Source organism: Siculibacillus lacustris (assembly GCF_004328075.1).
GTDB classification, from domain to species: Bacteria; Pseudomonadota; Alphaproteobacteria; order Rhizobiales; family Ancalomicrobiaceae; genus Siculibacillus; species Siculibacillus lacustris.
In genome coordinates, this window is sequence record NZ_SJFN01000003.1 from 1 (window position 1) to 56547 (window position 56547).

A 56547-nucleotide genomic window follows, 5' to 3' on the forward strand; every position below is an offset into this window, starting at 1 on the left:
CCCTCGTCGACGAGACGAAAAGCCCGAGTTCACCGGAACCTCGGGCTTTCATCGCATCTGGACCCTCTCGCGGAAGCCTCCGGCCGAAGCGGGACCGTCCGACACCCTTCCGCGGGGTGGAGCAGCCCGGTAGCTCGTCAGGCTCATAACCTGAAGGTCGTCAGTTCAAATCTGGCCCCCGCAACCACAGACCAAAAACCCTCCGCCCAACAAGCGGAGGGTTTGTCGTATCTGGACCGTCGCTCGGGACCGCGCCCGGGATGACCTTGCTCCCGGTTTGTCCCCATTCGTAACCAGGCGCGTTCGGGTTGACCCGCTCCCCGCCTCTGGGCCGTCCGGCCGGGAGATCTCCGGGGGTATCCGCTCCGGGCGGATGAGGCTCGTCGGATGACCGAAACACGTTGCGGTCAACGCTCGCGGCGATCGATCGCATATCCCCTCAGGAACAGGGCGATGGCCGCCTCGACCTGACGCTCGGTTTCACTCTGCGGCGCCCCGGGAAGCCCGAGCGCGCGATTGAGCAGCATGCGCCCCGTCAGCAGAGCCATGAACTGCTCGGCGGCGAGATCGAAATCGTCAATCTTCAATTCACCTCGTTCGACGATTTGGCGCAACAGGTGCACCAATCGGCCGTTCATCTCCGATGGCCCCGCAGCTTCGAACGCGCGTGCGATCTGCGGGAACCGATGGATCTCGCCGACGATCAGCCGATACAACGCCATTCCGTGCTCTTCTTCGAACACGGAAATGAAATCGAGGGCGAAACCGCGGAGCGTACCGGTCAGATCCCCCGTATATTCGTCTGGAATATGGACCCGCGCGGAAAATTCGCCGCACTGGTTGATGAGGAGCTTTGAGAACAACGCCTCTTTACTGGTGAAGTGAGCGTAGAGCGTCGTCTTCGATACGCCGGCGGTCTTGGCGATCAGATCCATCGAGACTGAGTCGAAGCCGCGTGCGAGAAACAACTCGAAGGCTGCGTCGAGAATGAGAGCCACCTTGGGGCTCCGCTCATCTGGTTGTTGTTCCGCAAGGGCAATCGCCATTTGTTCGCCTCCCGATCTCGACCGGACCGCCGACGTGATCGAACCGATCGGTTCGATCCGGTCTTGACGGCCCCTGCTTCGAAGAGCATGTTGGTCGGACAGTGAACTGGACGGTACAGTTCTGTCAATTCATTCCCCTCCGCCCCAGCCTTCGGTGATCTATGCGCCTCATCTCCCATCGCCGTTCTCGCCGCATTCGCCCCCGGGCGACGTCCGGCATCGCGGTCGGTCTCGCCGCATTCCTCGGCGCCTGCACCGTCGGTCCGGACTTCTCGCCCCCGGCGGCGCCCGATGTCGCAGGCTATACCCGCGAAGGCGGCGCGTCTGCCGCCGTCGGCTCCGAGGTCGCCGGGGCGATCGGGCAGCGATTCGTTTCCGGCCGCGACATTCCGGGTGAATGGTGGCGGTTGTTCCGGTCCAAGACCATCAACGCGCTGGTCGCGGAAGCCGTGCACAACCATCCGGACCTCGCCGCGGCGGAAGCGGCGCTGCGCGCCGCCCGCGAGACCGCCATCGCCGAGGGTGGATCGCTGTTGCCCCAGGCCGGATTCTCCGGGTCGCAGACCCGCGAAGGCGTCTCTCAGGCCCAGAGCGGTCGACGCGGGACCGGCAGCGTCTTCGATCTCTCCGGCGCTTCGGTCTCGGTCTCCTACGACCTCGACGTGTTCGGCGGCGAACGGCGCAAGATCGAGGGTCTCGAGGCGACCGCGGAAAACCAGCGCTACCAGCTCGAGGCCACGCAACTGGCGCTCAGCGCCAACGTCGTCACCACGCTGATCACCGACGCCTCGCTGCGCGCCCAGATCGCCGCGACCAAGGACATCATCCGCGCCGAGAGCGAACAGCTCGACCTCCTGCGCAAACAGTTCGATCTCGGCGCCATTGCCCAGACCGACGTGCTCCTGCAGGAATCCAACGTGGCCCAGTCCCGGGCCGGCCTGCCGGCGCTGGAAAAGGCATTGGCGCAGAACCGCAATCAGTTGATGGCCTATCTCGGGCGCCTGCCTTCGCAGGATCGCGGCGAACAGGTCCCCCTGGCCGAACTGCGGCTCCCCGGCGAACTGCCGCTGAGCCTGCCCTCGGCGCTGGTCCGCCAGCGGCCGGACGTGCTGGCGGCCGAAGAAACGCTGCGGCGCGCCAATGCCCAGATCGGGGTCGCCACCGCCAACATGCTGCCGAAACTGTCGCTGTCGGCGGCCTTCGGGTCGCAGGCGCTGTCGCCGGGCGAGCTGTTCGGCGCCCAGACCGCGGCCTGGAGCCTCGCCTCCAGTGTCAGCCAACCGCTGTTCCAGGGCGGCGCTCTGATCCACGCCCGCGAATCCGCCATCGCCTCGCGCGATCAGGCGGCGGCGCAATATCGGTCGACCGTGATCAAGGCGTTCCAGAACGTCGCCGACTCCCTGCGGGCGATCCAGACCGATGCCAAGGCCCTGGCGGCCCAGGTCGACGCCGAGCGCGCGGCCACCCGCAGTCTGGAGATCTCGCGGAGTCAGTTCAAGACCGGCGGCACCACCTGGACGACGGTGTTGACCGCCGATCAGGCCTATCAGAACGCCCGCATCGCCCGCGTCAAGGCGCAGGCGCAGCGACATGCCGATACCGCCGCGCTGTTCCAGGCGCTCGGCGGGGGCTGGTGGAACCGGGTCGACGAAACGCCGGCGGCCGAACCGCGGCCGCTCGCGGAAATCCTGACCGCTCGATGAGATCGAGGCGGCGCCGGGTCCGCGCAGGAGATGCGCGCCCGGCGGCGACCTTCCTGAAGAACGTTGAAATCGCGGAGATGTCGTGATGTGGAAGCGCATGTTCCTCATGCTGCTGGCGGTCGGCCTGGTGTTCGGAGGTCTCTACGGCTTCCAGGTGTTCAAGACGGGGATCATCGCCAAGGTGATGGCGGCGATGTCCAACCCGGCCCAGACGGTGTCGACGGCAAAGGTCGAGATCCGACCTTGGACCGATCGCTTCATCGCGGTCGGCTCGCTGAAGGCCAAGGACGGCTCGGACCTCGCCCTCGAATCGTCGGGCATCGTCGATGCGATTGCCTTCGATTCGGGGGAGCGGGTCGCCACCGGCAAGCTGCTGTTGAAGCTCAAGTCGGACGACGACGCCGCCAAGCTCGATGCGCTGGAGGCGACGCTGAAGCTCGCCCAGATCAACTACGATCGCGATGTGGAGCAGTTCAAGATCAAGGCGGTGTCCCAGGCGGCGATCGATTCCGACGCGGCCAATGTCAAGAACGCCAAGGCGCAGGCCGATGCCCAGCGCGCCACCATCGCCAAGAAGACGCTGACGGCGCCGTTCTCCGGCCGCCTCGGCATCCGTACCGTCGACCAGGGTCAGTTCCTGCCGGCCGGCACAGCGATCGTGACGCTGCAGGCGCTCGACCCGATCCACGTCGATTTCTTCCTGCCGCAGCAGGCGCTGGCGCAGTTGAAGGTCGGCCAGAAGATCGCCGCGGTGGTCGACACTTGGCCGAAGGAGACCTTTGCCGGTGAGATCACCGCGATCAACCCGAAGGTCGACACCGCGACCCGCAACGTGCAGGTCCGCGCCACCTTGCCCAATACCGACGAACGGCTGCTGCCGGGCATGTTCGCCCGCGTCGAAATCGTCGTCGGCGAACCGAAGGATCTGGTGACCGTGCCGGTGACGGCGATCACCTCGAACCCCTACGGCGACACGGTCTATGTGGTCGAGGGCAAGGCGCCGGACCTCACGGTCCGCCAAGTGTTCGTCAAGACCGGTGAGACCCGCGGCGACATCGTCGCGATCCTCGACGGCCTCGCCGCCGGTCAGACGGTGGTCACCGCCGGTCAGTTGAAGCTGCACAAGGGCTCGCCCGTCAAGGTCGACAATTCGATCCTGCCGACCACCGATCCTGCGCCCAAGCCGGTCGAAAAGTGAGGACGGGGATCATCCGATGACATTCACCGACATCTTCATCCGCCGACCGGTTCTGGCGATGGTGATCAGCATGCTGATCCTGGTGGTCGGCCTGCGCGCCGTGTTCTCCTTGCCGGTGCTGCAGTATCCGCGCACCCAGAACGCCGTGGTGACGGTCTCCACCACCTATCCCGGCGCCGATCCGGATGTGGTCGCCGGCTTCATCACCACGCCGCTCGAGGGCGCCATCGCCCAGGCCAACGGCATCGACTACATGAGCTCGACCTCGGCCTCGAGTTCGTCGACCATCACCGTCAACCTGCGGCTCAACTGGGACAGCGGCAAGGCCCTGACCGAGATCAACGCCAAGGTCAATTCGGTGTTGAACCAGCTGCCGTCGGGCGCCGAACAACCGATCCTGACCTTGAAGGTCGGTCAGACCGTCGATGCGATGTACATCGGTTTCCGGTCCGATGCGCTCGAGCCCAATCAGATCACCGATTATCTGGTGCGCGTCGTCCAGCCGAAGCTCCAATCGCTGGAAGGGGTTCAGACCGCAGAAATCCTCGGCGCCAAGAAATTCGCGCTGCGCGCCTGGCTCGATCCGCAGAAGCTCGCCGCCTATCAGCTCACCGCCACCGACATCTCCACCGCGCTGGCCAACAACGACTATATCGCCGGTGTCGGGGCGACCAAGGGTCAGATGATCCAGGTCAACCTCACCGCGTCGACGGCGCTCCATTCGGTCGCCGAATTCCGCGACCTGGTGGTCAAGCAGGCCGGCGGCGCCGTCGTGCGCCTGTCGGACGTGGCGGAGGTGTCGCTCGGCGCCGACGACTACGACACGTCGATGGTGTTCGGCGGCAAGCGGTCGATCGCCATCGGCATTCAGGTGGCACCGACCGCCAATCTGCTCGATGTGATCGGCCGGGTCCGCACCGCCTTCCCGGCGATCCACGACCAACTGCCCGAGGGGCTCGAAGGACTCATCCTCTACGACTCCACCGAATTCGTGAATTCCTCGATCGATGAGGTGATCCATACCCTGGTCGAAGCACTGGCCATCGTCACGGTGGTGGTGTTCTTGTTCCTCGGCTCGTGGCGTTCGGTGCTGATCCCGGTCATCGCCATCCCGCTGTCGCTGGTCGGCACCTTCACGATGATGCTGATCTTCGGCTTCTCGATCAATCTGCTGACGCTGCTGGCCCTGGTGCTGGCGATCGGCCTCGTCGTCGACGACGCGATCATCGTGGTCGAGAACGTCGAGCGCCATCTGGCCGAGGGCCTGCGTCCCTTCGATGCGGCGATTCGAGCCGCGCGCGAACTCGCCGGACCGATCATCGTCATGACCGTCGTGCTGGTGGCGGTCTATGTGCCGCTCGGTTTCCAGGGCGGGCTGACCGGTGCGCTGTTCATCGAATTCGCCTTCACCCTGGTCGGTGCGGTGACGGTCTCGGCGATCGTGGCGCTGACCCTGACACCGATGATGGCGGCCCATTTTCTGGTGCCGCATGCTCGGCTCGGCCGTTTCGATCGGCGGGTGGTCGACGCCATCGATGTGGTGATGAGTGCCGTCACCGGTCGCTACAAGCGGTTGCTCACCGGTGGCCTGAACTATCTGCCGGTGACGGCGGTGTTCGCGGCGCTGGTCCTGACCTCGATCGGGTTCCTCTATGTCGGCTCCAAGAGCGAACTGGCGCCGGACGAGGATCAGGGCTTCATCCTCGGCATCGGGACGCCGTCGGCCAATGCCACGCTGCAGCAGCGCCAGCTCTACAACAAGGGCATCTCCGACAAGCTCCTCGCCATGCCCGAAACCGAGACGGTGTTCGAGATCAATCTGCCGACCCAGACCATCTTCGGCCATGTGTTGAAGCCGTGGAACCAACGCGCCGCCACGGTGGCGACGATTCAGCCGCGCGATCAGGCGGTGTTCGACGGCAGCGCCGGTCTCAAGGTGGTCGGCTTCAGCCCGCCGCCGCTGCCCGGCTCCACCGGTCTGCCGCTGCAATTGGTCATCGGTACCACCAACGACTTCGAACAGCTCGGCGAGGTCTCGGACCTGTTCCAGAGACGAGCGCTCGAAACCGGCCGCTTCATCTTCCTCGACAATGATCTGAAGCTCGACAAGAAGCAGTCGACGGTAGTGATCGACCGCGACAAGACGGCCCAGTTGGGGTTGAAGCTCTCCGACGTCGGCGGGGCGCTCGGGGCCCTGGTCGGCGGCGGCCACGTCAACTGGTTCTCGCTCGCCGGACGGTCCTACAAGGTGATCCCGCAGATCATGCAGCAGTTCCGGCTGACCGCGGATCAGATCCTCGACACCTATGTGCGCGCCGCCGACGGCTCGATGGTGCCGCTCCGGACGGTGGCGACCATCGTCGACAAGACCGTGCCGGAATCGCTCAACCACTTCCAGCAGATCAACAGCGCCACCATCGGCGGCGTCGCCTTCCCCGGCGTGACCACCGGCGAGGCTCTGGCGACCTTGCAGGAGATCGCCAAGGAGGTGCTGCCGCAGGGCTACACCATCGACTACGGCGGGGCGTCGCGGCAGTTCGTCCAGGAATCGAGCGGGATGGTCACCACCTTCCTGTTCGCCATCCTGATCATCTTCCTGACGCTGGCCGCCCAGTTCGAGAGCTTCCGCGATCCGATCGTCATCCTGGTCTCGGTGCCGATGTCGATCGCCGGTGCCCTGATCTTCATCTTCATCGGGATCGGTGGGGCGAGCCTCAACATCTACACCCAGGTCGGTCTGATCACCCTGATCGGCCTCGTCTCCAAGCACGGCATCCTGATGGTCGAATTCGCCAACGAAGCACAGGAAAAGGGACTGTCGAAGCACGACGCGATCATCGAGGCGGCGACCGTCCGCTTCCGGCCGATCCTGATGACCACGGCGGCGATGGTGCTCGGCGTGGTGCCGCTGATCCTGGCCTCCGGTGCGGGTGCGATGTCGCGCTTCGCCATGGGTCTGGTCATTGCCACCGGCATGTCGATCGGCACCTTGTTCACCTTGTTGGTGGTGCCGGGCTTCTACATGATGATCGCCGTCGATCGCTCCAAGGTGCGGCCCGCCGCGCTCGAGGCGAATGCAGAGCCGGCCCACTGATCGTAGCGGTCTTCTCTCCGGACACGATGTGCGCTCCGGCCTCGGGCCGGGGCGTCGTCGTTTCGGCGACGGATGCGATCCTGCGGCGGCCGCAAAGGCCGGTCGGGAGGCGGCCGGGCAGCCGAAGGTGGTCGAGGAGGCCGGACGTCAATGACCCTGGCGATCCAGGTTCGCCGGGGCCACGCGGCCATCCGTCAACAGCAGGGCGCGGGTCGCCAGCGCTTCGAGAAACGGCCGGTCGTGGGAGGCGATCACCATCGCCAGATCGAGGCCGGCCAGGATCTCGATCAGGCGGGCGCGATGGCGCTCGTCGAGGGCGTTGGTCGGCTCGTCGAGGAGCAGCACCTGCGGCGCCATGGCCAGCACCGTGGCGAGACCGACGAGGCGTTTCTCGCCGCCCGACAGGCGATGGGTGATGCGCGGGGCGAGGGCCGCGAGGCCGAGGCTGTCGAGCGTGGCTTCGGCGCGGGCGACCGCGGCAGCCGGCGACAGGCCGAGATTCAGCGGCCCGAAGGCGACGTCCTCGATCACCGTCGGCGAGAACAACTGATCGTCGGGATCCTGGAACAGGAAGCCGGCGCGGATGCGGACCTCGCGGAAATCCGCCTCGCTGCGACGGACGGCGCCGAAGGCGGTGATCTGCCCGGTCGCGGCGGTCTCCAGGCCGACCAGAGTGCGCAGCAGGGTGGTCTTGCCGGCGCCGTTGGCCCCGACCAGCGCCAGACGCTCGCCGGGCGCGAGGGTCAGCGAGATGCGGTCGAGAATCGTCCGCCCGCCGCGGGTCACGGTGACGTCTGCGAGGTCGAAGAGGGAGGTCAAATCAGCCGGTCCACCGCGATCACCAGGGCGAGGCCGAGCGACAGCCCGGCGGCGAAGAGCGCATCGGGACGCGCCGGACGTTCGGCGGCGACCAGGGCGAAACGCCCGGCGAAGGCGCGGCAGCGCATCGCCTCGTCGACCCGGGCGGCGCGGTCGAAGGCCCGCACCAGCAATTGACCGGTGAAATGGGCGAGCGTGCGCAGCGTGTGCAGCGAGGTTTCGGCGCGGAAGGCCCGCGCCCGCAGCGCCTCGTGGAGGCGCGTCGCCTCGGCGCGGATCAGGGCGACCCAGCGGGCGGCGAAGAGCAGCAGGTGGACGAGCTTCGGCGGCACCCCGAGGCGGGCGAGCGCATGGCCGAAACGCACCGGTTCGAGCCCGGCGAGGAGCGTCAGGATCGCCACCGCGCAGAGATTGACCCGCAGCAGGACGAGAATGGCGCGATCGACGCCGGGTTGCGACAGGGCGAGCGGCCCGATCGCGATCCACGCCGGCCCCGGTACGGTGAGCGGCAGCAGGATCGCCAGCACCACCAGGAAGCCCTCGACATGGGCGAGGCGATCGCCGAGGTCGCGCCAGGAGAGGCCGGACAGGCGGGCGAGGCTCACGGCAATCGGCACCAGCGCCGCCAGAACGATCGGCGAGCGGATCACCAGGATCGTCGTCACGGTGGCGACCACCGCCAGCACCCGCAGGCGGGCATCGAGGCGATCGAGGCTCGGACGGGCGGTGGGCGCACAACCGCAGACGAAGGCGTCGCTCATGGCTTCGGCCCTCTGCTCTCGCGGCGGCGGGCGAGGCCCCAGGCGCCGAGGCCGGCGAGGCCGACGATCATGCCGATCCCGCCCATGACGTCGTTGAAGCGCAATCGGCCCTCGGCGAGGGTCTGGGCTTCGATCAACGGGCGCAACTGCCGGGCGACGGCGCGATCGACGGCGACTTCGGTGAGCTGCACAAAGGTCGCCGGGTCGACGGGTGTGGGGCAGGCGGGCGGCGGGGCGATGGCGGACGTGCTCTCCGGGCTTGCGGCCGCTGCGACGCCCGGCCGCGGCGTCGCCGGCGAAGCGCTCGCCGGCCCGGCGGACGCCGCCGCAGCATCGGGCGAAAAGCGATCGGCCGGGATCTTCTCCTCGGCGAAATGACCGTCGCCGGTGTCGACTGCCAGGAGGTAGTCGGCCGGTCGCTTCGCGTTCCAGGAAAAGGCGCCTTCGGCGTCGGTGCGGCCGCGATCGACCGCGGCGCCGGTCCCGTCCTTGACGAGAAAGTCGACGTCCTGCGGACGGCCGCCGCCGACGAAGAAGGCGTATCCGGAGATCGTCAGGCCCTCGACCGCGACGAACAGTTTCAGCCGGTGCGCCTCGGCGGCCGGGGCGGAGCCGGCGAGGATCGCCAGCGCGACGAGGATCGCGAGAGCGGCGCGAACCCGCGTCACGGGCAGGCCTCCCGCGGCGCGGGCGTCAGGATCTCCGGCTCGACGCGGGCCAGGAAGGTGACGGTGAAGCCGGTGACGATCGCCTCGACCACCGCCAGCGGCAGATAGGTCAGCGCGACGATGCGCAAGGCGGGGACATAGTCGGGCGAGGACAGCGCCAACGCCAGCGCCACGCCGCTCGCCGTGCCGACGACCGCCAGCGCCGCGACCGCGGCGGCGAGGACCCCGCGCGTGGTCGGCGCGGCCCGCGCCATGAGCGGGCGGGCGGTATACGCCAGCGCGACGCCGGGCAGGGCCATGTTGACGGTGTCGACGCCGAGCGAGCTGAGGCCGCCGAAGCCGAACATCACCGCCTGCAGCAGGAGCCCGACGAACACCGCAGGGAAGGCCCGCACACCGAGGATCAGTCCCATCAGCCCGCCGAGCAGCAGATGGACGCTCGATGGTCCGACCGGCACGGCGAAGAGGCCGGCGACGAAGAACACCGCCGCGAGGATCGCCGTCTTCGGGATGTCGCGCTCGTCGAGGGCCCTGAGCCCCAGCGCGACGCCGGCGGCGGCGATCAGACCCCCGCCGATGATCACCGGCAGCGACAGCACCCCGTCGGGAATGTGGGCCATGGACGTGTCTCCTGCGCGCGCTCGCGCTCACTTCGCCGGGGCGGCGGTCGGGGCCGGCCCCATGTCGGTCGCCTTGACCCAGATCAGGCCGCCGAGTTCGGTCGCGGCCGGCTTGCCGTCCGGTCCCGCGGCGGTCGGGCCGGCGACGAGAGCGGCGAAGCCCCACCAGCCGGCGCGCGGCAGGGTCTCGGCGAAGACGCCGTTCTGATCGGCGCGCACCACCCGGGTGAGGAAGGCTTCGTTCGGGGCCTGCACCGAGCCGTCGTTGATCCACTCGATCTCTACGCTCGCGAAGGGGACCGGCTGGCCGGCGGCGCGGACGATGCCGCGGAACAGATTGCCGGTCCAGATCCCGGTCGGGCGGGTCAGCGGTTCGATCTCGACCGGCAGGCCGACCTGCGCGGTCCAGCCTTCGCCGGAGGCGAAGCCGTCGACGATCACCTTGGCGTAATGGACGATCCATTTCTTCTCGGCCGGCTCCCAATAGGGCTGCGGCTCGACGAAATAGGTGACCGCCCCGGGGGTCTTCAGGTCCTGTTCGAAGCTCCAGGCGGACTTGCCGTCGATGGTCTTCTCCTTGAGCGTGCCGAGGAGATCGATCGTCTTTCCCCCGGCGAAGGCGCCGACCCGCTTCGGCTTGGCCATCGCCATGGTCGGGCCGCGCTCCATCGGGTGGGTGAAGATCAGATCGACCGAGACCTTGCCGCCGTCCGACAGCACGTCGGCGGAGGGGATGATCTCCTGGAAATGGGCGAAGGCCGGAGAGGCCGCCAGAGCGAACAAGGCGGCGGCGATCGGCAGACGATGCATCGACGAGGCTCCGGTGGCGAAAGGTCGACCACAGGATAAGGCATTTTCAGAAATTCATCATACTCAAAATGCCGCACACGGGTTTGCCCGCATCGGCGGAGGCGCGAGCCTCCCCGGATGCGGCGACCCGTTCGGCGTCAGGCGATGCTGCGGCCGAGGCTGACGGCGATGCCGGCGAACTGGCAGCCGGCGGCGACGGTGACGAACAGATGCCAGATGGCGTTCTGGAACTTGAGGCTGCGCCACAGGTGGAAGACGATGCCGGAGGTGTAGAACAGCCCGCCGACGGCGATCAGGATCAGGCTGGGCACCGGCAGGGCCTCGACCAGCGGTCCGATGGCGAAGACCACCACCCAGCCGAGCGCGACATAGGCGGCGATCGAGATCCGGTCGTAGCGGCGCGGCAGGCCGATCTTGACGGCGATGCCGGCGAGCGCGCCGATCCACACCACCGCCGCCAGCGACCACGCCCACACCGGATCGCGGAACTGGGTCAGCAGCGGCGTATAGGTGCCGGCGATCATCAGGTAGATCGAGGAATGGTCGAGGCGGCGCAACAGGCCCTTGACCGGCGACGGCGGCGCCAGATTGTAGGCGGCGGAGCAGCCGAACAGGGTGAAGAACCCGGCGGCATAGACGCCGACCGCCAGCGCCTCGCCGAGGTCGCCGCGCCGCACCACCGCGGTGAACAGCACGCTGATCGCCACCATCCCGGCCATGATGGCGATCGCATGGACGAAGGCGTCGGCGACGATCTCGCCGACGCTCTCGGGCCGTTCGGCGAGACTGGGAAACCGCGCTGTATCCGTCATGGCGAGCCGTCCTCCGTGTCGAGCCCCAGCATACCTCGAGCGGCCACCGTCTGACGACCACTCTCGCGCGAGCCGGATCTGCGACGTTCGACGCCGTCAGGCGACGGCGGCTTCGCGCACCGTCCAGCGTTCGACGTCCTCCTCGGCGCCGATCAGCGCCAGGCCATAGGCGATCGACAGCAACTGGTCGCCGGTCTCGACGCGGCTCGCGCCGAAGCGGTCGGTGAACATCCGCCGCACCGCTGGGACGAACGAGGTGCCGCCGGTCAGGAACACCCGGTCGATCGCCGCATCCGCGAGCCCGGCGCGGGCGAGTGCCTCGTCGAGCGCCGCGGCGATCTTCTCCAGGTCGCCGGCGATCCAGCGCTCGAAGTCGGCCCGGCGCACCGTCGCCTCGATGGCGATGTCGCGATGGCGGAACGACAACTGCGCCTCTTCGGCGTGGGACAGGGCGAACTTGACCTCCGACACCGCCTTGTAGAGCGGATAGCCGAGGTCTTCCTCGATCACTTCGATCAGTTGTTCCAGGCCGGTCGGATCGTCGGAGCGGCCGGCCAGCCGGTTCAATTCGCGCAGGGTCTCGCCGGTCTTCATGATCGCCAACTGGTTCCAGCGGGCGAAGGCGGCATAGTAGTGGGCCGGCATCTCGAGCCACTTGCCGAAGCTCTCGTAGCGGCTGCCCTTGCCGAGCTTGGGGCTGACCACCGCGTCGATGATCCGGTAGTCGAAGCCGTCGCCGGCGATGCCGACGCCGGTCTGGGCGAGCGGATGGGCGGTCACCCCGTGGCCATCGACGGTGAAGCGGACGATCGAAAAATCCGAGGTGCCGCCGCCGAAGTCGGCGACCAGCACGGTCGCTTCGCGGGTCAGCCGGCGCGCGAACCAGAAGGCCGCGGCGACCGGCTCGTGGACATAGTGGATCTCGTCGAAGCCGGCGCGGGAAAAGGCCGCGTCGTAGCGGCTCTGGGCGAGCTGCGGGTCGGGGGCGCCGCCGGCGAAGGTCACCGGGCGCCCGGCGATCAGCCGTCGCGGCAGCGGCAGAACATCCGGATCGGCATGGGCGGCGAGGCGGTCGAGGAAGGTGGCGAGCAGGTCCTCGAAGCGGAAGCTGCGGCCGTGCACGACCGTCGAGCGGAACGACGAACTGGCGGCGAAGGTCTTGAACGACTGGAGAAATCGCGAGCCTTCCGGGCTCTCGACGAAATGGGCGATGGCCCAGGGGCCGCCCTCGACCAGGGTCTCCAGCCGCTGACGGCTGCCGGTCTGCCAGAAGTCGAGGGCCGAGCGGAACACCGAATGGGTGATCGCGCCGTCGGGAAAGCCGACTTCGCGGACCCCGCCGGGGACGGACGGATCGGCGATCGCCGCGACCGAATTGGTGGTGCCGAAGTCGAGGCCGAGGGTCGGCGGCAGCGCGGAGCGCCGGGAAGCGAGGGTCATGGCGGCGGTTCCGACGGGTCGAGCCGACGCCCCACGACCCCGCGACGACGGCGGCGACAGGGCAGGGGTTCGACGGAGAAAGGGGTCGCGGACCATAGCCGAAGCGCCGGAGTGGTCAAGGCCGGGCGGATGCAGGGCTGGGAGGGGGRGGGGGAGGGGCGGGCGGGGCGGAGTGCGAGTGAGGCCATTCCGTTCGCTCGTCAGCCCGAGGAGCCTCGCCGTTCACGCACTCCCCTGGGGAGGGGGCGCTGGTCGGAAGGACGGCACGGCCGGATGCTAGCGCTCGCCGACCACCGCTTTGCGCCGATTTTGTTGAGAAACTCAGGCGTTGAAGCGAGCGTCGATCGCTTTTTCACCCGTGTCACCGCGGCGGGAGGGTGGTCGATGATGGCGATCGGCAAGTTGTTCAGAACTCTCTGTTCTGCGGGGGGGCCTTCGAGACCCGCGTTCCCGGAACCGGTTCGAATGACCGGCACGAGCGACCTTTCCGAAAGGCGCGCGGTTTGCTCGGTGCCGACCGCCCGACGGAGGACCTCGTCTGCCGCGGGTCCGTCATCCGCGATCAGCAGGTGACGCGTCCTCACGGATCATCCCCGGCAATCGCTTTCGAGGAAGAATGGCTCGGCACTCCGCAATTCGGTGTGAAAGTCGACCGGCATCGTTCATAATGGTCGACGCGAAGGATGCCCCTTTGCTTTTCCCTCCGACCACCGTGGCGCTTCCGGCGCACTCCACCTTGCGCAATCCCGCCCTGGTCGGCCTGACACCTCAACTGGACCAGAGATTTGAAAAAGATCGGAAACAGTGAATTTTCGGACCGTCGCTCGACTGCGGCCGACGCAAAGGCAGCCCTCCTTCGAGCCTATCGTGCCGCTCAGGAGGCTGCCGAGCCGAACCGTGAGGCCAAGCAGGCGGAACGGCTCGCCGCCGCCGAAGCCCGGGAAGCGCGCCGCGCCGAACGTGAGCAGGCAAAGCGCGACGAACGAAGCCGTATCGAAGCCGAGACGGCGGAGCGTGAGGCTGCGCTCGCAGCAGCGGCCAGAGCCGAGGCCGACGCGCGGGCGACGACCGACACGAACAGCACCGCACGCGACCTCCGGGACGAAGCGACACGCAAGGCCGAGCGCGACCTCCGCTACGCCAACCGGAAGGCCCGTCGGGGCTGAAGGTCGTGAACCGTGCCGGGTTTCCCGCAGCTCGAAGTCCTCGAGTCATGGCGACTCGAGGACGGCGATCGTGCGAGGCCGCGTGCGGAATAAGGGCACGCTCGGGGTCTCGATGATCGTCCGCTTCGGGTCGAGTCAGGCCGCTCGGCTCGGCTCGGCGATCGTCGGGGCGGACCACTTCACGAGCGCCGCACGGCCCGGCGGTGTCAGTCCATAGAGACCTCGTTCGATCCGTTCGAACCAACCATAGACATTGCTCTGCAAGATCTTGGCGGCCTCGGGGGCGAGGTTGCGGAGATCGCGAGGACGGGCCGGGGCGTCGGCGAGGGCGTTGGCGACGACGAGCGCCTGTTGACGATAGGCCGTCATCTGGGGTGTCCGCGTCGAGCCGCCCAGGTTCGGATCGCCGGTGCGGCGACGATGCTCCTCGACGAGGCGAGACCGTCGCTTGCCGTCGCGCCGCGGCTTCCAGGCCACCGGCTCGACGACGACGTCGATCCGACCCGAAGTGGCGACGACGAGGAGGCCGAACCCGAGAAACCGACAGAGCTTCTTCACCCGGGCATCGCTCTCGCGACCGCGCCCGCGTTTGGAGGCGGCGACGGCGAGCCAGACTTCGTCGCAGGCCGATGTGCGGTCCACGCCCTGCAACACCAGCTCGAGCGTGAAGTTGCGCTTCAACTCGCCGATGACGACCAGTTCGGGGGTCCCGTCGGACAGGGCCACGAGGTCGCAGCCGCGCACCTCTCCCTTGACCTCGAGGCCGAGGCCCTCGAGATGACGTTTCACGGGAAGATAGAGGTCCGTTTCCAACAGGCGCGATCCTCGGACGAGCAGGAGTCTCGGGCCAGCTTGGCGGGGTATGGTTAACAAAGCGTCGGCGACGCGCCCGGCGCGGCGATCGGTCCCCAAGACAGCGATCGAAGCGGCTGGTCGGTTCGTCGTTCCCGGCACGAGCGGCCGCTTCGGGTCGCCGGCCGTCACCGACCCGATCGCGCCGCCCGCGTCGCCGCTCGGCGATCCGTTCTCCGCTTGACGGACCGCCGATGCGGGCATATACCCATATCATGACGAACGGGCCGATCCTCAGCGATTGTTACTGCGCCGCGCTGCGGACGGCGGCGCGCCGATCGACGGCGATCTACGACGAAGCCCTGGTGCCGGTCGGCATCAACATCGCCCAGTTCGCGCTGATGCGGAAGATCGCTCGGGCCGGCGCACCGTCGCTGACCGAGCTCGCGGCGATCGCCGACCTCGACCGCTCGACGATCGGCCGCAACGTCCGGGTGCTCGAACGGATGGGGCTGGTCGAAATCGCCACCGGTGCCGACCAACGCGAGGCGACGGTGACGCTGGCCGCCGCCGGCCACGACACGCTCCGGCGCGCTCTGCCGCTGTGGCAAGGTGCGCAGGACAGGATCGAAACGGCGCTCGGCGGCGTCTCGATCGACGCCCTGCGGACGCTGCTCGGCGCCTTGTGACGGCCGCGCCGCCCGAACCGCTCGCTCGGGGCGTCCCTTCCGTCGGGGTTTCTCGGTCTCGCATCTTCGCATCCGCCTCCGGGCGATCGTTTCCCCCTCGACACGGCGAGGACGCGCCACGGCGAGTCGGGCCGCTTTCCGTCTCTCGTCCCGGGTAGATACCCGAAAAAGGAGCTTCCGATGCCGTTGGTCACGCTCAATCTGCGCAAGGGCCGCAGCCCCGACGTCCGCCGCGCCATGGCCGATGCGGTCCACGCCGCGCTGGTCGCCAATCTCGCGATCCCCGAGAGCGATCGCTTCCAGCTGATCCGCGAATACGACGACGCCGACTACATCCACACCGACGCCCACCTCGATCTGACCTATTCGCGCGATCTGGTGATGCTCGAGGTGGCCTTCATCGAGGGCCGCTCCGACGAGATCAAGAAGGCGCTGATCGCCGATCTCGCCGCCCGATTGACCGCGGCGGTCGGGCTGCGCCCCGACGATCTGTTCATCACCTTCACCGAGGTCGGTCGCGCCAACGTCTCGTTCGGCAAGGGCCTCGCCCAGCGCGCCCTCTGATCCCTCGTTTGCCGGAGTTGCCCATGCCCTCGACGCGCTTCGCCGCCGCCCTCGCCCGCCGCCACGTCCACTACGGCTGGATCGTCGCCGCCACGACCTTTCTGACCATGCTGGCGACCGCCGGCGCGATGGGCGCGCCGGGCGTGCTGATCGTGCCGTTCCAGAAGGAGTTCGGCTGGGCCAACGCCGACATCTCGACCGCCCTGGCGGTGCGGCTGGTGCTGTTCGGGCTGATGGGGCCGTTCGCGGCGGCCTTCCTCAACCGCTTCGGGCTGCGCCGGGTGGTGGCCACCGCACTCGCCTTCATCGCGCTGGGCGTCGGCGGGTCGCTGGTGATGACCCAGCTGTGGCAGATGGTGCTGCTGTGGGGGGTGGTGATCGGGCTCGGCACCGGCATGACCGCCCTGGTGCTCGGCGCCACCGTGGCGACCCGCTGGTTCGAACATCGGCGCGGTCTGGTGGTCGGCCTGCTCACCGCCTCCAACGCCACCGGGCAACTGGTGTTCCTGCCGCTGCTCGCCGAGCTCACCGAGCGCTTCGGCTGGCGCAGCGCGCTGACCCTGGTGGTGGTGGTGCTGATCGCCACCATGGGGCTGGTGCTGCTCCTGATGCGCGACCGTCCCGAGGACCTCGGCCTCGTCGCCTTCGGGGCCGATCCGGCGGCGACGCCGGTCGCGGCGCCGGCGAGCCCGCGGCCCGGACTGGCGTCCCTGGCGCTCGCGCCGCTCGCCACCCTCGCGTCGGCGAGCCGCAACGCGACGTTCCGGATCCTGTTCGCGACCTTCTTCGTCTGCGGCTTCTCGACCAACGGCCTGATCCAGACCCATTGGATCACGCTGTGCGGCGACTACGGCATTGCGCCGGTCGGGGCCTCGGGGATGCTGGCGGCGATCGGGGTGTGCGATTTCTTCGGCACCATCCTGTCCGGCTGGCTGTCGGATCGCTTCGACAATCGCTGGCTGCTGTTCTGGTACTACGGCCTGCGCGGGCTCTCGCTGATCTATCTGCCGCTGACCGACTTCTCGGTGGTGGCGCTGGCCCCCTTCGCGGTGTTCTACGGGCTCGACTGGGTGGCGACGGTGCCGCCGACCGTGCGGCTCGCCGCCGACGCCTTCGGCCGCGAGAAGGCCGGCATGACCTTCGGCTGGATCTTCGCCGGCCATCAGCTCGGCGCGGCGGCGGCGGCCTTCTCGGCCGGCACGGTGCGCACCGATTTCGAAACCTACCTGCCGGTGCTGTTCGCCGCCGGCGCCCTGTGCGGCCTCGCCGCCCTGCTGGCGCTGACCATCGAGCGGCCGCCGGCGGCGGTTCTCGCGCCCGCTCCGGCCGCGGAATAGGCTCCTGCATCGCAGCCGAGCGCGATCCGCACGACGACCCCGGTTGTCGTGCGCCCCGCGCACCCCATGTCTCGACGAAGCGTCGGCGGAACGGCAAGGGCCGCCCCCGAACGCCGCGGAGCGAAAACGCGTGACCCCAGACACCATCCCCCACGTCGGCCTCGTCGGATTGGGCACCATGGGTGCCGCCCTGGCCCTCAACATCGCCGAGAAGGGCTTCCCGATCGCGGTGTTCAATCGCTCGCCGGGGCGCACCCGCACCTTCTTCGCCGAAGCCGGGGACCTCGCCCCGCGGGTCGTGCCCTGCGAGACCCTCGAAGCCTTCGTCGCGGCGATCGCCGCGCCGCGCATCGTCATCGTGATGGTCACCGCCGGAACGCCGGTCGACGATCAGATCGCCGTGCTGCGGCCGCTGCTCGGCCCCGACGATCTGCTGATCGACTGCGGCAACGCCGATTTTCACGACACCGAGCGCCGCTCGGCGGCGGCCGCTTCCGGTGGTCCGGCCTTCATGGGGGTCGGCGTCTCGGGCGGCGAAGAGGGGGCGCGCCATGGGCCCTCGATCATGGCCGGCGGCACCGAGGCCGCCTGGGCCAAGGTCGCCCCGGTGTTCACGGCGATCGCCGCGAAATACGAGGGCGAGCCCTGCGCCGCCCAGATGGGACCGGGCGGGGCCGGCCATTTCGTCAAGACCGTCCACAACGGCATCGAATATGCCGACATGGAGATGATCGCCGAAGTCTATGGCGTGATGCGCCAGGGGCTCGGGCTCGACCCGGCGGCGATCGCCGCGGTGTTCGAGCGCTGGAACCGCGGCCCGCTCGCCTCCTATCTGATCGAGATCTCGGCGATCGTCGCCGCGACGCTGGACCCCGAGACCGGCCGGCCGCTGCTCGACGTCATCGTCGATTCCGCGGGCCAGAAGGGTACCGGCCGCTGGACGGTGATCGAGGCGCAGATGCTCGGCGCGCCGGTGACCGCGGTCGAGGCGGCAGTCGCCGCCCGCAATCTGTCGGCGCGGCGCGAGGAGCGCCGGCTCGGCGCCGAGATCTTCGGCACGCCGGCCGGGAACCCTCCCGACGTCACCGTCGAGGCGCTGGAGAACGCCCTGCTCGCCGGCAAGATCCTGTGTTACGCCCAGGGCTTCGGTCTCTTGTCGACGGCCGCGCGCGAGTTCGGCTGGACCTTGCCGCTGCCGACCATCGCCCGGATCTGGCGGGCCGGCTGCATCATCCGCTCGACCCTGCTCGGCGACATGGCGCAAGCTCTCGCCGCGACCCCGGGCGCCGATCTCACCCATGTCGCGCCCTTCACCGACATCCTACGCCGGACCGAAGGCGATCTGCGCCGGGTGGTGGCGGCCGCGGCGCTGGCCGGGCTGCCGGTGCCGGCGCTGGCGGCGGCGCTGGCGCATTTCGACACGATGCGTCGGGTGCGCGGCACCGCCGACCTGATCCAGGGGCAACGCGACTTCTTCGGCGCCCACGGCTTCGAACGCGTCGACCACCCCGGCGCCCATCACGGGCCGTGGACGCGGAGCTGAGGCGCGCCCCGGCTCGGTTCGCCGATCCGGGGCGCCCGCCGACGCGCCGTGTCGGTCAGCGCGGGCCGGGGTTTCCCTGGCGGCGCAGCGCATCGATGAGAATCTGGAACGCCGCCGACGATTGCCGGCGGCTCGGATAATAGAGGTGATAACCGGGAAACGGCGGGCACCAGTCCTCGAGCACCCGCACGAGGCGCCCGTCGGCGATCGGCTCGCGGACCTGATCCTCGAACACGCAGGCGAGTCCGAAGCCGGCGGTGGCGGCGCGCAGCACCTGCGGCACGCCGTTGAACGCCAGTTGCCCGTCGACCCGGACCTTCAGTTCCCGACCGTCCTTCTCGAATTCCCAGGCGTAGAAGCCGCCGTGGGTCGGCAGGCGCAGATTGATGCAGCAATGGGCGGTGAGATCGTCGGGGGTGAGCGGCGGCGGATGATCGGCGAAATAGGCCGGCGCGCCGACCACCGCCAGACGCATCTCGGGGCTGATCGGCACCGCGATCATGTCTTTGGCGACCTGCTCGCCGAGACGGACGCCGGCGTCGTACCGCTCGGCGACGATGTCGACCAGGGCGGCCTCGACGGTGATCTCCACCGCGATGTCGGGATAGTTCGGCAGCAGGCGCTCGAGCGCCGGCCACAGCACGGTCTCCACCGCATGTTCGACGGCGGTGATGCGGAAGCTGCCGCCGGGCGCTTCGCGATAGTCGCCGAGCGCCGCCAATTCGGCGCCGATCTCGCCGAAGGCCGGCGCGAGGGTGCGCTTCAGGCGTTCGCCGGCCTCGGTCGGGGCGACGCTGCGGGTGGTGCGGGCGAGCAGACGGACGCCGAGCCGGGCTTCGAGCTGGCGCAGCGTATGGCTCAGCGCCGACTGCGAGACGCCGAGCCTGGCGGCGGCGCGGGTGAAGCTGTGCTCCTGCGCCACGATGAGGAAGGCGTAGAGATCGGCGAGGTTTCGGTGCAACATTCATGAAATTCTCTCATGGGTTCATGCCGACTTCAACCTCTAATGCCGCGGCGGCGCAGCGGCTAAGGTGCTCTCCTGGCGACGGGCCGTGCGCCGTCGGCGTTCGCCGGCGACCCGCCGATTTCGCCCCACGCTTCGAGGAGATCCCGACATGCCCACCTCCGTGCTCGGCTATGCCGCCCATTCGACGACCGCCCCGCTGGCGCCCTGGCGCTTCGATCGGCGCGATCCGCGTCCCGACGACGTGGTGATCGACATCCTCTATTGCGGCGTCTGCCATTCCGATCTGCACAACGTCCGCAACGATTGGGGCAATGCGAGCTTCCCGATGGTTCCCGGCCACGAGATCATCGGCACGGTCACCGCGGTCGGCGGCGCCGTCACCCGGTTCCGGGTCGGCGATCGGGTCGGCGTCGGCTGCCTCGTCGACAGCTGTTTCGCCTGCGAACCCTGCGAAGCCGGCGAGGAGCAGTACTGCTCGCACTTCGTCCTGACCTACAACGACACCGACCGGCGCGACGGTCTGCCGACCTACGGCGGCTATTCGGACAAGATCGTGGTCACCGAGCGCTTCGTGCTGAAGGTGCCCGAGACCCTCGATCCGGCCGCCGCCGCGCCGCTGCTATGCGCCGGCATCACCACCTGGTCGCCGCTCAAGCACTGGAAGGTCGGCCCCGGCTCGAAGGTGGCGGTGGTCGGGCTCGGCGGCCTCGGCCACATGGGGCTGAAGCTCGCCAAGGCGCTCGGCGCCGAGGTCACGCTGTTCTCGCGCTCGCCCGGCAAGGAGGCCGATGCGCGCCGGCTCGGGGCCGACGCGATCGTCATCTCGACCGATGCGGCGCAGATGGCGGCGGCGGCGGAACGGTTCGATCTGATCATCGACACCGTCCCTTATGTCCACGACGTCAATCCGTACGTCCCGACGCTGAAGGTCGACGGCACCCTGGTGCTGGTCGGTTATCTCGGGCCGTTGGAGCCGACCCTGAACACGGCGCAGCTGGTGGTGCGGCGCAAGTCGGTGGCCGGTTCGCTGATCGGCGGCATCCGCGAGACCCAGGAGATGCTCGACTTCTGCGGCGCCCACGGCATCACCTCGGACGTCGAGGTGATCGCCATCAAGGACATCGATGCGGCCTACGAGCGGCTGTTGAAGAGCGACGTGAAGTATCGTTTCGTCATCGACATGGCGACGCTGACGGCGTGAGCCGGTTCCCGCGGCCGGCGTTGGCGCCGGCCGCTCCCCGACCCCGAGGAGGCTCGATATGGACATCACGCGCGCAGGTACCGCGGCTTCGCGACCGGGACCGTCGGATTGGTTCACCGGGGCGGTGCGGCTCGATCCGCTGTTCGCCCCGCCGGCGCCGGCGCGGGTGGTCGGCGCCGCCGTCACCTTCGAACCCGGGGCACGGACCGCCTGGCACACCCATCCGCTCGGCCAGACGCTGATCGTCACCGCCGGTTGCGGGCGCGTCCAGACCTGGGGCGGGCCGATCCAGGAGATCCGCCCGGGCGACGTGGTGTGGATCCCGCCGGGCGAGAAACACTGGCACGGCGCGACGCCGACCACGGCGATGACCCATCTGGCGATCCAGGAAGCCCTCGACGGCGAGACCGTCGTGTGGCTGGAGAAAGTCTCCGACGCGCAGTATGGGGGGTGATCGAATCGCGGCGACGGCGGCGCCCGTTCAGAGCGGGGCCGCCGTCGCCGCCGCTTCGGGGCCGAAGCCTTCGCCGTCGTCGCGCAGCCAGACCCAGAGCGCCGGGATCACCAGCAGGGTCAGGGCGGTCGACGAGGCGAGGCCGAACACCAGCGAGATCGCCAATCCTTGAAAGATCGGGTCGGTCAGGATGAAGGCGGCGCCGATGATCGCCGAGGCGGCGGTGAGGACGATCGGCTTGAAGCGGATGATGCCGGCTTCGAGCACGGCGCGGCGGACGGTGTCGCCGGCGGCGCGGCGATGGCGGATGAAGTCGACCAGCAGGATCGAGTTGCGCACGATGATTCCGGCGAGCGCGATGAAGCCGATCATCGAGGTCGCGGTGAAGGCGGCGCCGAGCGCCCAATGGCCGAGCACGATGCCGATCAGGGTCAGCGGCACCGGCGTCAGGATCACCAGCGGCAGTTTGAACGAGCCGAATTGGGCGACCACCAGCAGATAGATGCCGAGGATCGCCACGCCGAAGGCGCCGCCCATGTCGCGGAAGGTGACCCAGGTGACTTCCCATTCGCCGTCCCACAGCAGCGTCGGCTTGGACTCGTCCTTCGGCTGGCCGTGCAGGGCGATCGTCGGGGCGCCGGTCGGCCCCCAGTCGATGGTCTTCATCGCCGCTTCGACCGCCAGCATGCCGTAGAGCGGCGCCTCGAAGCGGCCGGCGAGTTCGGCGGTGACCATCTCGGCGAAACGGCCGTTGTGACGGAAGATCGGCAGCGACGACGGCTCGCGCGTCACGGTGACGACGTCGCCGAGTTCGACGTTGGCGCCCTGGCGGACGGTGCCGCCGGCCGGCAGCGGCGTCGACAGGATGCGCTCGCCCGGCGTGCGGGCGGAGCGCGGCAGGGCGACCGAGATGTCGATCGGCTTGCGCTCGCCGACGCGCTGGGACCAGCCGACCTGGACGCCGCCGATCAGCGCGGCGATGGTGTCGTAGACCGCCTGTTCCGCGACGCCGTGGAACTCCAGCGCTTCCTGATCGATGGCGTAGCGCAGCCGTTCGCTCGCCACGCCCCAGCTGTCGTCGACGTCGACGACGAAATCGACCTGGTCGAAGGCCGCCCGGACCTTGGCGGCGAGGGCCCGCCGGGTGGCGGCATCGGGCCCGTAGATCTCGGCGAGCAGCGTCGCCATCACCGGCGGTCCCGGCGGCACTTCGACCACCTTGATCGCGGTGTGCGCCGGAACCGGCAGGCCCTTCAGGCGCGTACGGACGTCGAGGGCGATGGCGTGGCTGGCACGAGCGCGCTCGGCCTTGGGCTTCAGATTGATCTGCAGATCGCCCTGCTGCGGCTCGGCGCGCAGATAAGCGTGGCGGACCAGACCGTTGAAGTCGAACGGCGCGGCGGTGCCGGCGTAGGACTGGATCGAGGTCAGCTCGGGCAGGGTCCGCAGCCGCTCGGCAGCCGCCTTGAGCACCCGGTCGGTGGCTTCGAGGCTCGCGCCGCGCGGCAGATCGACCACCACCTGGACTTCCGACTTGTTGTCGAAGGGCAGGAGCTTGACCCGCACGTCCTTGGTCGCGAACAGCACGCAGACCGCCAGCGTCGCCACGGTCACGCCGGCGAGGAACAATTTCGAGCGCAGTCGCCCGGTCAAGAGCGGCCGGGCGATCCGGGCATAGGCGCGGCCCATCGTGCCGGACTCGTGGGTCTCGTGACCGGCGGCCGCGGCCTTCTCGAAGTGCCGCCGGGCGATCTTCAGGAGCAGCCAGGGGGTGATGGTCACCGCGACGAAGAACGAGAACAGCATCGCCATCGACGCGTTGGCCGGGATCGGGCTCATATAGGGCCCCATCATGCCGGAGACGAACATCATCGGCAGCAGCGCCACGACGATGGTCAGGGTCGCGACGATGGTCGGGTTGCCGACTTCCGCCACCGCCTCGACCGCGGTCTCGGTGAGGCCGCGGGTCCCGCGCAGCTGCCAATGGCGGACGATGTTCTCGACCACCACGATGGCGTCGTCGACCAGGATGCCGATCGAAAAGATCAGGGCGAACAGGCTGACCCGGTTGATGGTGTAGCCGAGCATCCACGAGGCGAAGAGGGTCAAGAGGATGGTCGTCGGGATGATCACCAGGACGACGAGGCCCTCGCGCCAGCCGATCGCCAGGGTGATCAGCACGACGATCGACACCGTGGCGAGGCCGAGGTGGAACAGCAGTTCGTCGGCCTTTTCGAGGGCGGTCGCGCCGTAGTTGCGGGTGATGGTCACCGCGACGTCCGGCGGGATCAGCCGGTCCTTCACCACTTCCAATCGCTTCAGGAGGTCGTCGGCGACGACCACGGCGTTGGCGCCCTTGCGCTTGGCGAAAGCCAGCGACACCGCGGGCCGAGTCTCGAAGCGGCCGGCCGAATCGAGGGTCAGCATGAACGCCCGGTGTTCCGGCTCGGCGCTGCCGACCACCACCTCGGCGACGTCCTTGACGTAGACCGGACGGCCGTCGCGCGCGGTCAGCAGCAACAGGCCGATGTCCGGCACGCCCGACAGCGTCTGCCCGGCGACGATCGGCACCGCCTTGCCTCCGGCGCGGAAGGTGCCGACCTCCATCGAGCGATCGGCGTGGGCGAGTTTGTCGACCAGTTGGCCCAGCGTGATGCCCTGGAGCGACAGCCGCTCGGGATCGGGCTCGACGCGGATCTGGCTCGGCGACCCGCCGACGATCGAACTGGTGCCGACGTCGTCGACCTTGGTCAGTTCGTGACGCAGTTCCTCGGCGATCCGGAACAGGCCGTTGTCGGAAATGGTGTCGGCCTTGCCGGGCTTCGCCGCCAGGGTCATCACGACGGTGGCCACGTCGTCGATGCCGTGGCCGGCGATCAACGGTTCCGGGATGCCCTTGGGCAGGCCGGCGATCTCGGCGCGGATCTTCTCGTGGACCCGCAGCACCGCGACGTCCTGGTCGGTGCCGACGAAGAAGCGGGCGGTGACCACCACCTTGTCGTCGTAAGTCGTCGAATAGACGTGCTCGACCCCGTCGATCGCCTTGATCAGGTCTTCGAGCGGGCGGGTGATCAGTTCGACGGCGCCTTCGGCCTTGTAGCCGTTGGCGGCGACGACGATGTCGACCATCGGCACGCTGATCTGCGGCTCCTCCTCGCGCGGCAGCGCCAGGAGTGCCAGTCCGCCGACCATCAGCGCGGCGATCAGCAGCAGCGGCGTCAGCGGCGAAGCGATGAACAGCCGGGTCAGGGCCCCCGAGAGACCGAGCTTCATGGCGCCACCACCACGTCGCCGTCGGAAAGCCCCGACAGGATCTCGAGCCCTTCGGCGCGGAGCTCGCCGGTCTGGACGACGATCTCGGCGCCGCTCTTCAGCCGCAGGAGGTCGATGCCGGCGCGGCTGATCAGCGCCGCCGGCGGCACGAACAGCGCGCTGCGCTCGCCGGTGCGGACATAGACGCGGGTGCGCTCGCCGACGAAATAATCGCCGAGCCCGGCGACCTCGACGTCGGCGATCACCCGACCGCCGCGGATCTCGGGATAGACGGTGCGGACCCGGCCCCGGGTGGCGACCGTCGTCCCGCCGCGGGGGGCGATGTCGACGCCGTCGCCGGCCCGCAGGATCGCCGCATGGCGCTCCGGCAGGGCGAGCCGCAGAATGTATTGATCTTCCGCCAGCGTCGCGATGGTCTCGCCGGGCATCGTCACCGCCCCTTCGGTCACCGCCACGGTGAGCACGCGGCCGGAGGTCGGCGCGGCGACGGTGCCCTCGACCGCCTGCTGGGTGAGGACGTCGCGATCGGCCTTCAGCGCGGTCAACGTACGTTCGGCGACGTCGAGATTGGTGCGGGCCTGATCGACCGCGGCGGTCGCCACCGCGCCGGTCTTCTGCAATTCCGATCCGCGGGTCAGATTGATCCGGGCCTGATCGCGCTGCGCCTGGGCCGACAGGATGCGGGCGTCGAGGGCTGAGATCTGCAGGGCGATCTTCTGATCGGCGACCACCGCGACGGCGGCGCCGGCTTCGACCCGGTCGCCCTCCTTGACGTCGAGGCGGATCACCGTGCCGCCGATCCGCGCCCGCGCCAGAACCTGGTGGACCGGCTCGACGGTGGCGATCACCACCTTGCGGTCGTCGATCCGCTGCGCATGCACGACGAATTCACCGGCCACGGCCGGCGTCGTCGCGATCAGCAGGGCGAGAATCGGAAACAGGCTGCGCATGGGTCCTCGTGCGGTCGCGATCGGGCCGGCCACCCGGCGAGGGGTCGCCGCTCCGGCTCGAGTTGATCTTTATATTCGAATGTTCTAATTTATCAAGGACGGATCCGAGCGATCTCGCGCGCCACGCCGGCGGCCGATCGCCTCGGGATCCCGGCGCATTCTGCGAGGCCGAGGGTCCGGTCTCGTCGTCGGACACGAGCCGGTCGGCGCCGCGCCGCGGCGCCGCGCCGCGGCGCCGCGCCTCCGCCCGACGCAACCGAGGAGTTCGAAACATGTCGATCGATCGTGTGGTGATGGCCTTTGCCGGCGCGATGGTGCTCGTCGGGCTGGCGCTGGCCTGGATCGTGTCGATCTATTGGCTGTTGCTGCCCGCCTTCGTCGGGGCGAACCTGTTGCAGGCGGCGTTCACCGGCTTCTGCCCGCTGGCGATGATCCTGAAGAGACTCGGCGTCCGCCCCGGCTGCGCCTTCGAGTGAGCGGGGCGGCGCCCGGTCGCCCTCACCAGGATCGGAGCGCCCGCAGGATCGGGGTCTTCTTCCAGACGTTGGCGTCCATCCGGGCGATCAGGCGGTCGAGCAGATCGACCGCGGTGGCGACCTGTGGGCCCTTGTTGAGCATCACGCATTCGGCGCGCGCCGCCATCGCCGCGTCGGTCATTTCGCCGCGCGACGGCACCCCGGTCTCGATCAGGTCGGCGAGCACCTGGGTCGCCCAGATCGCCGGCACCGCCGCCGCCTCGCAGATCCACAGGAGCTCCTCCTGCATCTCGGCCAGCCGTTCGAAACCGATCTCGGCGGCGAGATCGCCGCGGGCGATCATGATCCCGAACGGCCGCCGGCCGTGGGCCCGGGCGATCAGGGCCGGCAGATTGCCGATCGCCTCGGGGCGCTCGATCTTGGCGACCAGGCCGAGCGTCGCCCCGGTCGCGCCCTTGCGCGCCAGCGCCGCCTCCAGGAGATCGATGTCGTCGGCGCTCGAGACGAAGGAATAGCCGACGATGTCGGCGCATTCGATCACCGCGTCGAGATCGGCTTCGTCGCGGGCGGTGAGCGGCGACAGGCCGAGCGCCGTGTCGGGCAGGTTCAGGCCCTTCTCGGCCTTGAGCTTGAGGCCGCCGCCGACGATGCGGCGGATTCGGAGGATCGCCGCGCCGTCGGCCAGCGCCTCGACCACCGCCTCCATCCGGCCGTCGTCGTAGAGGACGCGGTCGCCGATCGCCAGCGCCGCGACCACCTGGGGCAGGGAGGCGACGGCGACGAAGGGCCGGACCTTGCTCGCCTCCGCCTCGCCCGTCGCGAGCAGCACGATGTGGTCGTCGATCGCCATGCGCCGGTGCTTGTCGTGGGAGGCGACCGTCGCGGTGCGGATCTTCGGGCCGCCGATGTCCATCAGGATCCGCACGTCGTGGCCGGTCGCCACCGCCGCGGCGCGGGCGTTGGCGGCCATCGCGCGCCAGGCCTCGGCGTCGTCGTGGGCGCAGTTGATCCGCGCCACGTCCATGCCGCGCGCCACCAGATCGCGCACGAAGGCGGGATCTTCGGCGGTCTCCCCCGGCAGGGTCACCATGATGCGGCCGCGCCGGTGCGCCCGCGGCCGTCCGAACAGCGCGTCGGTGGCCGCGCCCAGGCGGGCCTCGCCCGCGAAGAACGCCGCCTCGCTCGGCGCCGGCGTGGGGCTGCCGGGGCCGGATTCGCCGCTGAGGGCGTGGATCACCGCATCGAGGGTCGGCAGCACCCGGCTCTCCATCCGCCCCAGCGACGACAATCCGGAGACCATCAGCCGCCGCTGCAGATCGCGCAGGTCGCGGTGGCGGATGGCGAGGTAGTGGGCGAGATTGGCGATCGGCGGCGGCGGCGCTGGGTCGGCGACGCCGAAGTCGGCGAGGATCGCCTCGGCGCGCCGACACACGTGGTCGCGTAGGGCCAGCAGGTCGCCGCACAAGCTGGCGCGGTCGTCCGCCGGCGCGGACACCGTCTCGGATTCGGTCGGGGCGGACGGGGGGTGACGGGTCATGGCGGGCTCCTCGTGGGGCGGCGGCGGGCCTGCGGTCCCTCGGACGTCGGCCGTCGCGACCGACGCCGGGCGACCGGGCGGCCTCAGCCGATCCGCCCGGTGATGTAGTCGTGGGTGCGCCGGTCGTGCGGCGCGGTGAAGATGCGATCGACCCGATCGAATTCGACCACCTCGCCGAGATACATGAAGGCGCAGTAGTCGGAGATCCGTGCGGCCTGCTGCATGTTGTGGGTGACGATGACGATGGTGTAGTCGGCCTTCAGCCGGTCGATCAGCTCCTCGATCTTCTGGGTCGAGATCGGATCGAGGGCCGAACAGGGCTCGTCGAACAGGATCACCTCCGGCTCGACCGCCAGCGAGCGGGCGATGCACAGGCGCTGCTGCTGGCCGCCCGACAGGTAGGCGCCGCTGTGGGCCAGCCGGTCCTTGACCTCGTCCCACAGATCGGCGCGGCGCAGGGCGTCCTCGACCCGGCCGTCGAGGACCGAGCGCGGCAACGTCTCGCGCAGGCGCAGGCCATAGGCGACGTTCTCGTGGATCGACATGGGAAAGGGCGTGGGTTGCTGGGCGATCATCCCGACCCTCGACCGCAGACGGCAGAGGTTCACGGACGCACCGAGGATGTCGACGCCGTCGAGCAGCACTTCGCCGGCGGTCCGCTGGCTCGGATAGAGAGCGTAGATCCGGTTGAGCACGCGCAACAGGGTCGACTTGCCGCAGCCCGAGGGGCCGATGATCGCCGTCACCCGGCGATCGTAGAAGGACATCGAGACGTCCTTCAGGGCGTGGAGCGCGCCGTACCAGAAGTCGAGGTGGCGGGCGGCGACCTTCACCACCGGGGCGGTCGCGGCCAATCCCTGTCGCGACACCGCCGGGTCGACCGGGCTGTTCATGTCGTCTTCCGATCCCGTGGACGCTGGAGCCACGACGTCGGTCGGCGGCCGGGCGGGCCGTCGACGGGAGGATCTCGCGGCCGACGGCCGAACCGCGCCAATCTAGCCGATCGCCGGCCGGTCGCTGAGCTTCGGAATCTACTCAGCGGCGCCCCGAAGGTTCCCGCGCGCCTCTCCCGCCGGAGCGGGTGGCGACGGCGGGTGCGGCGAAGCGTGGCGGGGGCTTCTTCGCGACCGTCGGCGCCCCATATGAGGGGACGTGCTCCGACGGGCGCGCTCCGGCGATCGGCCCGGGGGCGCCCCTCGGCGACGGCGCCTCCCGCGCCGGTCGACCGCACCCCGCCATTGGAGAGACCCCATGTCCACGACAGACGCCGCGACCGCAAAGCCGGTCTGGTTCATCACCGGCTGCTCGACCGGCTTCGGCCGCCACCTCGCCGAACAGCTGCTCGCCGACGGCTACCGGGTGGTGGTGACCGCCCGCAAGCCCGCCGACATCGCCGACCTCGCCGCCAAGGGCGATGCCCTGGTGCTCGCCCTCGACGTCACCGACTCCGGCCAGATCGCCGCCGCCGTCGCCGCCGCCGAAGCCAAGTACGGGCGGATCGACGTGCTGGTGAACAACGCCGGCATCGGCTATTTCGCCGCGGTCGAGGAATCCGAGGACGCGGCGACCCGCCGGATGTTCGACATCAACGTGTTCGGCCTCGCCGCCATGACCACCGCGGTGCTGCCGGGGATGCGGGCGCGGCGCTCGGGCTTCGTCGTCAACTTCTCGTCGATCGGCGGCTTGCGCGCCTTCCCGGCGCTCGGCTGGTACAACGCTTCGAAGTTCGCGGTCGAAGGCCTGTCGGAAGCGCTGTGGCAGGAGACCGAACCGCTCGGCATCAAGGTGATGTTGGTCGAACCGAGCGGCTTCCGCACCGATTGGGCCGGCCGCTCGGCCGACGAGAGCGCGGTGACCATCGAGGACTACACCGCGACCGCCGGGGCACGTCGCCGGGCGCTGCGGACCGGGTCGGGCAATCAGCCGGGCGATCCGGTGCGGGCGGCCAAGGCGATCGTCGCCGCGGTCGAATCGAAGGCGCCGCCGCATCGGCTGCTGCTCGGCAACTGGGCCTATGACCAGGCGCTGGCGAAGCTCGACGAGTTGCGCGGCGAATTCACCGCCTGGGAAGGCACGGCGCGCGGCGCCGACTTCCCGAAGTGACGTCGCCGGTGGGCGGGGCGCTGCGTCCCGTCCGCCGATTGGTCCGCGGATCTGTCGCTCACGGCGTCGGCGTGTCGGCGGCGAGCAGGCCGGTCTCCTTCAGCCGCGCCCACAGGGCCGGCGGAATGTCGGCCTCGAACCAGTCGAGGTTCTGGCGCAGGTACTTCGGCCGGCTGAGGCCGATCACCACGGTCTTCACCGCCGGGTGGCCATAGGGGAACTGCACCGCCGCGGCCGGCATCGCCACGTCGAATTCGGCGCAGACCGCGGCGATGCGGCGGGCGCGTTCGATGATCTCGGGCGGCGCCTCGCCGTAGTCGTAGTTGCCGCCCTGGGTCGGCGGCTTGACCAGGATGCCCGAATTGAACACCCCGGCGACCACCACGTCGACGCCGCGGGCCTCGGCGAGCGGCAGGAAGTCGGCGAGCGCGCCCTGTTCGAGCAGGGTGTAGCGGCCGGCCAGCATCAGGATGTCGAGGTCGGTGGCGCGCACCAGATCGGCGGCGACGTCGGATTCGTTGATGCCGGCGCCGTAGGCCTGGATGTCGCCGGAGCGGCGCAATTCGTCGAGCGCCCGGAAGGCGCCGCCGAGCGCGGTGGCCCAGTGGCGATCGAAGTCGGCGCCGAGATTGCGCCGGTCGAGGTCGTGGACATAGACGATGTCGATCGAGGCGACGCCGAGCCGGTTCAACGACTGTTCGAGCGCCCGCATGGTGCCGTCGTAGGAATAGTCGAGCACCGGCTTCAGCGGCAGCGGCGCCACCCATTGCCCGGTGTCGACCACCTCGCCCTTCTTCGGCGCCACCAGATAGCGGCCGACCTTGGTCGACAGCAGAAAGTCTTCGCGCGGCCGGCCGCGCAGGAAGCGGCCGAGGCGGTGTTCGCTGAGGCCGTGGCCGTAGAGCGGCGACGTGTCGAAGTAGCGGAAGCCGGCGCCCCAGGCGTCTTCCAGGATGGTCTGGGCGACGTCGTCGGGAATGTTCCAGGTCAGCGTGCCGAGGCCGGAGGCGCCGAAGCCGATCGGTGCGGTCATCGGATGGCCCGAGAGGACGGCGGGCGGAGTGGTATGCGAGAGGGTCATGCCGACGGCTCCGTGAGGTTCAGGCGATAGACGTCGACGGCGGTGCCGCCGAGGACCCGCGCCCGGTCGGCCGGCGCGAGCGAATCGAGGCAGACGCCCAGCGCGTCGAACCAGCGGCGATAGCCGCCGGCGACCCGGCACACCGGCCAGTCCGAGCCGTAGAGGCAGCGCTCGGGGCCGAACAGGCGCAGCGCTTCGGCGACGTAGGGGGCGAGATCGGCGGGGCTCCAGGTCTCCCAGTCGGCTTCGGTGACGAGGCCGGAGAGCTTGCAGGCGACGTGGTCGCGATGGTCGGCGAAGGGCGCCATCAGCGCCGCCCAGGCGGCGAAGCCGCCGCCGCGCACGTCGGGCTTGGCGAAATGATCGATCACGAAGCGTAGATCGGGCAGCGCCGCGACGGCGGCCAGTGCCGCCGGCAGTTCGCGCGGGCGCAGCAGCAGGTCGTAGACGAGGCCGTGGCCGGCGACCGCGGCGAGACCGCGGCGGACGTCGGGGCGGCCGAGCCAGTCGGGATCGGGCTCGTCGTGGACCTGGTGGCGAATGCCGACCAGACGGTCGCCGCCGGGGCAGGCCTTCAGATCGGCGATCACCGTGGCGACGTCCGGGGCGGTGAGATCGACCCAGCCGACCACGCCGGCGACGAAGTCGACGGTCTCGGTCAGCGCCAGGAAGCGTCGGGTTTCGGCGACGCTGCCCCAGGTCTGGACCAGGACGGTGGCGGTGATGCCGGCGGCGGCCAGTTCCGGCCGGAGATCCTCGGGTCCGAAGACCCGGCGGATCGGCGCATAGGGGCCGCTGAGCCAGCCGTAGTCGCCGTCTTCCGGGTCCCAGAAATGGTGGTGAGCGTCGACGATCGGTGTGGCCATGGGGGATCCGTCAGGCTCGAGGGCGGGCGGCGGAGCGGGCGACCGCCGCGCGGAAGCGGGCGTGGACCGCGTCGGGGACGAGATCGCCGGGGCGATGGTCGGTGACCGCGAAGGAACCGCGCACCACGGCGCGGGCCTCCTCGAGCGAGCCGATCGCCCCGAGCGCCATCATCTGCAGACAGGCATTGCCGAGCGCCGAGGTCTCGACCGGGCCGGCGGAGACCGGAAGCCGGCAGGCATCGGCGCAGAGCTGGTTCAAGAGCGTGTTCTGGCTGCCGCCGCCGATGATCCGGATGCGGGTGAGGGGCGCACCGCGCAGGACCTCGAGCTCGTCCTTGACCCGGGCATAGTCGAGGGCGAGGCTGTCGAAGACACAGCGCGCCAGGGGGCCGAGCCCGTCGGGCAGCGGTTCGCCGGCCTCGGCGCAGAGCTGCCGCAAGGTGGCGACCATCGAGCGCGGATTGAGCAGGCGCGGGTCGTCGGGATCGATCACCGAGGTCCAGGCCGGCGCGGCGCGGGCCGCGGCGACCAGATCGGCGAAGGCCGGGCCGCCCATCTCCTTGCGCACGCCCTGGATCAGCCACAGGCCCATCAGGTTCTTCAGCACCCGCCGACGGCCGCAGACGCCGCCCTCGTTGCCGAAGTTGAAGCGGCGGGCATCGGGTCCGGTGAAGGGCGCGGGGCTCTCGATGCCCATCAGCGACCAGGTGCCGGAAGAGAGAAAAGCCTCGTCGGGCCCGCCGAGCGGGGCGGCGGCGACCGCCGAGGCGGTGTCGTGACCGCCCGGAGCGACCACCTTGATGCGGCGACCGGAGGGCAGGACGTGCTCGCCGATCACCGTGCCGGCGGCGACCGGGGTCTTCATCAGGCCGGGCGCGGCGCCGACCAGGGCGAGCAGCGCGGGATCCCAGTCGCCGGTCTCCAGATTGAGCATCTGCGAGGTGGTGGCGATGGTGAATTCGTTGGTGATCGCCCCGGACAGGCAATAGTGCAGCCAGTCGGGCATCATCAGCAGGTGGCGGGCGCGGGCCAGCCGGTCGGGGTGCTGCGCCGCGACGGCGGCGAGCTGATAGAGGGTGTTGTAGGGCTGGAAGTGGATGCCGGTGCGCCGCCAGATCTCGTCGGGGGCGATGCGGGCGAAGACCGCGTCCATCATGCCGTCGGTGCGCTTGTCGCGATAGGCGACCGCCGGGCCGATGCGGCGGCCCTCGCCGTCGAGCAGCACGAAGTCGACGCCCCAGGTGTCGCAGCCGACCGAGTCGAGCGGCGCCAGGGCCTCGGCGGCGGCGATGCCGCGGCGCACCTCGGCCTCGATCGTCGCGACGTCCCAGCATTGTTCGCCGGTTTCGGGGTCGATCAGGCCCGGGGTTTCGAAGCGATGGGCCTCGGTCAGCGCGAGGTGACCGTCGGCGAGTTCGGCGAGGATGACGCGTCCGCTGCCGGCGCCGAGATCGACGGCGGCGACGCGGGTGATGGGAAGCTCGCGGCTCATGGGGACGTCTCCGCCGGAAGCGGGCGTGCGGTCAGGCGACCGGGATCACGCCCTTCTTCAGGATGATGTTGCCGTATTTCGCGGTCTCGCCGGTCAGCACGACGGCGAAGGCCGAGCGGGTCCGGTCGTAGAAGTCGAAGCGCGGCAGGAAGCGGGTGGCCGGAGCGCCGGGCTCGTGGCGCTCGATGGCGGCGCGATAGCTCGCCACCACCGCGGCGTCGAGCGCGTCGCCTTCGACCGGCGCCATCATGACGATCGGATCGGCGACATAGGGGTCGAGCACCCACAGGGGCAGGATCGCGTCGATCAGCGGCGCGATCCGGATCCCGTCGGCGCGCAGGACGCGGGCGTTGAAGCTCTCGGCCGGGAAATGGGCGTCGGCAAGCACCAGTTCGTCGCCGTGGCCCATGCGCGACAGGAGCGCCAGCAGGTCGGGTGACAGGAGGGGGGAGATTCCGCGCAACATGACGATGACCTTTCCGGATGCGACCCTGCGCCGGAGGGAGGGCGGCGCAGGGTCGGCCGAGACCGAGAATGACCGATCAGAGGGCTTCGCGGAACAGCGCCAGCACCTGGTCGTCGTTCATCGGCACCGGATTGCCGGGGGCGCAGGGATCCTTCTGGGCCTTGGCGACGAAGGTCGGGAGATCCGCCTCGGTGACGCCGAGTTCGGCGAAGCCCTTGGGGATTCCGACCTTCGCCGAGAGGTCGCGGATCGCCGCGATCGCCGCGAGCGAGGCGGCTTCCTCGGTCATGCCGGCGGTGTCGACGCCCATCGCCTGGGCGATGCGGGCGAAGCGCGCGACGGCGTGAGGTCGATTGAAGGCCTCGACGATCGGCATCAGGATGGCGTTGCACACGCCGTGCGGCAGGTTCTTCACCGCGCCGGGCTGATGGGCCATCGCATGGACCATGCCGAGACCGGCGGAGTTGAAGGCGAGGCCGGCGATGAACTGGCCATAGGCCATCATCTCGCGGGCTTCGAGATCGGCGCCGTTCGCCACCGCGCGGGGCAGATAGGTCGCGATCAGGCGGATCGCCTCCAGCGCCGAGAAGTCGGTGAGCACGTGGTGGCCGAGCGACACATAGGCCTCGACGGCGTGGGTCAGGGCGTCCATGCCGGTCGCGGCGGTTGTCGCGGCGGGGATTCCGAGCATCATCGAGGCGTCGTTGACCGACACGTCGGGAATGATGTTGGCGTCGATGATCACCATCTTCACCTGATTGGCGGTGTCGGTGATCACGGCGTTGGAGGTGACTTCCGCCGCGGTGCCGGCGGTGGTGTTGACCGCCACCAGGAAGGCGCCGACCTTGGCGACCTTGCCGACGCCGTTGTAGAGGGTGATCGGGCCGGGATTGGCGGAGAGGATGCGTACCGCCTTGGCGGTGTCGATCGGGCTGCCGCCACCGACCGCGACGATCGCGTCACAGCGGTTGGCGACGAAGGCGGCGTGGGCCGCCGCGACGATCGCGGTGGTCGGATTGGGCTCGACGCCGTCGAACACCACCGGCGAGAGACCGGTCGCGACCAGACCGGCGACCAGCGGCTCGACCAGACCGACCTTCACCAACACGCGGTCGGTGACGATCAACGGCCGGGTGAAGCCGCGGGCGGCGAGTTCGGCGGGGACGTCGGCGAGCGCACCGGCGCCGCTGAGATTGATCTTCGGGAAGCAGAGGCGAAAGGTCATGGACGGGTTCCTGTGAGCGAACGCCGGGGCGCGAGCGGGCGCCGGCCGGGGCCGACCGGCACCGATCCCCGCGGGGATCGATGCCGGCGGGCGTCGGAGATCAGTAGAGGACGTTCTTGGCTTCCGGCTTGTCGAGGTTGTCCTTGGTGACGAACACGACACCGGTGTCGATGGTCTTGGCGACCTTCTCGCCGCCGACGATCTTCACGATGGTCTGGACGCCGAGGTAACCCATCTGGAACGATCCCTGGACGGCGATGCCCTGGAGCGTGCCGTTGCGGACGAAGTCCTGGAGGTCCTGGTTGCCGTCGAAGCCGATGGCGGTGATCTGACCGGCCTTGCCCGACTGGGCGATGGCGCGGCCCATGCCGGCGGCGGTCGGCTCGTTCGCGCCGAACATGCCCTTGAGGTCCGGGTTGGCGGCGAGCGTGTCGATCGTCTGGTTCAGAGCGGTCGCCATCTGCGACTGCGAGTAGAACGGTCCGACGATCTCGATCTTCGAGTTGGCCTTGATGTACTTGGTGAAGCCACCGACGCGACCGATCTCGGAGCCGACACCGGCGACGTAGGACATCACGGCGACCTTGCCGGTGGTGCCCATCTTCTTGATCAGGGCTTCGGCGCAGAGCTGGCCGGCCTTCTCGTTGTCGGTCGACAGGAACGCCTGATAGTACTTCTCACCGGCGGCGGAGATCGAGCTGTCGATCAGCACGACGGGGATGGCATTCTCGTAGGCCTTCTTGATCGCCGGAACCAGCGCGTCCGGATCGGACGGGGCGAGGACGATGCCCGCGACCTTCCGGTTGATGGCGTTTTCGACCATGTTCACTTCGTCGGCCACGTTGGCTTCGGCCGCCGGACCCTGGAAGGTCATGGTGTACTTGGACTGCTCCTTGATGGCGGCGTCGGCGCCCTTGTTGACGTTCTGCCAGAAGTTCGAGTTCGAGGTCTTGACGATGACCGCGATCTCCTTGCTCTGGGCGAGAGCCGCCGAGGCGGTGAAGGTCATCAGGGTGGCCGCGACGGCGCCGAGTACGATTTTCTTCATTGAACGTTCCTCCGGTTGTTCGGGACGACTGCTTGAAGTGGCAGCTCTGCCGACGGCACGAGCGTGCCTGTGGAGACGGACGGGGGGAGCCCCCCGCGCCGTCAACGCCGATTGCGCATCTGGTCGATCCACACCGTGCCGATGATCACGAGCCCGATGATGATCATCTGGATGAAGCTCGAGACACCGTTCATGTTCAGACCGTTGCGCAGGATGCCGATGATGAAGGCGCCGATCACCGTGCCGGAGATCGTGCCGACGCCGCCGACGAGCGAGGTGCCGCCGATGACGGCACTGGCGATGGCGTCGAGTTCGTAGGCGACGCCTTCGTTGGGTTGCGCCGTGACCAGGCGCGACATCAGCACGCAGCCGCACAGACCGGCGAGCAGGCCGGACAGCACGTAGGCGCCGATCTTGGTGCGATTGACGTCGACGCCGGAGAGGCGCGCGGCCTCTTCGTTGGAGCCGATCGCGTAGAGGTGACGGCCGAAGGTGGTCTTGGCCAGAACCACGGCGCAGGCGATCGCCAGCACGGCCATGACGATGACGGCGTAGGAGACGCCCGGGAAAACCACCTTCGGGAAGCCGTTGGCGCCTTCCTCGACGATGCGCAGGAACGAGCCGTTGCCGAGCACGCCGAAGTCTTCGCCGAGACCGGAGATCGCGCGGGCGCCGGTGACCTGCAGGGCGAGACCGCGGGCGACCATCATCATGCCGAGAGTGGCGATGAACGGCGGCAGCTTCATGCGGGTGATGATGATGCCGTTGACCCAGCCGCAGGCGCCGCCGACCAGGACGCCGGCGCACATCGCCAGCGAGACGGGCACGCCGGCCTTGGCGGCGATGCCGGCGACGACACCGGCGAGGGCCAGCACCGAGCCGACCGACAGGTCGATGCCGCCGGTGATGATCACGAAGGTCGCACCGAGGCCGAGGTAGGCGATCGACGTGGTCTGCAGGGCGATCGTCACGCCGTTGCTCATCGACATGAAGGCATTGCTGGTCATCGAGAAGACGACGACCAGGATCAGAAGTCCGGCGAGAGCCGCGAACTTCTGAATCAGATCCTTCCTGTCGATGTTCGATTTACGGGCCGGAGCTCCGGTTTCGGTGATGGCCATGGGACGTCTCCAGAATTTCTTGCTCTGTTTCAACGGAACATGTGCTTGACGCCGGAGGCGTACTGCATGATCTCTTCTTGGCTGGTTTTGCGGGTTTCGAGAATTCCCGTGACCTCGCCTTCGTGGAAGACCACGACGCGGTCGGTCATGCCGAGGATCTCGGGGAGTTCGGAGGTGATCAGGATCACCCCGATGCCGTCATGGGCGAGCTTGTCGAGGAGCTGATAGATCGCGAACTTGGCGCCGACGTCGATGCCGCGGGTCGGTTCGTCGAAGAACAGGACGCGGCTGTCGCGGAACAGCCACTTGCCGATGACCACCTTCTGCTGATTGCCGCCCGAGAGGTTCTTGGCGATCTGGGTGATGGTCGGCGTCTTGATGTTCAGGAGGTCGACGAACTTCTTCGCCGCCGAGCGCTCCTTGGGCGGATCGATGAAGCCGAAACGGTCGGACACCGCCGCCATGTTGGCCATGGTGATGTTGTCCTTGACCGACATCTTCACCGCGAGGCCGTTGAGCTTGCGATCCTCGGAGAGATAGGCGATCCCGGCCTCGATCGCGTCGATCGGCGAGGCGATCGACAGTTCGCGGCCGGCCAGGGTGACGGTGCCGGCGGTCTTGGGATCGGCGCCGAACACGGCGCGCGCCACTTCGGTGCGCCCGGCGCCCATCAGGCCGGCGAAGCCGAGGATCTCGCCGCGGCGCAGATCGAAGGACACGTCGCGGAACTTGCCGGTGCGCGAAAGCCCGGCGACCCGGAAGATCACCTCGTCGGTCGGCGCCGAGGAGCGTTCGGGGAACTTTTCCTCGAGGCTGCGGCCGACCATCGCCGAGACGATGTCGTCGACGGTGATGTCGGCGAGGTTGCGGGTCGAGACGTAGCGGCCGTCGCGCATCACCGTGACGCGGTCGACGATGCGGCGCAACTCGTCCAGGCGATGGGAGATGTAGACGATGCCGACGCCGTGGGCCTTGAGCTCGTGGATGATCTCGAACAGGCGGTCGATCTCGGATTCGGTCAGCGACGAGGTCGGCTCGTCCATGATCAGCACTTCGGCGTCGAGCGACAGCGCCTTGGCGATCTCGACCATCTGCTGGCGGGCGACAGTGAGGGTGAGCACCAGTTCGTTGGCGCGGATGCCGACCTTGAGTCGATCGAGATAGACCTGGGCGTCGGCCTCCATCTTCTTCTTGTCGACGAACCAGCCCTTCTTGGGCTCGCGGCCGAGATAGATGTTCTCGGCGACGGTGAGATGCGGCACCAGGTTGAGTTCCTGGTGGATCATGGTGATGCCGACCGCCTGGGCGTCCTGGATCGAGGCGAAGTGCCGAGCTTCGCCCTTGTAGACGACCTCGCCGTCGTCGGTCTGGTAGAGACCGGTGACGATCTTGACCAGCGTCGACTTGCCGGCGCCGTTCTCGCCGCACAGCGCGTGAACTTCACCGCGCCTGAGATCGAGGTGGACGCCGTCCAGGGCGAGCACGCCGGGGAAGCGTTTGGTGATGCCGGTGGCGCGCAGGACCTCTTCGCCGACGGCTCCCGGCAGGGAGGCCGTCGCGGCCGGGGTGGTTGGCATTGACATGGGGATGTCGCTCTTGCGTGAAACGGGCGGTCGGTGCGCGGCGCGATCCGCGCGGCGGATACGGTCCCGGGGCGACGTCGCCGCCCCGGAACGGCAGGGGGTCAGCCGTAGAGCGGGCCGAAATTGCCGCAGGCGCGGTAGTCGGCGCCTTCGGCGTCCATGCCGAACAGGCTCCAGGCGCTCGGCCGGAACAGCGTCTCGGGCGCCACGTTGTGCATGGCGACCGGGATGCGCAGCATCGCGGCCAGCGTGATCAGGTCGGCGCCGATGTGGCCGTAGGAGATCGCGCCGTGGTTGGCGCCCCAGGCCGCCATCACCCCGTAGACCGAGGCGAAGGGGCCGGCGCCGGTCAGACGCGGCGCGAACCAGGTGGTCGGCCAAGTCGGGTTGGTGCGCCGGTCGAGGGTGTCGTGGACGGCGTCGGGCAGGGTCACCGTCTCGCCCTCGGCGATCTGCAGCACCGGGCCGAGGCCGTCGACGAGATTGAGCCGGACCATGGTCACCGGCATGCCGCCGCGGGTGGTGAAGTCGGTGGAGAAACCGCCGCCGCGGAAGTAGCCGTGGTCGGCCTGGCAGAAGCGGGTCGCCTCGAGGCATCGCTTCTGGTCCTCTTCGGTGACTTCCCAGAACGGCTTGATGCCGGGGCGGTTGTCGACGGTCATCTCGCCCGATCCGTCGAGGCAGGTCGAGCCGGAGTTGATCAGGTGGATCAGGCCGTTCTTGGCGGCGCCTTCGGGCTTCCAGCCGCCCACCCGCTCGATCGCGTCGGCGCTCCAGTAGGAGCGCACGTCGGAGAAGATCTGGGCGCGGCCGGTGAGCAGGTTGCCGAACAGCATGCCGACGCCGTTGAGGCAGTCGTTCTCGGTGGCCATGACCAGCGGCCGGCGGGCGCCGTTCCAGTCGAAGGACGAGTTCAGGATGGTCTCCATGAAGTCGCCATTGGGCATGAAGTCGGTCCAGTGGCGCTGGCCCTGGAAGCCGGCGGCGATGGCGTGGTGCCCGGCGGCCTCCTCGCCGTAGCCGAGGGCGGCGAGGCGCGGATTGCCGATCATCAGATCGCGGGCGATCAGCGTCATCTTCACGCAGGTCTCCCACTCGGCGCGCTTGGTCGCGGCGTCGGAGCGCTTGTCGGGGGCGTTGGGATCGAGGCCCTCGACGCAGTTGGCTTCGACCCAGGCCAGCGCGATCGCATATTCCTCGGGGTCGTAGATGCTCAGCGTCAGGCGGCGCTGGAACTCGCTCATGTCGACGCTCTCGCAGCGCATCCCGAGGTATTTCTCGAAGAAGGCGGAATCGACGATCGAGCCGGCGATGCCCATCGACACCGAGCCCATGGCGAGATAGGCGCGACCGCGCAAGGTGGCGACGGCGAGGCCGGCGCGCGCGAAGCGCAGGATCTTGGCCTCGACGTCGGCGGGGATCGAGGAATCGTCGCGGTCCTGGACCTCGGAGCCGTAGATGCCGAAGGCCGGAATGCCCTTCTGATTGTGGGCGGCGAGCACCGCGGCGAGATAGACCGCGCCGGGGCGTTCGGTGCCGTTGAAGCCCCACACCGCCTTCGGGATGGTCGGATCCATGTCCATGGTCTCGGAGCCGTAGCACCAGCACGGCGTGACGGTCAGCGACACGCCGACATTCTCGCGGCGGAACTTGTCGGCGCAGGCCGCGGCCTCGGCGACGCCGCCGATGGTGGTGTCGGCGATGACGCATTCGACCGGGCGGCCGTCGGGGTGGCGCAGGCGCGACGAGATCAGCGCGGCGACCGCCTCGGCCATGCCCATGGTCTGGACTTCGAGGCTCTCGCGGACGCCGTCGCGGCGCCCGTCGATGGTCGGACGAATGCCGATCTTCGGCAGTTCTCCCGGGATGTGGTCGGTCATGGCGAGTTCCTCGGTACGTCGTTGTCGTTGATCGAAACGCGGCTCAGGCGCGACGGGCGCCGCCGTGGACCGGCGGTTCGATGCGGTCGGTGATCGACGGGTCGATCTCGCCGGCCTGTTTGCCGTAGGTCTTGAAGCGGGAGAGGACGACGTCCATCTGCGGCTCGGTCAGCAGCGTGCCGCCGCCGAGCATCCGGGTGCCGATGTAGAGACGGGCGAGGTTCTCGATTTCCTGGAGCACGCCGAAGGCGGCGTTCTGGGTCTTGCCGACGGTGATGACGCCGTGATTGCCGAGCAGGCAGGCGGAGCGCGGGCCCAGCGCCTCGAGGGCGGCGACCGACAGTTCATGGGTGCCGAAGGTGGCGTAGTCGGAGCACTTGACCACCGAGCCGCCGGAGACGCCGATCATGTAGTGGATCGGCGGGATGTCGAGGCGGCAGCAGGCGAGGATCGAGCAGTGGGTGGCGTGGCTGTGCAGCACCACGTTCACGTCCGACCGGGCCTGCAGGATGTCGTAGTGGAAGCGCCATTCCGACGAGGGCAGATAGTCGCCGTAATAGCGACCTTCGAGGTCCATCTCGACGATCTGCTCGGGGCGCATGCGATCGTAGGGGATGCCGGAGGGGGTAATCAGCAGGCCGCCGTCGATGCGGACGCTGAGGTTGCCGGCCGCGCCGATGTTGAGGTCGGCGGCGTTCATCCGGAGGCAGGTGGCGATCATCTCTTCGCGGATCGTCTGATTCGGCATTGCGAAGTCCTCGTCGTTGGCCGCTGCGACGTCGGCGCATCTGAACCCGTCCGGGGATGGCCCCGCGGACGGAGGGTGGGTCGGGTCGCACGCGTCCGCCGGCACCCGTCGCGAGACGAGTCTATCCCTTCCCCGGAGCGGGGCGAGACGGTCGGCGATGGGTGGGTACGAATGTCGAGGTGCGGGGCGACCGTCGGATCGCCGCGGACCCCGGCCGGTCAGCTGTCGGGTCGCGGAACGTCGCCGCGGGTGGTGTCGGTCATCCCTCGCCGGTTTCGGTCGGTTTTCGGATCGGTGGCGCCATAGGCCTCCACCCCGTCGGTCCCGTGGGTCGGTGCCACCAGGACGGTGACCCCGGCATCCACGAGCATCTGGTGCGCCTTGTCGGAAATGCCGTCGTCGGTGACGAAGATGTCGACCTCGTGCAGCGGGCAGACCACCAGACTGCGGCTTTCCAGGAACTTCGAACTGTCGGCCAACACCACCAGACGCTCGGCCTGTTTCATCCGGGCGCGCACGCCGCGCAGCGGCAGCGGGTCGTCCTCCATGATGCCGGCCGGGGTGACGGCATGGCAGCCGATGAAGAAGGTGGAGGCGGCGATGTGATAGATCGGATCTTCGTCGAAGGGGCTCAGCACGATGCCCTGCTGGGGCAGCACTTCGCCGCCGGTCATGAACACCCGGTTGTCGGTGGCGCGCGTCAGATGACTGGTCACCGGCAGGGAGTCGGTCAGAACCGTCAGTCCCGAGGTGGGCAGATATTCGGCGAAGCGCGCGCAGGTGCTGCCGCCGAAGATGATCAGCGTGTCGGGCACGGTGACGAGAGCGAGGGCGCGACGGGCGATCGCGTCCTTGGCGTCCATGTTGCGCATCTGCTCCTGGCGGAAGAAGTAGGACGGCAACGGCTTGACCGCGGAGGACTGCACCGGCGCGACGCCGCCGCGGATCCGGCGCACCAGACCGGCGTCGACGAGGTGGTCGACGTCGCGGCGCAGCGTGGCGCTGGAGGCGTCGACGATCGCCAGCAGGCTCTCCCAGGAGACCGCATCGCGCCCTTCGACGCTCTTCAAAATGAGGTTGCAGCGCTCTTCCTTCAACATGCCGCGGATCCTAGACACGCGGTCGAAACCGGTCAATCGGGACCACCCGCAAAATTTTCAGAACGCGTCAGCGAAATTTTCAAAACTTGTCATCAAGCGCCTGTAAGCGCCCGTTCATCACGGAAATGGCCCTGAGCCGTGAAACGATCTGCGACAAAATAGCGCAAATTGAGTCGTGTTGATTGGTTCTGAAAGATTCTCGGCGCCTGCGGGAGGGCTCGCCGCGGCCTCTGTGCCCCGCATCCGGGCGCGCGACGCGACCTTCGGCGACCGCCGTCACGATGCGAGCGGTCGTCGGCGATGGTCTCGGCGCGGCGGCTCCCGTGATATGGTCGACCTCCGCCGCGGCTGCCGAGCCCGGCGACGCCCCGCCGACCCATTCTCCTGGACGTCCCGATGATGAAGATCGATCCCCGCCGCCTGCTCGACGTTCTGGCCGTGGCCCGCCACGGGTCCTTCAGCGGTGCCGCCGAAGCGACCGGCGTGTCGCAACCGGCGCTGTCGCAGAGCATCGCCCTGCTCGAACGCGAACTCGGGGTGCGGGTGATGGAGCGCGGCCGCCACGGGGCGCGGCTCAATCAGGCCGGCGACGCCCTGGTGTTCCACGCCCGGGCGCTGGAGAACCTGATCGAGCGGGCCGAGGAGGAGATGCGGCTGCGGGCGCGCGGCGTCCTCGGGCCGTTGGCGATCGGCGTCACCCCGATCACCACCGTCGGTCTGGTGCCGCAGGCCCTCGACCTGCTGCTCGGCGAGACCCCCGACGTGGCGGTGAAGGTCACCGAAGGGCTCGACGACGAGATTCTGGCGATGCTCAAGACGCGGGAACTGGATCTCCTGGTCAGCCGGCTCGGGCAGGGCTCCCTGGAGGGCGAGGTCGAGAGCGAGCGGCTGTTCTTCGCCGACTGGTCGCTGGTGGTGCGGCCGGATCATCCCCTGGCGGAGCGGGAAATGATTTCGCTGCGCGAGCTCCGCGACCTCCACTGGGTGTTGCCGGCCGGCGGCAGCGCCTTCCGCAAGCAGATGGAACTGGTGTTCGAGGGGGCGGGGATCGACTGGCCGATCGGCGGGATCAGCACCAACTCGATCCTGGCGATCAAGGCGATCGTGATGAGCACCGACTGCGCGACGATCATCTCGCAGCGCCTGGTGGCGGTGGAGATCGCCGCCGGCCGCCTCAAGGCGATCGCACTGGGCGACGTCGGTCCGTTGAAGCCGGTCGGCCTGATGTGGCGACGCGGCGAGAAGCTCTCGCCGCTCGCCGAGCGTTTCGCCAATCTGATGCGCCGGCTGGCGCGCGACGATCCCGATCCGGCGTTCTGAAGGTCGGGGCGACGCGCGCTCTGCGACCTCACCGGAAATCGGGAAGACGGCGACGGGCGGACCCGTCGCCGGAAGTCGGGCTCAGCGCAGAGCCTTCTTGGCGTTCTCCGGCGCCAGGACCACGGCGATCAGGGCGAGCGCGGCGATCACTTCGAAGTAGATGATCACCGAGGTGAAGCTGCCGGTCTTGCCCATCAGGGCGGTGCCGACCAGCGGCGCGATGCCGCCGCCGAGGATGATGCCGAGCTGCTTGCCCAGCGACGAGCCGGAGACGCGGATCGAGGTGGGGAACAGTTCGGCGGTGTAGGCGGCTTCCGGGGCGAACATCAGCGCATGGATGACGCCGATCGACACGACCAGTCCGCCGATCAGCAGCCAAGCTTCGCGGGTGGCGACCAACTCGAAGAAGATCGGGTACCAGATCGCCGCCAGAACGATGCCGAGGATCAGGAACGGCCGGCGGCCGAAGCGGTCGCTGTAGGCGGCGATGATCGGCACCATGAACATCTCCAGGATGTTGGCGAGCATCGTGCCGGAGGTCACCGACGACGGTGCCATGCCCAGCGTCTTCACCGCATAGCCGAGCACGAAGACGGTGCTCATGTACTGGAAGGTGCTGTGGACCATGTTGGCGAGACAGCCGCGCAGGGTCGCCAGTTTCCAGTTGGCGAAGACCTCGAGCAGCGGCATGCGCGCGACCTTGGACTCGGCCTTGGCCTGACGGAACAGCAGCGATTCGTCGACATGGGCGCGGATGTAGGTGCCGATCAACACCAGCACGAAGCTGAACAGGAACGGCACGCGCCAGATCCAGTTGACGAATTCCTCGCGGGAATAGAGCGCGCCGAGTCCGGCGATCAGGCCGGAGGCGGCGATGATGCCCATCGGGCCGGAGGCATTGACCCAGGAGGCGAAGAAGCCGCGCCGTCCCGAGGGGGCGTTCTCGAGGGTCAGCGACACCGCGTTCATGTACTCGCCGCCGAAGGCGAATCCCTGGACGAAGCGCAAGGTGACCAGGGCGATCGGCGCGAACAGGCCGAGGCGGTCATAGCTCGGCAGACAGCCGATCAGGAAGCTGGCGATGCCCATCAGCAGGAAGGTCATCATCAGCATGGCCTTGCGGCCGATCTTGTCGCCGTAGTGGCCGAACACCATGCCGCCGAGCGGGCGGGCGACGAAGCCGACCGCGAAGGTGGCGTAGACCGCGACCATGCTGGCGACCGAGTCCATCTTCGGGAAGAAGAAGGTGTCGAAGACGATCGGCGCGGTGAAGGCGTAGATGAAGAAGTCGTAGTGCTCGATCGCCGAACCGAGCGACGACGCGACCACCAGACGCCGGAAGGCCGGGGTGGTGCGGGCGGAGGCGAGCGGGGCCGCCGGATCGGCGGTCCCCGTCGCTCCCGACAGGGGGGTCTCCTGGGCTGTCATGGCATCCTCCTCGTGAGTTCTTCTTGTTTTCGATTCGATGGTTCAGGGCGAGAGCGTTCGGTCCCCGCTCAGTATTTCTTCGCCGCCAGGAAGGCGCGCATGCGCGCGGTCTTCTCGGGCGTGGCGAACATCAGCTGGAAGGACTTGTGTTCGGAGCGCAGGCCGACGTCGAGCGGGCTCGACTGGGCTTCGAGCACCAGTTGTTTGACGTGGCGCACCGCCAGCGGCGGCAGGGCGGCGATGTCGGTGGCGAGGCGCAGGGCTTCCGGCAGGACCTCGTCGTCGGCGACCAGGGTCGAGACGATGCCGAGCTTTGCCGCCTCTTCGGCGCCGAAGGGGGCGCCGGTCAGCATCATCCGCATGGCGACGTGCTTGCCGACGACGCGGGTCAGGCGCTGCGTGCCGCCGCCGCCGGGGATGATGCCGAGCCGGACCTCGGGTTGACCGAATTTCGCCGAGCGCCCGGCGACGATGATGTCGGCGTGCAGCGCCAGTTCGCAGCCGCCCCCGATCGCCGCGCCGCGCACCGCCGCGACGATCGGCTTGGGGCAGTCGGCGATCGCGCCCCACAGGGTCGGCAGATCGCGGGCGAGGAGCTCGGCGGCGTCGGCGTCGACATATTCGTTGAGGTCGGCACCGGCGCAGAAGGCGCGGTCGTCGCCGGTGAGCACCACGGCGCGGATCTCGGGATCGGCGGTGATCGCCCGAAATGCGGCGGCGAGCGCGTGGCGCAGCGCCAGATTCATGGCATTGCGGACCTCGGGCCGGTTCAATTGCACCAGCGCGACGCCGTCGGCGGGCCGCGAGATCAGGAGGAGGGGGGCGGGTTCGGTCATGTCAGCGGCCCTCGAACACCGGCGGACGTTTCTCCAGCATCGCGGCGACCGCTTCGGCGTGGTCGGCGGTGCCGTGGGCGATCGCCTGATGGGCGGCGGCCATGTCGAGAATGGTCTCGAGGCGCTGGTGCTGGGCTTCCTTGAGCAGGCGCTTGGTCCAGCGCAGCACCTGCGGCGGATTGGCGGCGATGCGGGCGGCGGTGGCCAGCGCCGTCGCCATCAGCTTCTCCGGGGGTACGACTTCGGAGACCAGGCCGATCGCCAGGGCCTTGGCGGCGTCGACGGGGGCGCCGGTGAAGGCCATCTCGGCGGCGTGGGAATAGCCGACGATGCGTGGCAGCAGCCACGAACCGCCGTCGCCGGCGACGATGCCGACCCGCACGAAGCTCTCGGCGAAGACCGCGCGATCGGAGGCGACACGGATGTCGCACATGCAGGCGAGGTCGCAGCCGGCGCCGATCGCCGGGCCGTCGACCGCGGCGATGGCCGGCACGTCGAGGGCGGAGAAGGCGCGCGGGATGCGCTGGATGCCGGTGCGGTAGCGCTCGATCAGGGTGGCGGCGGGGCCGCCGAACATGCCCTTGTGCTCGTGCATGTCGCGGATGTTGCCGCCCGAGGAGAAGGCGCCGCCGGCTCCGGTGACCACGATGCAGCGGACGTCGAGATCGGCATTGGCGCGGGCGAGGGTGTCTTCGATCGCCGCGAAGAAGGCGTCGCCGTTGAGGGCGTTGCGGGTCTTCGGGTCGTCGATGGTCAGAATCAGGACGTGACCGTCCCGCTCGGTGCGGAGTTCGGCACTCATCGCGCTACGCCTCCCCGGCGTGTCGGGCCGGTTCGAGCCGGTCCGCGGTTCTGAGGGATCGCGGCGGGCGGGTCGAACCGTCCGCCGCGGAAGTTTCGGGAAGCGTCAGGCGCCGACCATGGCGAGGCCGCCGTTGCACAGCATGAACTGGCCGGTCATGTGGCGGGATTCGTCGCCGGCCAGGAACAGCACCGGGCCGACCATGTCCTCGGGCGAGGCGATGCGGGCGAGCGGGGTCTGGGCGAGGACCTCTTCGCGGCGGCCGTTCTTCCAGTCGAAGCGGTTCTTCAGCGCCTCGGTCTCCATGAAGGCGGCGCCGAGGGTGTTGACGCGGACCTTGGGAGCGAGCGCCCGGGCGTAGGACTTGGTCAGGCCGATCACGCCGTATTTGGCGGCGGCGTATTGCGGGGCGCGCGGGCTGCCGGCGACCACCACCTGCGAGCCGATGTTGACGATCGAGCCGCCGGCGCCGTCGCCGTCGACCATGCGCAGGCCGACTTCGTGGATCATGAACATCGTGCCCTTGATGTCGACGGCGAGGGTGTGGTCGACCACCTTCTCGTCCATCTCGCGCCAGGACTTCTGGTCGAGGGCCATGTCGCCGACGTTGTTGATCAGCACGTCGATCCGGCCGAAGGCGCCATAGGCGGCCTCGGTGATCGCCAGCACTTCCGCATGCGAGGCGATGTTGCCCTTGACGGTGATGGCCTTCCGGCCGAGCGCGCGGATCTCGTCGGCGGTCGCCTCGGCGCCGGCGGACGAGGAATTGTAATGGACGACCACGTCGGCGCCCTCGGCGGCGAAGGCCAGCGCCAGGCTCCGGCCGAAGCCGCGTCCTGCACCGGTGACCAGCACCTTCTTGTCCTGAAACCTACCCATGACGTTCCTCTTCTTCTGTCTTTTGCTCACCCCCGATCCGGCCGCAGGGGCCGGTCGGATCGGGGCGAAGTCCGGCGGCGGCGCTCGCGGGGTTCAGCCGAGGCGCCGGACGAGGTCGGTGAATTCGGCGTCGGTGACCAGACGCCGGTTGGTGATGGCGATCTTCTTGACCGCGGCGAGGAGGGCGGCATGGCTCGCCTCCGGCACGTCGAGGCCGAGATCGCGGCACTTGATGCCGATCGAGGCGACGCCACTCTTCTTGCCGAGGACGATGCCGCGCGGCGTATCGAGGATCGTCGACGAATAGGGCTCGATCGCCTGGGGGATGTGGAACTGGGCGGCGACCGCCCCGGTCTCGCGGATGAACAGGTTCTGTCCGACCACCGCCTTCCACGGCTCCAGCGCATAGCCGGCGATCGCCCGGAGGCGTTCCGACGCGGCGCGGATGCGGTCGAGGCGGAAGCCGGTCTCGACGCCGTAGAGCAGCTCGAGGGCCATGGCGATCTCGGGCAGGCTGGCATTGCCGGCCCGTTCGCCGATGCCGTCGACGGTGCCGTGGACCCAGCTGGCGCCGGCGTTGATCGCGGCTATCGCTCCGGCGGTGCCGAGACCGAAGTCGTTGTGACCGTGCCAATGGATCGGCACGTCACCGGCCCAGGACTTCACGCGCCGAACCAGGAAGTCGACCGCCTCGGGCGAGGCGATGGCCAGCGTGTCGACGATCGCCAGTTCCTTGGCGCCGGCGTCCAACGCCGTCTTGTAGGCGGTCTCGAAGAAGTCGAGGTCGGCGCGGGTGGAGTCGACGCCGAAGAAGGCGACGTGGATGCCGCTCTTCACCGCATGCGCCACGGCATTGCCGATGCGCTGGAGGACCTTGTCACGGGACACTTCGAGGGCGGCGAGCTTGGCGTCGGAGATCGGCGCCTCGACCACCGCGAACTTCATGCCGAGGTCGGCGACGGCGTCGACGTCCTCGATCATCGCCCGGGCGAAGCCCCAGATTTCGGCCTTCAGGCCGGCCTGGGAGATCGCGCGGATGGCTTCCTTGTCCTCGTCGGAGACCCGGGGGAAGCCGGCCTCGATGCGGCCGACCCCCAGTCCATCGACCAACTTGGCGATCTCGAGCTTCCGCTCGGGATCGAAGACCACGCCGACGGCCTGTTCGCCGTCACGCAGCGTCGTGTCGTAGAAGCCGGCGGTCCGCTTCGGGCGGCCGGCGAGGGCCAGCGCATTGAGGGTGCCGGTCCACACCAGATCGGGATCGATGGTGCTCATGTTCCGCCTCTCAGAAGCCCTGGAATTCGGGAGCGTCGACGCCGTAGGCGTCCTTCCACGAAATCACCGGGTTGCGCAGGATGCCGATCTTCTCGATTTCGGCTTCGATCACGTCACCGGGCTTGAGGTACCAGGCCTGGGGATCGGCGCTGAAGGCGGCCACGCCCGACACCGTTCCGGTGGTCAGGATGTCGCCGGCCGAGAACCCGGTGGGCGAGAACTTGGAGATCAGCTGCGGCAAGGTCACCGACATGTGGCTCGAGTTGGAGATCTGCCGCTTCTCGCCGTTGACCCGGAGTTCGAGGGCCAGATTGTAGGGGTCGGGAATCTCGTCGGCGGTGACGATCCACGGGCCGAACGGGCAGAAGGTGTCGATCGCCTTGGAGAAGCTGAAGTTCGCCGACTGCATCTCGCGGCGCTGGATGTCGCGGGCGGTGATGTCGTTGAAGATGACGTAGCCGCCGATGTAGTCCTTGGCGTCGGTCTCGGCGATGAACTTGCCCGGCTTGGCGATCACCACACAGAGCTCGAGCTCGTAGTCGAGCTCCTTGGTCAGATGCTCCGGATAGACGATCGGGGCGTCGGGGCCGATGATCGCGTCGACGTTCTGGAAGAACACGATCCACGGCTTGATCGCCGCCACCCAGTTCGAACGATCGCCTTCGTGGGCGTGTTCGGCGTAGTTGCCGGCCGAGTGATAGATCTTCTTGGGGATGATCGGGGCCTGGAGCTTCACCGCGGCGAGGGGGAAGCGGCGGGCGGTCTTGAGGCGCTCGGCGTGATCCTGGACCGGCGTACCGAGCTCGAACAGCGAACGCATGTCGGGCACGTCGAGCACCACGACGTCCTCGCCCTCGAGGGCTCCGACCAGCTTCTCGTCGCCGACGGCGAATGTGACCAGCTTCATGACTTCCTCTCCTGATTTTCGACGCCGGTTCCGGTCTGTGCCGCCCTCGGCGACGCACCGACCCGTCGCCCGGATCGGGGCGGATCCGGGCAAGTGGGGCAGGGGCGACGCGTTCGGGACGGGAGACCGGCGACCGATCTGGTTGTCGAGGCGGACTCTAGGGCGACGGCCGTGGCCCGGTCCAATACTCATTCTTGGGAACACCATCGGCGCCGGTTATGGTTCGACGGTGGGAGATCCGGCGCGTCGGCGCACGCGAAAGCGCCCGACGAGGGGACCCGTCGGGGATGGGCGGCACGGACGTGTCGGAAGGTCGAGGGGCGATGTTGCCCCCCGGGAAGTCGAGGAGGCGCGCCGCGGCTCGCCTCCTCCCTTCGCAGCGGTTCAGCGACGACCGCGGACGGTCGTCGGCGCGATCACTTCAGCATCTCTTCCGGCAGGGCGACGCCGTTGTAACGCTTGTAGATCTCGTCGAGCTTGCGGTTCTTGAGGTTGGCGTGGACCCACTCGTTGACGGCGGCGCGCAGCGCGTCGTCGCCCTTGCGGATGCCGACCGCATAGGGGTTGGTCTTGAGGACGAACTTGACCTCCAACGGATTGGCCGGGATGCGCGGGTTGACCGCGGCCATGATCTGCGGCGAGGAGGCCATGATCCCGACCTGACCGGAGACCAGGGCGGTGACCAGGGTGGAGTCGTCGTCGTAGCGCACGATGTCCGCGCCAACCGCCTGCGCGGTCACTTCCTTGTCGTTGGTCGATCCGCGGGTGGTGCCGACCCGCTTGCCGACGATGTCGGCGACGCCCTTGATCGCCACGTCCTTCGGCGCGGCGACGACGCTCTGGATGACGCCGTAGGGATCGGAGAAGTCGATCACCTTCTTGCGTTCCTCGGTGACGCTGAACGAGGCCATCACCAGGTCGGCCTTGCCGGTCAAGAGGAAGGCGACCCGATTGGGGCTGGTGACCTCGACGATCTCCAGCGGGTAGCCGAGATGCTCGGCGAGCAGGCGGGCGCTTTCGACGTCGGCGCCGATCGGCTGCATCGTGGCGTCGGTCATGCCGAAGGGCGGCGAGCCGAGGTCGACGGCGATCAGCACCTTCTTGCGCGCCTTGATGTCGGCGAGGGTGTCGGCGCGGGCCCGGGTCGGGGCGCCGATCAGCGTACCGGCGGCGACGAGCCCCAGGGACGAGGCGAGAAAATCACGGCGTTTCATGGGGTTCCATCCTCGGGTTTCGCGGCGCCGTTCGAGCGACGGGCCGTCGGTTTCTGGTTGCGACGGTAGCGCGCCGGCAGCTCACATTTCGCCGCCGACGAACTTTCTCAATTCGGGGGTCTGCGGATCGTCGAGCATGGCGCCCGGCCCGGTTTCCCACACGGTTCCGCGGTGCATGTAGACGACCTTGGTCGCGACCTTGCGGGCGAAGGACATCTCGTGGGTGACCAGGATCATCGTCATGCCGCCGCGCGCCAGGTCCTCCATCACCTTGAGCACCTCGCCGGTCAGTTGCGGGTCGAGCGCCGAGGTGACCTCGTCGAACAGCATCAGTTTGGGCTGCATGGCCAGCGATCGGGCGATCGCCACCCGCTGCTGCTGGCCGCCGGACAGTTGCTCCGGATAGTGATCGGCCTTCTCGGCGAGCCCGACGCGGGCCAGCACGTCCTGAGCGAGGGTGCGGGCGTCGGCCTTGGACAGGGACTTCACGCACATCGGCGCCAGCATGATGTTCTGCTCGGCGGTGAGATGGGGGAAGAGGTTGTAGCTCTGGAAGACGATGCCGACGTCGCGGCGTAGGGCGCGGCGGTCGAGCTTGGGATCGTGGACGGCGTGACCGCAGACCTCGATGGTGCCCTCCTCGATCCGTTCGAGCGCGTTGATGCAGCGCAGCGCCGTCGACTTGCCGGATCCCGACTGGCCGATCACCGCGGCCACTTCGCCGCGCCCGACCTCGAAGGAGACGCCGTTCAGGACCTTGACCGCGCCGAACCGCTTGTGGACGTTGGTGAGACTAACGACGGCCGACATTGAGCTTCCTTTCGAGGCTTCGGCTCCAGGTCGAGAGAGGGAAGCAGATGGCAAAATAGAAGATTGCGACGATCACGAAGATCTTGAAAGGCTCGAAGATCGAATTGTTGATGACCTTGCCGGCCTGCGACAGCTCGATGAAGCCGACCACCGACGCCAGCGAGGTGTTCTTGACGATCTGGACCATGAAGCCGACCGTCGACGGCGTGGCGATCTTCACCGCCTGGGGCAGGATCACCCGCGTCATGCGTTGCCAGCGGGTCATCGCCAGACATTCGGCGGCCTCCCACTGGGTCTTGGGCACCGATTCGATGCAGCCGCGCCAGATCTCGGCGAGGAAGCCGGAGGCGTAGATGGTCAGGCCGACGCCGGCGGCGAGGATCGCCGGGACGCGGTTGAAGCCGAGGATGGCGACGCCGAAATAGATCAGGAACAACAGGATCAGCAGCGGTGTGCCCTGGATGATCTGGATGTAGACCGCCGCGGCGTTGCGCACCCAGCGGTTCGGCGAGATGCGGGCGAGGGCCATGGCGAAGCCGAGCAGGCCGCCGCCGAGGAAGGCGATCGCCGACAGGCCGATCGTCCACAGCGCGGCCCAGCTCAGATATTCGAGATGGACGATGGTGAAGGTCGGCATGGTCGGACCTCTCAGAGCGGCGTGCCGAGTTTGCGGCGACGGACGAAGGCGACGAGGCCGAAGCCCATGAACCCGAGCCGCACCACCATCGACAGCGCCAGATAGAGGACGCCGACCACGATGTAGGTCTCGAAGCTGCGGAAGGTGTCGGACTGGATGCGGTTGGCGACGGCGGTCAGTTCCTCGGCGGAGATCTGCGAGGTGATCGACGAGGCGAGCATCAGCAGCACATATTGGCTGGTCAGCGCCGGATAGACCCGCTCGATCGCCGGGCGCAGGATGACGTGCCAATAGGTCTGGACGCGGCTGAGGCCGAGACATTCGGCGGCTTCGAGCTGGGCCTTGTGGATCGACTCGATGCCGGCGCGGACGATCTCGCAGGTGTAGGCACCGACGTTGACGACCAGCGCGGCGACCGCTGCGAAGTTCGCCGAGAGGTGGATGCCGAGGGTGGCGATGCCGAAATAGACCAGGAAGATCTGCACCAGCAGCGGGGTGTTGCGGATCACCTCGACATAGGTGGCGATCACGGCACGCACCCAGGGCGATCCGTCGGCGCGACCGATGGCGCAGAGCGTGCCCAGGGCAAACCCGAGCACCGTGGCGACCGCCGACAGTTGCAGCGTCAGCCAGACACCCAGCGCGAATTCACGCCAATAGGGCAGGAGGGCGAGGAAGTCGAACCGGTAGCTCATCGCCGGCCCCGCGTCGTCGGACCGGCGCGGCGCGAATCGAGCCTCGGATACCTCTGCGACCGCTGTGCGCGCGGTGCTTTCGCCATGCCATCCTCCCCAGGAGCCATTGTATTTTTATGCACAAAGTCCCCATTGGCGGGACGCTGTCAATCGCTATTCTAGGGAAAATGGTCGATGACCGCCTCGGCGGATCGTCGTCTCGAAGGGCGGAACGCAGCGTGAAGAGCAACACCGTCTACAAGCGCGCCTACAACCGTTGCCTGGAGCTGATCGCCGACCGGGCGGTGGCGACCGTCCTGCCGTCGGAAGCCGATCTGGCGCGGCGGCTCGACGTCAGCCGCACCACCGTGCGCGCGGTCCTGCGAGCGCTGACCGACGCGGGACTCGCCGAGGCGGTCGGTCCGCACCGCGTTCTGGCGCGCCGGCCGGAAGCCTCGGATCGCTTTCCCGAGCCCCAGACCGAATCGGTCGGGGCGGCGGTCGAGCGGCAGTTCATGGAATGGACGCTGCAGGGCGACTTCCGGGCCGGACAGAGCATCAACTGCGCCGAACTCGCGCGCAAATTCGCCACCTCGACCACGGCGATCCGCGAATATCTGACCCATTTCCAGCATTTCGGGCTGGTCGAGCGACGGCCCAACAGTTCCTGGGTGTTCAAGGGGGTGACCACCGACTTCGCCGCCGAGATCTACGAGATCCGCGAGATGTTCGAGATCCGCTCGGCCCATCGCTTCGCCGAACTCGCGCCCGACCATCCCGCCTGGGGCGAATTGGCGGCGATCGAGGAGGCGCATCGGCTGCTGCTCGACCACATCGACATCCGCTACCGCGAATTCTCGCGGCTCGACGAGCGGCTGCATCGGCTGATCCACGAAGCCTCGCGCAACCGCTTCATCCAGAACTTCCACGACGTGATCTCGATGATCTTCCACTACCACTACCAGTGGAACAAGGCCGACGAGCGCGAGCGCAACACTGCGGCGGTGCACGAGCATCTCGCCTATATCGCGGCGCTGCGCAGCTGCGATCGGGCGGCGATCGACGCCGCCTGTCGGGCGCATCTGAAGACGGCGCGCGCCACCTTGCTGCGATCGATCGACGCCGGGCCGTTCAAGACCGGCTGACGGCGTCGATCGACCGGGGGCTCAGGCGTCGCCGGCAGCTTTCGCGGGTTTCGGCGGCGGGCTCGCGGGGGCGTTCTGGCGGGCGATCATCCAGCCGGGATATTCGGGCGGCAGGGCCGAGACCGCGTCGAGGCGGGCGAGCTCCTCGGCGGAGAGCACCAGATCGGCGGCGGCGAGGTTGTCGTCGAGCTGGGCGAGCGAGGTCACGCCGATGATCACCGACATCACGAAGGGTCGGGCCAGCACCCAGGCGAGGGCGACGCGGGCGACCGAGGTGGCGTGCGCGGCGGCGATCGGGCGCATGGCGTCGACGACTGCGAAGGCGCGGGTGCGGTCGACCGGCGGGAAGTCGAAGACGGCGCGGCGGGCGCCGTCGGGGCCGTTGCCGTCGCGGTCGAACTTGCCGGAGAGCAGGCCGCCGGCGAGCGGGCTCCACACCATCAGGCCGACCTTCTCCTCGAGGAGCAGCGGCGCGATCTCGCGTTCGAGGTCGCGGCCGGCGATCGAATAATAGGCCTGGAGGGTGGCGAGCCGAGCCCAGCCGTGGGCGTCGGCGATGCCCAGCGCCTTCATGATCTTCCACGCCGGCCAGTTGGAGACGCCGACGTAGCGCACATGCCCCTGGCGCACCAGATCGTCGAGCGCCCGCACGGTCTCCTCGACCGGGGTGACCGGATCGAGGCCGTGGATCTGGTAGAGGTCGATGTAGTCGGTGCCGAGCCGCTTCAGGCTGGCCTTGACGCCGTCGATGATGTGGCCGCGCGAGGCGCCGCGATCGTTGGGGCCGGGCCCGACCGAGCCGAACACCTTGGTGGCGAGGACGATGTCGGAGCGGCGGCCGGCGGCGGCGATGGCGCGGCCGGTGATCTCCTCCGACAGGCCCTCGGAATAGACGTCGGCGGTGTCGATGAAATTGACCCCGGCGTCGACGGCGCGGGCGACCAGGCGATCGGCGATCGACTGGTCGAGGGTGCCGATCGCCGTCCAGAAGCCGCGACCACCGAAGGTCATGGTGCCGAGGCAGATCTCCGAGACCTTCAGGCCGGTCCCGCCGAGTGTCTTGTAGCGCATGGCGATCCTCATGGGAAAACGCGACCCGCGGCGGTCGGCGACCGGCGGGCGCGACGAAAATGATCGAGCGTCGCAGCGGCGACACGCGTTCGCCGGCCGGAGGGAGCCCCCGGCCGGCGATCACGCCACCGCCATCATGATCGTCGGCGCGGCGTCGGGCCATCCCCGGCGGGCGCGGCGGCGATCACGTCGTCGTCAGACCGCGTCGAGGCGGGTCCAGGCGGCATCGGCGCGACCCGAGGCCACCGCGGCGGCGATGAAGCGCACACCGCGCACACCGTCGCGGACCGTCGGAACCACGGTCGCGGCGGAGTCGGGCGCACGCTTCTCGAGACGCGCCGTCAGGAGTTCGGCGGCGTCGGCGTAGATCTGGGCGAAGCCCTCGAGATAGCCCTCGGGGTGGCCGCTCGGCACCCGGCTGGCGTGAGCGGCGGCGGCGTCGGCGCCGGCGCCGGCGCGGATGATGGTGCGCGGCGGTTCGCCGAACACGGTGAAGCGCAGCTCGTTGGGGCTCTCCTGTGCCCATTCCAGGCCGCCGGTTTCGCCATAGACCCGGAGCCGCAGGGCATTGGCGTTGCCGGGGGCGACCTGGCTGCACCACAGGGTGCCGCGGGCGCCGCCGGCATAGCGCATCAGCACGCCGGCGTTGTCGTCGAGGCGCCGGCCGGGCACGAAGCTCGACAGATCGGCGGCGACCGCCTCGCAGGTCAGGCCGGAGACGTATTCGGCGAGATTGAAGGCATGGCTGCCGATGTCGCCGAGCGAGCCGCCGGCACCGTTGCGGGCGGGATCGGCGCGCCATGCGGCCTGTTTCTGGCCGGTGGTCTCCAGCGCGGTGGTCAGCCAGTCCTGGGGATATTCGACCTGGACCACCCGGACCTTGCCGATCGCTCCGGCCGCGACCATGCCGCGGGCC

The 56547-nt window shown here is 68.9% G+C and carries 51 protein-coding genes and 1 tRNA gene (1 of these 52 only partly in view); 15 read left to right on the top strand and 37 right to left on the bottom strand.

Going from position 1 to position 56547, the window contains the following annotated elements; genetic code table 11:
* The first annotated feature begins 110 nt into the window (after positions 1–110).
* Positions 111–187, top strand: a tRNA-Met gene (locus tag EYW49_RS02570).
* A 220-nt stretch (positions 188–407) separates the two neighbouring features.
* Here the strand turns inward: EYW49_RS02570 and EYW49_RS02575 are convergent.
* Complete coding sequence (locus tag EYW49_RS02575) at positions 408–1046, bottom strand: TetR/AcrR family transcriptional regulator (protein ID WP_131305693.1); 639 nt, start codon at positions 1044–1046, stop codon at positions 408–410.
* Positions 1047–1207: 161 nt separating this feature from the next.
* Here EYW49_RS02575 and EYW49_RS02580 point away from each other — a divergent pair, with 161 nt between their 5' ends.
* The 3 genes from EYW49_RS02580 to EYW49_RS02590 all read left to right on the top strand — a co-directional run bounded on the left by EYW49_RS02580 (position 1208) and on the right by EYW49_RS02590 (position 7041).
* A complete protein-coding gene (locus EYW49_RS02580; RefSeq protein WP_131305696.1) occupies positions 1208–2749 on the top strand; it encodes an efflux transporter outer membrane subunit in 1542 nt (513 codons plus the stop codon).
* Positions 2750–2834: 85 nt separating this feature from the next.
* Positions 2835–3947: an efflux RND transporter periplasmic adaptor subunit gene (locus tag EYW49_RS02585; protein WP_131305699.1), complete on the top strand. Its 1113-nt coding sequence runs from the start codon at positions 2835–2837 to the stop codon at positions 3945–3947.
* Positions 3948–3963: 16 nt separating this feature from the next.
* Positions 3964–7041: an efflux RND transporter permease subunit gene (locus EYW49_RS02590; protein WP_131305702.1), complete on the top strand. Its 3078-nt coding sequence runs from the start codon at positions 3964–3966 to the stop codon at positions 7039–7041.
* 147 nt (positions 7042–7188) lie between these two features.
* Here EYW49_RS02590 and EYW49_RS02595 read toward each other — a convergent pair whose 3' ends face one another.
* The 7 genes from EYW49_RS02595 to EYW49_RS02625 all read right to left on the bottom strand — a co-directional run bounded on the left by EYW49_RS02595 (position 7189) and on the right by EYW49_RS02625 (position 12971).
* Positions 7189–7860: an energy-coupling factor ABC transporter ATP-binding protein gene (locus tag EYW49_RS02595; protein WP_131305705.1), complete on the bottom strand. Its 672-nt coding sequence runs from the start codon at positions 7858–7860 to the stop codon at positions 7189–7191.
* Positions 7857–8621 carry a cobalt ECF transporter T component CbiQ gene (cbiQ, locus tag EYW49_RS02600; RefSeq protein WP_131305708.1) on the bottom strand — a complete coding sequence of 255 codons (765 nt, stop codon included), beginning with the start codon at positions 8619–8621 and terminating at the stop codon, positions 7857–7859. Before cbiQ ends, EYW49_RS02595 begins: the two co-directional genes overlap by 4 nt.
* The gene (locus EYW49_RS02605) at positions 8618–9289 is read right to left on the bottom strand and encodes a cobalamin biosynthesis protein CbiM (RefSeq protein WP_131305711.1); all 672 of its coding nucleotides are present in this window, start codon (positions 9287–9289) and stop codon (positions 8618–8620) included. Before EYW49_RS02605 ends, cbiQ begins: the two co-directional genes overlap by 4 nt.
* Positions 9286–9909: a cobalt transporter CbiM gene (gene cbiM, locus EYW49_RS02610; protein WP_131305714.1), complete on the bottom strand. Its 624-nt coding sequence runs from the start codon at positions 9907–9909 to the stop codon at positions 9286–9288. The genes EYW49_RS02605 and cbiM overlap by 4 nt, the downstream gene beginning before the upstream one ends.
* Before the next feature lie 27 nt (positions 9910–9936).
* Positions 9937–10719 (bottom strand): DUF4198 domain-containing protein, encoded by a 783-nt coding sequence (locus EYW49_RS02615; RefSeq protein WP_131305717.1) that lies wholly within the window; start codon positions 10717–10719, stop codon positions 9937–9939.
* A gap of 137 nt (positions 10720–10856) precedes the next feature.
* On the bottom strand, positions 10857–11531 hold the full coding sequence (gene trhA / locus EYW49_RS02620; RefSeq protein ID WP_131305720.1) for a PAQR family membrane homeostasis protein TrhA: 675 nt from the start codon (positions 11529–11531) through the stop codon (positions 10857–10859).
* Between the two features lie 96 nt (positions 11532–11627).
* Complete coding sequence (locus tag EYW49_RS02625) at positions 11628–12971, bottom strand: Hsp70 family protein (RefSeq protein ID WP_131305723.1); 1344 nt, start codon at positions 12969–12971, stop codon at positions 11628–11630.
* Positions 12972–13756: 785 nt separating this feature from the next.
* Between EYW49_RS02625 and EYW49_RS02630 the strand changes: the two genes are divergently transcribed.
* Entirely contained in the window at positions 13757–14137 is a 381-nt protein-coding gene (locus EYW49_RS02630) for a DUF6481 family protein (protein WP_131305727.1), read from the top strand.
* Between the two features lie 135 nt (positions 14138–14272).
* Here the strand turns inward: EYW49_RS02630 and EYW49_RS02635 are convergent, their stop codons facing one another.
* A complete protein-coding gene (locus EYW49_RS02635) occupies positions 14273–15193 on the bottom strand; it encodes a DUF2161 domain-containing phosphodiesterase (protein ID WP_131305730.1) in 921 nt (306 codons plus the stop codon).
* 11 nt (positions 15194–15204) lie between these two features.
* Between EYW49_RS02635 and EYW49_RS02640 the strand changes: the two genes are divergently transcribed.
* From EYW49_RS02640 to gndA, 4 genes are all read left to right on the top strand, one after another.
* Positions 15205–15618: a MarR family winged helix-turn-helix transcriptional regulator gene (locus tag EYW49_RS02640; protein WP_131305732.1), complete on the top strand. Its 414-nt coding sequence runs from the start codon at positions 15205–15207 to the stop codon at positions 15616–15618.
* A 180-nt stretch (positions 15619–15798) separates the two neighbouring features.
* Positions 15799–16182, top strand: a complete 384-nt coding sequence (locus tag EYW49_RS02645) for a tautomerase family protein (RefSeq protein WP_131305735.1) — start codon at positions 15799–15801, stop codon at positions 16180–16182.
* Positions 16183–16205: 23 nt separating this feature from the next.
* The gene (locus EYW49_RS02650) at positions 16206–17519 is read left to right on the top strand and encodes an MFS transporter (RefSeq protein WP_131305738.1); all 1314 of its coding nucleotides are present in this window, start codon (positions 16206–16208) and stop codon (positions 17517–17519) included.
* A gap of 130 nt (positions 17520–17649) precedes the next feature.
* On the top strand, positions 17650–19062 hold the full coding sequence (gndA, locus tag EYW49_RS02655) for an NADP-dependent phosphogluconate dehydrogenase (RefSeq protein ID WP_228259431.1): 1413 nt from the start codon (positions 17650–17652) through the stop codon (positions 19060–19062).
* 55 nt (positions 19063–19117) lie between these two features.
* Here gndA and EYW49_RS02660 read toward each other — a convergent pair whose 3' ends face one another.
* Positions 19118–20026 (bottom strand): LysR family transcriptional regulator, encoded by a 909-nt coding sequence (locus tag EYW49_RS02660; protein WP_131305742.1) that lies wholly within the window; start codon positions 20024–20026, stop codon positions 19118–19120.
* Positions 20027–20177: 151 nt separating this feature from the next.
* Between EYW49_RS02660 and EYW49_RS02665 the strand changes: the two genes are divergently transcribed.
* Together EYW49_RS02665 and EYW49_RS02670 are read left to right on the top strand one after the other, a co-directional pair.
* Positions 20178–21230, top strand: a complete 1053-nt coding sequence (locus EYW49_RS02665; RefSeq protein WP_131305746.1) for an NAD(P)-dependent alcohol dehydrogenase — start codon at positions 20178–20180, stop codon at positions 21228–21230.
* Between the two features lie 58 nt (positions 21231–21288).
* Positions 21289–21684 carry a (R)-mandelonitrile lyase gene (locus EYW49_RS02670; RefSeq protein ID WP_131305749.1) on the top strand — a complete coding sequence of 132 codons (396 nt, stop codon included), beginning with the start codon at positions 21289–21291 and terminating at the stop codon, positions 21682–21684.
* 27 nt (positions 21685–21711) lie between these two features.
* Here the strand turns inward: EYW49_RS02670 and EYW49_RS02675 are convergent, their stop codons facing one another.
* Together EYW49_RS02675 and EYW49_RS02680 are read right to left on the bottom strand one after the other, a co-directional pair.
* Positions 21712–24957 (bottom strand): efflux RND transporter permease subunit, encoded by a 3246-nt coding sequence (locus EYW49_RS02675; RefSeq protein WP_131305751.1) that lies wholly within the window; start codon positions 24955–24957, stop codon positions 21712–21714.
* Positions 24954–25907, bottom strand: coding sequence for an efflux RND transporter periplasmic adaptor subunit (locus EYW49_RS02680; RefSeq protein ID WP_131305754.1), 954 nt, complete (start codon positions 25905–25907; stop codon positions 24954–24956). The genes EYW49_RS02675 and EYW49_RS02680 overlap by 4 nt, the downstream gene beginning before the upstream one ends.
* Before the next feature lie 272 nt (positions 25908–26179).
* Between EYW49_RS02680 and EYW49_RS02685 the strand changes: the two genes are divergently transcribed.
* On the top strand, positions 26180–26383 hold the full coding sequence (locus tag EYW49_RS02685; RefSeq protein ID WP_131305756.1) for a YgaP family membrane protein: 204 nt from the start codon (positions 26180–26182) through the stop codon (positions 26381–26383).
* Between the two features lie 22 nt (positions 26384–26405).
* Here EYW49_RS02685 and EYW49_RS02690 read toward each other — a convergent pair whose 3' ends face one another.
* Positions 26406–27920: a pyruvate kinase gene (locus EYW49_RS02690; RefSeq protein WP_131305759.1), complete on the bottom strand. Its 1515-nt coding sequence runs from the start codon at positions 27918–27920 to the stop codon at positions 26406–26408.
* Between the two features lie 83 nt (positions 27921–28003).
* Positions 28004–28813, bottom strand: coding sequence for a phosphate ABC transporter ATP-binding protein PstB (gene pstB, locus EYW49_RS02695; protein ID WP_131305763.1), 810 nt, complete (start codon positions 28811–28813; stop codon positions 28004–28006).
* A 358-nt stretch (positions 28814–29171) separates the two neighbouring features.
* Between pstB and EYW49_RS02700 the strand changes: the two genes are divergently transcribed.
* Positions 29172–30023: an oxidoreductase gene (locus EYW49_RS02700; protein ID WP_131305766.1), complete on the top strand. Its 852-nt coding sequence runs from the start codon at positions 29172–29174 to the stop codon at positions 30021–30023.
* A 58-nt stretch (positions 30024–30081) separates the two neighbouring features.
* Here the strand turns inward: EYW49_RS02700 and EYW49_RS02705 are convergent, their stop codons facing one another.
* The 11 genes from EYW49_RS02705 to EYW49_RS02755 all read right to left on the bottom strand — a co-directional run bounded on the left by EYW49_RS02705 (position 30082) and on the right by EYW49_RS02755 (position 42633).
* Positions 30082–31104 (bottom strand): aldo/keto reductase, encoded by a 1023-nt coding sequence (locus tag EYW49_RS02705; protein ID WP_131305769.1) that lies wholly within the window; start codon positions 31102–31104, stop codon positions 30082–30084.
* A complete protein-coding gene (locus tag EYW49_RS02710) occupies positions 31101–31970 on the bottom strand; it encodes an amidohydrolase family protein (RefSeq protein WP_131305773.1) in 870 nt (289 codons plus the stop codon). Before EYW49_RS02710 ends, EYW49_RS02705 begins: the two co-directional genes overlap by 4 nt.
* 10 nt (positions 31971–31980) lie before the next feature.
* Positions 31981–33462, bottom strand: coding sequence for a rhamnulokinase (gene rhaB, locus EYW49_RS02715; RefSeq protein WP_131305776.1), 1482 nt, complete (start codon positions 33460–33462; stop codon positions 31981–31983).
* Between the two features lie 31 nt (positions 33463–33493).
* On the bottom strand, positions 33494–33928 hold the full coding sequence (fucU, locus tag EYW49_RS02720; protein WP_131305779.1) for an L-fucose mutarotase: 435 nt from the start codon (positions 33926–33928) through the stop codon (positions 33494–33496).
* A gap of 76 nt (positions 33929–34004) precedes the next feature.
* Positions 34005–35153, bottom strand: coding sequence for an iron-containing alcohol dehydrogenase (locus EYW49_RS02725; protein WP_131305782.1), 1149 nt, complete (start codon positions 35151–35153; stop codon positions 34005–34007).
* A 100-nt stretch (positions 35154–35253) separates the two neighbouring features.
* Positions 35254–36201 (bottom strand): ABC transporter substrate-binding protein, encoded by a 948-nt coding sequence (locus EYW49_RS02730; protein ID WP_131305785.1) that lies wholly within the window; start codon positions 36199–36201, stop codon positions 35254–35256.
* 101 nt (positions 36202–36302) lie between these two features.
* Positions 36303–37322, bottom strand: coding sequence for an ABC transporter permease (locus EYW49_RS02735; RefSeq protein ID WP_131305788.1), 1020 nt, complete (start codon positions 37320–37322; stop codon positions 36303–36305).
* Positions 37323–37351: 29 nt separating this feature from the next.
* Positions 37352–38905: a sugar ABC transporter ATP-binding protein gene (locus tag EYW49_RS02740; protein ID WP_131305791.1), complete on the bottom strand. Its 1554-nt coding sequence runs from the start codon at positions 38903–38905 to the stop codon at positions 37352–37354.
* Positions 38906–39006: 101 nt separating this feature from the next.
* The gene (locus EYW49_RS02745; protein ID WP_131305794.1) at positions 39007–40785 is read right to left on the bottom strand and encodes an L-fucose isomerase; all 1779 of its coding nucleotides are present in this window, start codon (positions 40783–40785) and stop codon (positions 39007–39009) included.
* Positions 40786–40828: 43 nt separating this feature from the next.
* Positions 40829–41533, bottom strand: coding sequence for a class II aldolase/adducin family protein (locus EYW49_RS02750; RefSeq protein ID WP_131305796.1), 705 nt, complete (start codon positions 41531–41533; stop codon positions 40829–40831).
* A 218-nt stretch (positions 41534–41751) separates the two neighbouring features.
* Positions 41752–42633: a DeoR/GlpR family DNA-binding transcription regulator gene (locus EYW49_RS02755; protein ID WP_131305799.1), complete on the bottom strand. Its 882-nt coding sequence runs from the start codon at positions 42631–42633 to the stop codon at positions 41752–41754.
* Positions 42634–43032: 399 nt separating this feature from the next.
* Here EYW49_RS02755 and EYW49_RS02760 point away from each other — a divergent pair, with 399 nt between their 5' ends.
* Positions 43033–43953: a LysR family transcriptional regulator gene (locus EYW49_RS02760; protein ID WP_165498103.1), complete on the top strand. Its 921-nt coding sequence runs from the start codon at positions 43033–43035 to the stop codon at positions 43951–43953.
* Between the two features lie 81 nt (positions 43954–44034).
* Here EYW49_RS02760 and EYW49_RS02765 read toward each other — a convergent pair whose 3' ends face one another.
* From EYW49_RS02765 to EYW49_RS02810, 10 genes are all read right to left on the bottom strand, one after another.
* Positions 44035–45381 (bottom strand): MFS transporter, encoded by a 1347-nt coding sequence (locus EYW49_RS02765; protein WP_131305805.1) that lies wholly within the window; start codon positions 45379–45381, stop codon positions 44035–44037.
* A gap of 68 nt (positions 45382–45449) precedes the next feature.
* The gene (locus tag EYW49_RS02770) at positions 45450–46217 is read right to left on the bottom strand and encodes an enoyl-CoA hydratase-related protein (protein WP_131305808.1); all 768 of its coding nucleotides are present in this window, start codon (positions 46215–46217) and stop codon (positions 45450–45452) included.
* Between the two features lies 1 nt (position 46218).
* Positions 46219–47019 carry a crotonase/enoyl-CoA hydratase family protein gene (locus tag EYW49_RS02775; RefSeq protein ID WP_131305811.1) on the bottom strand — a complete coding sequence of 267 codons (801 nt, stop codon included), beginning with the start codon at positions 47017–47019 and terminating at the stop codon, positions 46219–46221.
* Positions 47020–47124: 105 nt separating this feature from the next.
* The gene (locus EYW49_RS02780) at positions 47125–47898 is read right to left on the bottom strand and encodes an SDR family NAD(P)-dependent oxidoreductase (RefSeq protein ID WP_131305814.1); all 774 of its coding nucleotides are present in this window, start codon (positions 47896–47898) and stop codon (positions 47125–47127) included.
* Between the two features lie 93 nt (positions 47899–47991).
* A complete protein-coding gene (locus EYW49_RS02785; RefSeq protein WP_131305817.1) occupies positions 47992–49173 on the bottom strand; it encodes a homoaconitate hydratase in 1182 nt (393 codons plus the stop codon).
* 10 nt (positions 49174–49183) lie between these two features.
* Positions 49184–50080 (bottom strand): fumarylacetoacetate hydrolase family protein, encoded by an 897-nt coding sequence (locus tag EYW49_RS02790; RefSeq protein WP_131305820.1) that lies wholly within the window; start codon positions 50078–50080, stop codon positions 49184–49186.
* A 416-nt stretch (positions 50081–50496) separates the two neighbouring features.
* Positions 50497–51294: a transporter substrate-binding domain-containing protein gene (locus EYW49_RS02795; RefSeq protein WP_131305823.1), complete on the bottom strand. Its 798-nt coding sequence runs from the start codon at positions 51292–51294 to the stop codon at positions 50497–50499.
* Positions 51295–51375: 81 nt separating this feature from the next.
* Positions 51376–52104, bottom strand: coding sequence for an amino acid ABC transporter ATP-binding protein (locus tag EYW49_RS02800; RefSeq protein WP_131305826.1), 729 nt, complete (start codon positions 52102–52104; stop codon positions 51376–51378).
* Positions 52088–52741: an amino acid ABC transporter permease gene (locus tag EYW49_RS02805; protein WP_131305829.1), complete on the bottom strand. Its 654-nt coding sequence runs from the start codon at positions 52739–52741 to the stop codon at positions 52088–52090. Before EYW49_RS02805 ends, EYW49_RS02800 begins: the two co-directional genes overlap by 17 nt.
* Positions 52742–52752: 11 nt before the next feature.
* On the bottom strand, positions 52753–53436 hold the full coding sequence (locus EYW49_RS02810; RefSeq protein WP_131305832.1) for an amino acid ABC transporter permease: 684 nt from the start codon (positions 53434–53436) through the stop codon (positions 52753–52755).
* A gap of 218 nt (positions 53437–53654) precedes the next feature.
* Between EYW49_RS02810 and EYW49_RS02815 the strand changes: the two genes are divergently transcribed.
* Positions 53655–54560, top strand: coding sequence for a GntR family transcriptional regulator (locus tag EYW49_RS02815; protein ID WP_131305835.1), 906 nt, complete (start codon positions 53655–53657; stop codon positions 54558–54560).
* Between the two features lie 21 nt (positions 54561–54581).
* Here EYW49_RS02815 and EYW49_RS02820 read toward each other — a convergent pair whose 3' ends face one another.
* Positions 54582–55631: an aldo/keto reductase gene (locus tag EYW49_RS02820; protein WP_131305838.1), complete on the bottom strand. Its 1050-nt coding sequence runs from the start codon at positions 55629–55631 to the stop codon at positions 54582–54584.
* Between the two features lie 195 nt (positions 55632–55826).
* Positions 55827–56547, bottom strand: the 3' portion of a protein-coding gene (locus EYW49_RS02825; protein WP_131305841.1) for a Gfo/Idh/MocA family protein. The gene runs 464 nt beyond the window's last position; the window shows 721 of its 1185 coding nt (coding positions 465–1185); the start codon falls outside the window, past its right edge; its stop codon occupies positions 55827–55829.

Excerpts from the sequence above, each read along its gene's own strand:
- EYW49_RS02575 (WP_131305693.1), bottom strand. The coding sequence starts at position 1,046 with ATGGCGATTGCCCTTGCGGAACAACAACCAGATGAGCGGAGCCCCAAG.
- EYW49_RS02580 (WP_131305696.1), top strand. The coding sequence starts at position 1,208 with ATGCGCCTCATCTCCCATCGCCGTTCTCGCCGCATTCGCCCCCGGGCG.
- EYW49_RS02585 (WP_131305699.1), top strand. The coding sequence starts at position 2,835 with ATGTGGAAGCGCATGTTCCTCATGCTGCTGGCGGTCGGCCTGGTGTTC.
- EYW49_RS02590 (WP_131305702.1), top strand. The coding sequence starts at position 3,964 with ATGACATTCACCGACATCTTCATCCGCCGACCGGTTCTGGCGATGGTG.
- cbiQ (WP_131305708.1), bottom strand. The coding sequence starts at position 8,621 with ATGAGCGACGCCTTCGTCTGCGGTTGTGCGCCCACCGCCCGTCCGAGC.
- cbiM (WP_131305714.1), bottom strand. The coding sequence starts at position 9,909 with ATGGCCCACATTCCCGACGGGGTGCTGTCGCTGCCGGTGATCATCGGC.
- EYW49_RS02615 (WP_131305717.1), bottom strand. The coding sequence starts at position 10,719 with ATGCATCGTCTGCCGATCGCCGCCGCCTTGTTCGCTCTGGCGGCCTCT.
- trhA (WP_131305720.1), bottom strand. The coding sequence starts at position 11,531 with ATGACGGATACAGCGCGGTTTCCCAGTCTCGCCGAACGGCCCGAGAGC.
- EYW49_RS02625 (WP_131305723.1), bottom strand. The coding sequence starts at position 12,971 with ATGACCCTCGCTTCCCGGCGCTCCGCGCTGCCGCCGACCCTCGGCCTC.
- EYW49_RS02635 (WP_131305730.1), bottom strand. The coding sequence starts at position 15,193 with ATGCCCGCATCGGCGGTCCGTCAAGCGGAGAACGGATCGCCGAGCGGC.
- EYW49_RS02640 (WP_131305732.1), top strand. The coding sequence starts at position 15,205 with ATGACGAACGGGCCGATCCTCAGCGATTGTTACTGCGCCGCGCTGCGG.
- EYW49_RS02645 (WP_131305735.1), top strand. The coding sequence starts at position 15,799 with ATGCCGTTGGTCACGCTCAATCTGCGCAAGGGCCGCAGCCCCGACGTC.
- EYW49_RS02650 (WP_131305738.1), top strand. The coding sequence starts at position 16,206 with ATGCCCTCGACGCGCTTCGCCGCCGCCCTCGCCCGCCGCCACGTCCAC.
- EYW49_RS02660 (WP_131305742.1), bottom strand. The coding sequence starts at position 20,026 with ATGTTGCACCGAAACCTCGCCGATCTCTACGCCTTCCTCATCGTGGCG.
- EYW49_RS02665 (WP_131305746.1), top strand. The coding sequence starts at position 20,178 with ATGCCCACCTCCGTGCTCGGCTATGCCGCCCATTCGACGACCGCCCCG.
- EYW49_RS02670 (WP_131305749.1), top strand. The coding sequence starts at position 21,289 with ATGGACATCACGCGCGCAGGTACCGCGGCTTCGCGACCGGGACCGTCG.
- EYW49_RS02675 (WP_131305751.1), bottom strand. The coding sequence starts at position 24,957 with ATGAAGCTCGGTCTCTCGGGGGCCCTGACCCGGCTGTTCATCGCTTCG.
- EYW49_RS02680 (WP_131305754.1), bottom strand. The coding sequence starts at position 25,907 with ATGCGCAGCCTGTTTCCGATTCTCGCCCTGCTGATCGCGACGACGCCG.
- EYW49_RS02685 (WP_131305756.1), top strand. The coding sequence starts at position 26,180 with ATGTCGATCGATCGTGTGGTGATGGCCTTTGCCGGCGCGATGGTGCTC.
- EYW49_RS02690 (WP_131305759.1), bottom strand. The coding sequence starts at position 27,920 with ATGACCCGTCACCCCCCGTCCGCCCCGACCGAATCCGAGACGGTGTCC.
- pstB (WP_131305763.1), bottom strand. The coding sequence starts at position 28,813 with ATGAACAGCCCGGTCGACCCGGCGGTGTCGCGACAGGGATTGGCCGCG.
- EYW49_RS02700 (WP_131305766.1), top strand. The coding sequence starts at position 29,172 with ATGTCCACGACAGACGCCGCGACCGCAAAGCCGGTCTGGTTCATCACC.
- EYW49_RS02705 (WP_131305769.1), bottom strand. The coding sequence starts at position 31,104 with ATGACCCTCTCGCATACCACTCCGCCCGCCGTCCTCTCGGGCCATCCG.
- EYW49_RS02710 (WP_131305773.1), bottom strand. The coding sequence starts at position 31,970 with ATGGCCACACCGATCGTCGACGCTCACCACCATTTCTGGGACCCGGAA.
- rhaB (WP_131305776.1), bottom strand. The coding sequence starts at position 33,462 with ATGAGCCGCGAGCTTCCCATCACCCGCGTCGCCGCCGTCGATCTCGGC.
- fucU (WP_131305779.1), bottom strand. The coding sequence starts at position 33,928 with ATGTTGCGCGGAATCTCCCCCCTCCTGTCACCCGACCTGCTGGCGCTC.
- EYW49_RS02725 (WP_131305782.1), bottom strand. The coding sequence starts at position 35,153 with ATGACCTTTCGCCTCTGCTTCCCGAAGATCAATCTCAGCGGCGCCGGT.
- EYW49_RS02730 (WP_131305785.1), bottom strand. The coding sequence starts at position 36,201 with ATGAAGAAAATCGTACTCGGCGCCGTCGCGGCCACCCTGATGACCTTC.
- EYW49_RS02735 (WP_131305788.1), bottom strand. The coding sequence starts at position 37,322 with ATGGCCATCACCGAAACCGGAGCTCCGGCCCGTAAATCGAACATCGAC.
- EYW49_RS02740 (WP_131305791.1), bottom strand. The coding sequence starts at position 38,905 with ATGTCAATGCCAACCACCCCGGCCGCGACGGCCTCCCTGCCGGGAGCC.
- EYW49_RS02745 (WP_131305794.1), bottom strand. The coding sequence starts at position 40,785 with ATGACCGACCACATCCCGGGAGAACTGCCGAAGATCGGCATTCGTCCG.
- EYW49_RS02750 (WP_131305796.1), bottom strand. The coding sequence starts at position 41,533 with ATGCCGAATCAGACGATCCGCGAAGAGATGATCGCCACCTGCCTCCGG.
- EYW49_RS02755 (WP_131305799.1), bottom strand. The coding sequence starts at position 42,633 with ATGTTGAAGGAAGAGCGCTGCAACCTCATTTTGAAGAGCGTCGAAGGG.
- EYW49_RS02760 (WP_165498103.1), top strand. The coding sequence starts at position 43,033 with ATGAAGATCGATCCCCGCCGCCTGCTCGACGTTCTGGCCGTGGCCCGC.
- EYW49_RS02765 (WP_131305805.1), bottom strand. The coding sequence starts at position 45,381 with ATGACAGCCCAGGAGACCCCCCTGTCGGGAGCGACGGGGACCGCCGAT.
- EYW49_RS02770 (WP_131305808.1), bottom strand. The coding sequence starts at position 46,217 with ATGACCGAACCCGCCCCCCTCCTCCTGATCTCGCGGCCCGCCGACGGC.
- EYW49_RS02775 (WP_131305811.1), bottom strand. The coding sequence starts at position 47,019 with ATGAGTGCCGAACTCCGCACCGAGCGGGACGGTCACGTCCTGATTCTG.
- EYW49_RS02780 (WP_131305814.1), bottom strand. The coding sequence starts at position 47,898 with ATGGGTAGGTTTCAGGACAAGAAGGTGCTGGTCACCGGTGCAGGACGC.
- EYW49_RS02785 (WP_131305817.1), bottom strand. The coding sequence starts at position 49,173 with ATGAGCACCATCGATCCCGATCTGGTGTGGACCGGCACCCTCAATGCG.
- EYW49_RS02790 (WP_131305820.1), bottom strand. The coding sequence starts at position 50,080 with ATGAAGCTGGTCACATTCGCCGTCGGCGACGAGAAGCTGGTCGGAGCC.
- EYW49_RS02795 (WP_131305823.1), bottom strand. The coding sequence starts at position 51,294 with ATGAAACGCCGTGATTTTCTCGCCTCGTCCCTGGGGCTCGTCGCCGCC.
- EYW49_RS02800 (WP_131305826.1), bottom strand. The coding sequence starts at position 52,104 with ATGTCGGCCGTCGTTAGTCTCACCAACGTCCACAAGCGGTTCGGCGCG.
- EYW49_RS02805 (WP_131305829.1), bottom strand. The coding sequence starts at position 52,741 with ATGCCGACCTTCACCATCGTCCATCTCGAATATCTGAGCTGGGCCGCG.
- EYW49_RS02810 (WP_131305832.1), bottom strand. The coding sequence starts at position 53,436 with ATGAGCTACCGGTTCGACTTCCTCGCCCTCCTGCCCTATTGGCGTGAA.
- EYW49_RS02820 (WP_131305838.1), bottom strand. The coding sequence starts at position 55,631 with ATGCGCTACAAGACACTCGGCGGGACCGGCCTGAAGGTCTCGGAGATC.